Raw genomic sequence first — 47731 nt, forward strand, 5'->3', positions numbered from 1 at the left:
GATGACCGCGCAGACCCCGCAGGCCCCCGGTGAACCGCACCGTCACCCCCCCCCCCCCCCCCCCCCCCCCCCCCCTCCCCCCCCCCCCCCCCCCCCCCCCCCCCCCCCCCGGACGCCGTCGGCCCCGGTGCGCGGAACGCGCCCGGCGGAGGGGAACCGGGCCGCCCTTACCCGGGCGCTCCGGAGGAGAACCGCCGCAGCAGGGGCGACAGCACCAGCACCGACTTGGTGCGCTCCACGAACGGCTCCCCGGCGATCCGCTCCAGCACGCGCTCGAAGTGGCGCATGTCGGACGCGAAGACCTGGACGATCGCGTCCGCGTCCCCGGTGACGGTGGACGCGGCCACGACCTCCTGGTAGCGCTCCAGTCCCCGCTGGATGGTCTCCGGCGAGGTGTTGCGCCGGCAGTGGATCTCGATGAACCCCTCGGTCTCCCAGCCGAGCGCGGCCGGGTCCACCCGCACGGTGAATCCGGTGATCGCTCCCGTGGCCCGCAGCCGGTCCACGCGCCGCTTCACCGCGGGCGCGGACAGGCCGACCATCTGCCCGATGTCCGCGTAGGAGCGACGGGCGTCCTCGGCGAGGGCGTGCACGATGCGTTCGTCGAGATCGTTCAGCACAGGGGGTTGTTCACTTCTTCGGTCCGGTCACTTCTCCACCGTCACCGCGAGACCCTCACCGGTCGCGAGACGGGCACGGCGATAGCCGTAGAGGAAGTAGAACACGAGCCCGGCCGCCATCCAGAATCCGAAGACCACCCAGGTGACGGTGTCGAGGCTGAACATGTTGTACGCGCAGAACAGGAAGCCCAGCACCGGCAGGACCGGCCCGAACGGCACCCGGAAGGTGCGCTCGAGCTCCGGGCGCTTGTACCGCAGGACGATCACCGCGATGTTGACCAGGCCGAAGGCGAACAGGGTGCCGATGCTGGTGGCGTCGACCAGCTTGCCGAGCGGGATGAAGGCGGCGAGTACACCGCAGAACAGCGACACGATCACCGTGTTGAGACGCGGCGCGCCGGTCTTGGGGTGGATCTTGCCGAGCGCCTTCGGCACCAGGCCGTCGCGGGACATCGCGAAGAGGATGCGGGTCTGGCCGTAGAGCACGGTGAGCACCACGCTCGCGATGGAGATGACCGCGCCGAGCGCCAGCAGGGTGCCCCAGAAGGTCTGGCCGCTGACGTCGTTCATGATCGCGGCCAGGGCGGCCTCGGAGCCGTCGAACTTCTTCCAGTTCCAGGCGCCGACGGCGACGCCCGCGACGAGGACGTACAGCGCGGTCACGATGATCAGCGACAGCATGATCGCCCGCGGCAGGTCCCGCTTCGGGTCCTTCGCCTCCTCGCCGGCGGTGGAGGCGGCGTCGAAACCGATGTACGAGAAGAACAGCGAGGCACCGGCGGCGCTGACCCCGGACATGCCGAGCGGCATGAAGTCCGCGTAGTTGCCGGACTTGAAGCCCATGAAGCCGATCGCGCAGAACAGCACGAGGGCGGCGATCTTCACACAGACCATGATCGTGTTGGCCCGGGCGGACTCCCGCGCGCCGCCGAGCAGGAACGCCATCGCCAGGAGGACGACGATCAGGGCGGGCAGGTTGACGATGCCGCCCTCACCCGGCGCCGAGGACAGCGAGGCCGGGATGGTCACCCCGATCGTGCCGTCGAGCAGCTCGTTGAGGTACTCGCCCCAGCCGACGGCGACGGCGGCCACCGACACGCCGTACTCCAGCACCAGGCACCAGCCGCAGACCCAGGCGACCAGCTCGCCCATCGTTGCGTACGCATACGAGTAGGAGGAGCCGGCGACGGGGATGCTGCCCGCCAGTTCGGCGTACGACAGGGCCGAGAACAGCGCCGTGAGGCCGGCCAGGACGAAGGCCAGGGTGACCGCGGGGCCGGCCTTGGGCACGGCTTCGCCGAGGACGACGAAGATGCCGGTGCCGAGGGTGGCACCGATGCTGATCATGGTCAGCTGCCACAGCCCGAGGGAGCGCTTGAGCTGCCCTCCCTCACCCTGGCCGCCCTCCGCGACCAGGAGTTCCACGGGCTTGCGACGCATCAGGCGCGCGGCGACGCCCTGGGACGCGGGGGCGGCCGGTATCTGGTTCTGCGCTGGTGCGCCTTGGTCGAGCACGCGCTGGCTCCTTATCGCTGCCGGTGGTTCGGGGGTACGGACCGGCGTGACGGCCGGCCCTCGTGGTGGGGACCGGTGGCCTGCGAGGGCAGGAACCCACCGAGCGGGGTCCCCGCCACGCACGTACTAGCGCAGCACCCTACGAGGCGGGCCTTCACGGGCGTAATGCAGCAACCTTGCGCATCCCCGCATGATCATTGCGTTCATCGGGGTGGAATGACAAATCGTTGCGCGGGACCTGTGGACTGTTGCGCAGGGGGCCTGGGAGTCCGTTTTCTCCTCGTCGCCGACGCGCCGCCGGACACGCTGACGGAGACGCCGTCGGACACGCCACCGGACGCGTCTCCGGACATGCCGACGGCCCCCGTCGTTCCCGGGGGCGGGAGCGACGGGGGCCGTCGGTCGGGGCGTGCGGGTCAGCTCCAGCTGGCGTGCAGCGGCTTGCCCTCGGCGTAGCCGGCCGCGCTCTGGATGCCGACGATGGCCTTCTCGGCGAACTCCTCCAGGGAGCCGGCGCCGGCGTAGGTGCAGGAGGAGCGGACGCCCGCGATGATCGAGTCGATCAGGTCCTCGACACCCGGGCGGGCCGGGTCGAGGAACATGCGGGAGGTGGAGATGCCCTCCTCGAACAGCGCCTTGCGGGCACGGTCGTACGCCGACTCCTCGGACGTGCGGTTGCGCACCGCGCGCGCGGAGGCCATGCCGAAGGACTCCTTGTAGGCGCGGCCCTGGGCGTCGTGCTGGAGGTCGCCGGGCGACTCGTAGGTGCCCGCGAACCAGGAGCCGACCATCACGTTGGACGCGCCGGCGGCGAGCGCCATGGCGACGTCGCGCGGGTGCCGGACACCGCCGTCGGCCCACACGTGCTTGCCGTACTTCTTCGCCTCGGCGGCGCACTCCAGGACGGCGGAGAACTGCGGGCGGCCCACGCCGGTCATCATGCGGGTGGTGCACATGGCGCCCGGGCCGACACCGACCTTGACGATGTCCGCGCCCGCCTCGATCAGGTCCTTGACGCCCTCGGCGGAGACGATGTTGCCCGCGGCGATCGGCACGTGCGGGTCGAGCGCGCGCACCACCTTGATCGCGTTGATCATCGACTCCTGGTGGCCGTGCGCGGTGTCGATGACGAGCGTGTCCACGCCCGCGTCGAGCAGCTGCTTGGCCTTGCCCGCCACATCGCCGTTGATGCCGACGGCGGCGGCGATCCGCAGCCTGCCGTTCGCGTCGACGGCCGGCGTGTAGAGGGTGGCCCGCAGGGCGCCCTTGCGGGTCAGGATGCCGACGAGCCTGCCGTCCTTGTCGACGGCCGGGGCGTAGCGGCGGTTGTGGTGGTCGAGGGTGTTGAAGGCCTCGCGCGGGTCGATGTCGGCGTCCAGCAGGAGCAGGTCCTTGGACATGACCACTTCGAGCTGGGTGAAGCGGTCGACGCCGGACAGGTCCGCGTCGGTGACGACACCGACGGGCCGCTGGTTCTCGTCCACGACCACACCGGCGTTGTGCGCCCGCTTGGGCAGCAGCGCCAGGGCGTCGGCGACGGTCTGGTGCGGGGCCAGCACGATCGGGGTGTCCAGCACCAGGTGGCGGCTCTTCACCCAGGAGACGACGTCGGTGACGACGTCGATCGGGATGTCCTGCGGGATGACCACCAGGCCGCCCCGGCGGGCCACCGTCTCGGCCATCCGGCGGCCGGCGATGGCGGTCATGTTGGCGACGACGAGCGGGATGGTGGTGCCCGTGCCGTCCGGCGAGGCGAGGTCCACGCCCTGACGCGAGCCCACCGCGGAGCGGCTCGGCACCATGAACACGTCGTCGTACGTCAGGTCGTACGCGGGCTGGATGTCATTGAGGAAACGCACGTGCTGCACATCCCAGTCGATCAGAGGTGACCCCCTGACAGGTGTGCCAGGGGGAAAGAGCACGTACTTCATTCTCCCATGTCGGGGGACGTGGCATGCCCTGACAGAACATCCAGGGTCCCCGCCGATCACCTAGGAGGTTCCTCCAAGGGCGAGCACTACGGTGAGGGCCTCCGTCCGGTCCGCGGCCTCGGTGAACACCTCCTCGGCGGTCCGCCACTCCTCCGGCGCGGCCTCGGCGTAGGGCCGCCAGCCCCGTACGACGATCAGCAGCCCCTGCTCGACGGCGCCCTCGGGCCAGACCGTGTGGTCGGAGAGGGAGTCGGCCAGCGCGTCCCAGTTGCGGCCGAACCAGTCGGGCAGCGCCAGGGCCCCGGCGACCCGGTCCATCAGGGCCGCCTTGCCCGTGACACCGTCCAGGTCAAGGGTGACCGTGTACCGGCCGCCCAGGTCTTCCGTCATCTCAGCACCGCCCGGAACGTCTCGTAGTGATCGTCGGTGTAGTAGATCTCCCCGCCCCGGCCGGTGACGAGGCGCCGGGCGCCGCGGTCGCGGGAGCCGGGGGTGGGCACGGTGTACTCGTGGTAGTAGCCGCGCGGGTGTCTCGGCAGACGGCCCTCGAAGTTCCCGAAGACGGTCCCGTCCTTGGCGTAGGGGAAGGGACCGCCCCGGTCGACGAGGGCCAGTGTCCTGCGGGCCTCGGCGGGCAGCCGGGACTCCAAGACGGTGGCCGTGCCCCGCGCCCAGGCCGGGGTGGATGCGGCCGGTGGGGCGGAGGGGGCGTGGGAGGCGGGGCCGGAGGCGCTGGAGCACCCCGTCAGGAGGACGGCGAGACAGACCAGCAGCCCGGCGAGAGCACGGGGGACGAACCGCGGCGGCATGCGGACGATGCTGCCACGGCCGTCCCGTCACGGGCCCGCCGCGACCCGCCGTCGGGCCCCGTCGTCGGGACCGCCGGCATCCGCTGTCAGGCCCCGTCGGGGTCCTGGCGGCTGAGCGCGGGCTTCGGCGTCGGGCCCGCCGTCATCAGGTAGTCGGCGGCCGAGGTGTCGGTGACCAGGCTGGTGACCAGTCCCGAGCGCAGCACCGCGTCGATCGCGGCGGCCTTGCGCTGCCCGCCCGCGATCGCCACGACCTCCGGGATACGGCGCAGCTGGTCGGCCTTGACCGTGATGCACCGCTCCCCCAGGTCCCGTCCGATCCGGCGTCCCTCCGCGTCGAAGAGGTGCGCCGACATCTCGGCGGCGACCCCGAGCGAGGCGTAGTGCGCGCGCTCCTCGTCGCTGAGCATGTCGTGGACGGTGGAGATGCCCGGCTCCCAGGAGCCGATGGAGACACAGGCGACCGTGACCTTGTCGAAGTACTCGAAGGCCCGGGCGATCCCGGTCTGGTGGCGCAGCGCCACCGCGGTGGCCGCGTCCGGGAGCAGCATCGGCGCGTAGATGGGGTGGGCGTCGCCGCCCGACACCTGGGCGGCCCGCCGGACCGCCTCCACCGAACCGCGCTCGGCGGTCCCGGCGTCGTACACGCCCGTGAGCTGCACCACCGTGCACGGCGGCAGCCGGTCGAGCGCCGCCGCCATGTGGATGGTGGACCGGCCCCAGGCCAGCCCGAGCACGTCCCCCTCGTTGACGAGTTCGCCGAGCAGGTCGGCGGCGACCTCCCCGAGGTTCTCGGGGTCGGGGGTCTCCTCCGACTCGGGCGGGGACTCGACCACGACGGCGTGCCTCAGGCCGTAGCGGGCGCGGAGCGCGTCGGAGCGCTCGGCGTCCAGCTCGGCCGGCACGCGGATCTCGATGCGTACGAGATCCCGTTCGAGGGCCGTCTCCAGGACCCGGGCCACCTTGAAGCGGCTGACGCCGAACTCCTCCGCGATCTGGATCTTGGACTTGCCCTCGAGGTAGAAGCGGCGGGCCATGGCCGCCGCCTGCACCAGCTCAGCGGGTCCCATCCGCATGGCTGACCGGCCCGCCGACATACCCGACACGGCGATCTCCTCACTGCTGTTCACACTCTGGATTCGCCGTTCATCCTTGCAGATTCGGCGCGACTGCTCCGCCCTGATGGGCGGCGTTCATTCAAGCGTTCACTTCGCCGTGGCTCAGTGGTCGCATGCCCAGGTCGCCCGGGCGGTGGCCGCCTCCGCCTGTGTGCGCAGGGCCCGTACGGCCTCCGCCGGGTCCTCCGCCCCGTAGACGGCGGAGCCGGCGACGAACACGTCCGCTCCCGCGTCCGCGCACCGCTCGATCGTCGAGGCCGAGACACCTCCGTCGACCTGCAGCCACAGCTGCAGACCGTGCTTGTCGATCAGCTCACGGGTGCGGCGGATCTTCGGCAGCATGATGTCGAGGAACGCCTGGCCGCCGAAGCCCGGCTCCACCGTCATGACGAGCAGCATGTCGAGTTCCGGCAGCAGGTCCTCGAACGGCTCGATCGGCGTCGCGGGCCTGAGCGCCATCGAGGCACGGGCCCCCTTGGCGCGGATCTCCCGGGCGAGCCGCACGGGCGCGGCCGCCGCCTCCACGTGGAAGGTGACGGACGAGGCCCCCGCCTCGACGTACTGGGGGGCCCACCGGTCGGGGTCCTCGATCATCAGGTGGCAGTCCAGCGGGGTGTCCGTCGCACGGGCCAGGGATTCCACGACCGGCACGCCGAGCGTGAGGTTCGGGACGAAGTGGTTGTCCATGACGTCGACGTGGAGCCAGTCGGCGCCTCGGACCGCCTCGGCCTCCTCCGCGAGGCGGGCGAAGTCGGCGGACAGGATGCTGGGGTTGATCTGCACGGCCATGACCCAAGCCTGCCATGCCGCTGCGCCCGGCTGTAGCGGCGGTCCACGGGTTGTTCTCCGGCCGCCGGCCCGGTGGGGCCGGTCGCGCGGTTCCCGCGCCCCTTCGGGACGCGCTGCTCCGCCCGGCGTCAGGCGGTTCTGCGGATCAGCGCCAAGTACATCGCGTCCGTGCCGTGCACGTGCGGCCACAGCTGGAGGTCCGGGCCCGCGCCGAGGTCGGGTACCCCGGGGAGGAGGGGGCGGGCGTCGATCAGTTCCGTGTCCGGGAACTGCTTGAGGACGTCCGAGACGACCGCGCGGGTCTCCGCCAGGTGCGGGGAGCAGGTGGCGTAGCCGACGACGCCGCCGACGCGGACGGAGTCCAGGGCGGAGCGGAGCAGGCCGCGCTGGAGCGGGGCGAAGTTGTCGAGGTCGTCGGGGCGGCGGCGCCAGCGGGCCTCCGGGCGGCGGCGGAGGGCACCGAGGCCGGTGCAGGGCACGTCGACCAGGACCCGGTCGAAGCTGCCGGGGCGCCACGGCGGGCGGGTGCCGTCGGCGGCGATGACCTGGTACGGCCCCGGGTTGCCGGCCAGGGCCCTGGCCACCAGTCCGGCGCGGTGCGGCTGCTTCTCCGAGGCGAGCAGCGCGGCCCCGCGCTCGGCGGCGAGCGCGGCCAGCAGCGCGGCCTTGCCGCCGGGGCCCGCGCAGCCGTCGAGCCACTTCGCGTCGGGCCCGTCGAGCGGGGCGTTCGCCAGCGCGAGGGCGACCAGCTGGCTGCCCTCGTCCTGGACCCCGGCCCGTCCCTCGCGCACGGCCTCGACCGCGCCGGGCTCACCGCCCTCGGCGAGCCGCACGGCGTACGGCGACCAGCGGCCGGGGACGGCGGCGTCCTCGCGGAGCAGCTCCTCGGTGGTGGCCCGGCCGGGACGGGCGACGAGCGTCACCTCCGGCCGCTCGTTGTCCGCCGCCAGCAGCCGCTCGATGCCGGCCCGGCCGCCGCCGAGGGAGTCCCACAGCGCGGAGACGACCCAGCGGGGGTGCGAGTGGACGATCGACAGGTGGTCCTCCGGGTCCTCCTCGTAGGGCGGCGCGACCTTCTCGATCCAGCCGTCGAGATCGTCCTGGGCCACCTTGCGCAGCACCGCGTTGACGAACTTGGCCCGCCCGTCCCCGAGCACGACCCGGGCCAGCTCCACGGAGGCGGAGACGGCGGCGTGGGTCGGGATCCGGGTGCCGAGCAACTGGTGCACGCCCAGGCTCAGCACGTCGAGCACCGGCGGGTCGACCTCGCGCAGCGGCCGGTCGACACAGGCGGCGATGACGGCGTCGTACGTGCCCTGCCGGCGCAGCGTGCCGTAGACCAGCTCGGTGGCGAGGGCGGCGTCCCGGGCGTCGAAGTCGCCCTTCTCGCGGGCCTTCCTGAGCAGCGGGGGCAGCACGAGGTTGGCGTACGCGTCCCGCTCGTCCACCGCGCGCAGCGCCTCGAAGGCCAGGATGCGGACGGGGTCCTTCTGGGGACGGCGGTAGGGCTTGGCGGGCTTGCGCGGCCGCCGGGACTGCTCGCTCACGAAAAAGGTGCTCCGGGTGTGAAGAGAGGAATGCGCCTCCAGCGTACGTCGCCGAACCCCCGCCACCACCGCCCGGGCTCCTCGGCGCCGTTGGTGTCCGTTCGGAAGCGTGGTTGCGGTGCCTTGGGCAGCACGGTCGCGGTTCGCCGGGCAGCCCCGGTTGCGGCGCCCTGGACAGCACGGTTGCGGTCCGCTGGGCAGCACGGTTGTGGTCCGCTGGGCAGCACCGCGCCGGTCCCCTCGCAAGCACCGGCCGGTCCGCTCGGAAGCACGGTTGCGGTCGCCTGGGGAGCACGGTTGCACGGTTGCGGTCCCCTGGGGAGCTCGGTTGCGGCGCCCTGGGCAGCACGGTTGTGGTCCGCTGGGCAGCACGGTTGCGGCGCCCTGGACAGCACGGTTGTGGTCCGCTGGGCAACACGATTGCGGCGCCCTGGACAGCACGGTTGCGGTCCGCTGGGCAGCGCCGCGCCGGCCCGCTCGCGCCGTTGCGGTCGCCTGGGAATCAGCGTTGCGGTCCCTGGACAGCAAGGTCGCGGCCCCCTGGGCAGCACCGTGCCGGTCCGCTCGCACGCATCGACCGGTCCCTCGGAAGCACCGTCGCGGTTTCCTCTCGAGCACCCTGCCGGTCCGCTCACGAACACCGGCCGGTCCCCTCGCGAACAGCGTGCCGGTCCCCCGCGGCAGCGTCCGCTCCTCGCGGGCACCACGCCAGAGCTCGTCGAACGCACCGCGCAGGCCGCGGCGACTGCCCTGCCGGCGGGCTGTTCTCCAGGGACGACATCCCGAGAACCCGCTCTCCCGCCGACGCGACCTGATCGGGCCGCCGTCAGCGCCGCGCCGGTCCCCTTGCAGGACCGCACCCGCGCCGACGCTCTCGGAGAACGGTCACCGCCGCCGGGGCGCCGCGTTACCGATGCCCGGGTCCGCCGGGCCGGCGTCAGCCGGGTCCGCCGCGCCGGCGTTCTCTGAGAACGGCCCCCGCCGTCCAGGTCCACCGCGCCGGCGTCGTCCGGGCGTCAGCCGAGGGTCTCGCCCTCCGCGATGCGTACCCCCCGGGCCCAGTCGGCCGCGCGCATCGGCTTCTTGCCCTGGGCCTGGACCCACAGCAGCTCGACGGCGTAGGAGCCGGTGCCCACGTGGACGCTGTTCTTGCCCACCGCGAGCCGGCCCGGGGCGAGGTCGGTCCGGTCGGGTACGGGCGTGGCCTGGATCAGCTTGAGCCGCTCGCCGCGGAAGACGGTCCAGGCGCCGGGCGCCGGGGTGCAGCCGCGCACGACCCGGTCGACGCGCAGCGCGGGCGCCGCCCAGTCGACCTGGGCGTCCTCGACGGTGATCTTCGGCGCGACGGTGATGCCGTCGGCGGGCTGCGGTACGGCCTTCAGGGTGCCGTCCTCGATGCCGTCCATGGTGGCGGCGAGCAGCCCGGCGCCCGCGAAGGCGAGCCGGGTGAGCAGGTCACCGCTGGTGTCGGTGGGACGGATCTCCTCGGTCACGGTGCCGTAGACCGGTCCGGAGTCCAGCCCCTCCTCGATGAGGAAGGTGGACGCGCCCGTGATCTCGTCGCCGGCCATGATGGCGTGCTGCACCGGCGCCGCTCCGCGCCAGGCGGGCAGCAGCGAGAAGTGCAGGTTGACCCAGCCGTGCGCGGGGATGTCCAGGGCCGCCCTCGGCAGCAGGGCGCCGTAGGCCACGACCGGGCAGCAGTCCGGCGCGATCTCCCTGAGCCGCTCCAGGAACTCCGGGTCCCGCGGCTTCAGCGGCTTCAGCACCTCGATCCCGGACTCCTCCGCCCGCTCGGCCACGGGCGACGCGACCAGTCGGCGCCCGCGCCCGGCCGGCGCGTCGGGCCGCGTGACGACGGCGGCCACCTCGTGCCGCCCTGAGGCGAGCAGAGCGTCCAGAGCGGGAACGGCGACCTCGGGGGTACCGGCGAAGACGAGCTTCATGGGCGGGATCGGGCCTCTCGGGCGGGGGTCGGCGGGCAGCGCACCAGTCTATGACCATGAACCCGGGCCGCACGGCGCACGGGTGGGCAGGCGGCGTACGCATATGCCCGTACGCCCCCACCCCGTGACCAGCGGACCGCAAGAGCGTTGGTCAAGAAAGAGTTGACCACATCGGGCCGCTTTCGCGGCCCAATTCCTTTCAACGCCGGTTCGAGAGGCTTGTTCATGGCCGACCACGCAACCCACGACGCCCAGGCCCGGGCCAGCCTGCACTTGCTGGTGCGGGACATCGAGCGGGTCCGCCGGCAGGTGGACGCGCTGCGCACGCTCACCGCCCAGCTGGGCAACGTCTACCGTCCGCGCCGCACCGGCCCGTCCACGGGCTTCGTCGTCTACGGACGCGCTCCCGCCCCGACGGTCCGCCTCGCCCAGGAACTCCGCGACAGTGTCGAAACCCTGGTCACGGCCGCCGTGGACTTCGACCGCTCGCTCGGCTTCTCCTGGGACGCGGTGGGCTCGGCGCTCGGGGTCACCAAGCAGGCGGTGCACCGCCGTTACGGCGCCCGCCGCGCCGCGGCCCAGGCGGCGGCCGAGGCGGAGCGGTCGCCGGAGCCGTCCGGCAGCCGCACGCTCAACGTGACCACGGGCCTGCCCACCGTCCCCGCGGCCCGCTCCATGCCGACCCAGCCGACCGCGGGCAGTCCGACGCTGCGCGACGACGTCCGCCCGACGGCCTTCCCCGGCCCGCGCAACGGCTGACTCGCCCGTCGCGCCTTTCCCGTCCCTCCCCATTGCCCCTTCCTGCCCTCCCGGTCCGTCTCCGGGAGGGCAGCCGCGTGCGCGGGCCGTTCCGCTCCCGCCCTGCCGGCCCTGCCCTCGCCGGCCTCCCCCCTCGTCAGCCGATGTCCGGTGGGTCGATCCGCACCCGTACCACCTCCGCGCCGCCCCGGGCCATGCGCGCGGCCTGGGCGGTCTTCAGGGCGGCGGCCAGCGCGGCCCCGCTGCCCGGGGGGACGCGGACCAGGGCCCGGTCCCAGTGCTCGCCGAGTGGCGGTGCGCCCGGTCTGCGCGGCCGGCCGGGCGGTGCGGGCGGCAGCGGTACCGGCCCGAGCACCTCGGCGTCCGGCGGCAGCTCGACCGCCGCGAGGAACTCGGCGAGGGCGTCGGGCGGCCCGGACACGGCCGCCATCCGGGACACCGGCGGGAAGCCCAGCTCGGCCCGCTCGGCGAGCTCCCGCACGGCATGCCCGACCGGGTCCCAGCGCACCAGCGCCTGCACGGGCCGCAGCGTCGGCTCCGCCACCACGACGACCGTGCCGCCCTCGCCCTGGGGCCGCACCAGCGCCCCGGCCGCGATCCACCGGCGCAGGGCGTCCTCACCGGCCCGCAGGTCGGGCCGCCCGAGCATGGCCCAGCCGTCCAGCAGCAGGGCCGCCGCGTAGCCGCCCTCGGCGACGGGTTCGGCGCCCGGGGTGCTGACGACCAGTGCGGGGGTGCCGGGCACGGTGTCCAGCACGTGCTCGCGCCCGGAGGTGCGTACCGGTACGGCGGGGAAGGCCCGCCCCAGTTCCTCGGCGGTGCGGCGGGCACCCACGATCTGTGCGCGGAGCCGGAAGCCGCCGCATTCCGGGCAGTGCCAGGCGCCCTCCTCGCGTCCGCACCAGCCGCACCGCAGCACCCCGGCGTCCTGGCCCTGGAGCGGGCCGGCACAGTGCCGGCAGCGGGCGGGCGCCCGGCACTGTGCGCAGGCCATGCGGGGCGCGTAACCCCGCCGGGGCACCTGCACCAGCACGGGCCCGTGCCGCAGCCCCTCGCGGGCCGCCTGCCAGGCGAGGGTGGGCAGCCGGGCGGCGCGGGCGGCCTCGTCGCGCGCGAGGTCCTCGTCCCCCACCGTCCGGACGAGGGGCGCGTGGAGCCGTACCTGTTCCCGCCCGGCGACCAGCGGACGGGCCCAGCCGCTCTCGACCAGCTGGGCGGCCTCCACGGTGCAGCTCCGACTGCCCAGCAGGAAGGCGCACCTGTCCAGCGCGGCACGCAGCAGGAGGACATCGCGGGCGTGCGGCTGCGGGGCGTGCTGCTCGCTGTGGCTGTCGTCGCCGTCGTCCCAGATCGCGACGAGCCCTAGCTCCTGCACGGGCGCGAACATCGCCGCCCGGGTCCCCACCACGGCGCGGACGGAACCGCGCCGGACCGCCAGCCACTGCGCGTACCGCTTCTCGGGCCCGGCGTCGGCCGTGAGCAGCGCGTGCCGGCCCGTGCCCAGCAGCTCGGTCAGCGCGGCGTCCACGCGCGCGGCGGCACGCCCGTCCGGTACGACGACGAGAGCGCCGCGCCCGGAGGCGAGGGCGGCGGCGACGGCACGCGCCAGCTCCTCGCTCCACAGCGGCCCCGGCAGCGCGTTCCACACGGCCCTGGGGGCCCCTCCGGAGGCCAGCGCGTCCAGGAAGGCGGCCCCGTGCTCGTACCGCGTCCAGGAGCCGGTGTCCGGTGCCTGCGGCGGGGGCAGCGGCGCCGGGGACGGGCGTTGCTCGGCGCGGGCGTTGCGCGGGGGGACGGCCAGTTGCAGCACGTCGGCGAGGCTGCCGGCGTACCGGTCGGCGACGGCCCGGGCGAGGCCGAGCAGTTCCTCGCTCAGCACCCGCTCCGGCGACACGACCTGCGCGAGGGCGGCCAGCGGTCCGGAGTAGTCGGACTCGGCGCGCCGCTCGACCAGGAACCCGTCGATGAGCCCGCCGCCCTCCCGTCGCCCCTCGCGCACCCGGTGCCGCCCGGCCCCGAACCGCACCCGGACGCGCACGCCGGGCTGCGCCTCGGCGTCCAGCTCCTCCGGCACGGCGTAGTCGAAGTACCGGTCGAGGTGCAGCACGCCCTTGTCGACCAGCACCCGCGCGACGGGCAGTTCCTTGGCGAGCGCGGCCCCCCGCCACGTCCGCGGTTTGGCCCGCGGCGCCCTGGCCTGGCGCACGCTCTCCCGGATGAGCGCGAGCTGCTCCGGCGGCGCCCCCTCGGCCCCGCCGCCCCCGTCCGCTCCGGGAACCCCGTTCTCGCTGCTCACGCTTGCATTCTTACCAAACGCCACTGACAACGCCGCCGCCCGCCCGAACCCGCCCCGGCTGCGCGCCCCCGGGCTCTCGGCCATGACCGAATCGGCGTCACACCCGCTGGAGGACCCGAAGGCGCCGAAGGGGAGAAGCCCGGTGACCGGGCCGGACACCACATCGCCCGCGCGTCCCTCCAGCCGGCCCCAGGGATCCCCCCGGAGGACCTTGAGCGACAGCGCGACCTGTCCGTGCGGGTGTCCGCCACCAGCACCACCGCGGTGATCCGCTGCCCCACCGCGCACAGCTCCGAGGGACGGCCGGCCCGGTGCCAGGACGGCTCGTACGCCGGCACGCGGCCGAGGGCGCCGTCCGGGACGCCGTCGAAGCGCTCGATCACGTCGTCCCCGTCCAGCCCCGTCACGACGGCGGACCTCGCCTCTCCCCGTCGCGCGGCCAGGCGTGCGCGCAGACCGTCGAAGACGGGCAGGACGCGCGGGTCGGGATCGTGGAGACCGACCGTCCCCGGCGCCGCATCCGGCCGGCGCCCGCCGGCCGACCCGGACGCGCCGAGGCCCGGCCTCCCCGTGAAGGGAGGCCGGGCCTCGGCGAACGGCCGGTCGTGACTACAGGCCCGCGGCCTTGCGCAGGGCGTCCACGCGGTCGGTGCGCTCCCAGGTGAAGTCGGGCAGCTCGCGGCCGAAGTGGCCGTACGCCGCCGTCTGGGAGTAGATCGGGCGGAGCAGGTCGAGGTCGCGGATGATCGCGGCCGGGCGGAGGTCGAAGACCTCGTCGATCGCCTTCTCGATCTTCTCGTGGTCGATCTTGGCGGTGCCGAAGGTCTCCACGAAGAGACCGACGGGCTCGGCCTTGCCGATCGCGTAGGCGACCTGGACCTCGCAGCGCGAGGCGAGACCGGCGGCGACGACGTTCTTGGCGACCCAGCGCATCGCGTACGCGGCCGAGCGGTCGACCTTGGACGGGTCCTTGCCGGAGAAGGCACCGCCGCCGTGGCGGGCCATGCCGCCGTAGGTGTCGATGATGATCTTGCGGCCGGTCAGGCCGGCGTCGCCCATCGGGCCGCCGATCTCGAAACGGCCGGTCGGGTTCACCAGCAGCCGGTAGCCCTCGGTCTCCAGCTTGATGCCCTCGTCCAGCAGCGCCTTCAGCTCCGGCTCCACGACGAACTCGCGGATGTCGGGGGCGAGCAGCGACTCCAGGTCGATGTCGGAGGCGTGCTGGGAGGAGACGACCACCGTGTCGAGGCGGACGGCCTTGTCGCCGTCGTACTCGATGGTGACCTGCGTCTTGCCGTCCGGGCGCAGGTAGGGGATGGTGCCGTTCTTGCGGACCTCGGAGAGGCGCTTGGACAGCCGGTGCGCCAGGAAGATCGGCAGCGGCATCAGGGTCGGCGTCTCGTCGGAGGCGTAGCCGAACATCAGGCCCTGGTCGCCCGCGCCCTGCTTGTCGAGTTCGTCCTCGTCGCCCTCGACCCGGGCCTCGTACGCCGCGTCGACACCCTGCGCGATGTCCGGGGACTGCGCGCCGATGGACACCGAGACACCGCAGGAGGCGCCGTCGAAGCCCTTCTTGGAGGAGTCGTAGCCGATCTCCAGGATCTTGCTGCGGACGAGGGTCGCGATGTCCGCGTAGGCCTTGGTCGTGACCTCGCCGGCCACGTGCACCAGGCCGGTGGTGATCAGCGTCTCCACGGCGACCCGGGAGGTCGGGTCCTCGCGCAGGAGCGCGTCGAGAATGGTGTCGCTGATCTGGTCAGCGATCTTGTCGGGGTGACCCTCGGTCACGGACTCCGAGGTGAACAGGCGACGGGACACAACGCTCCCTGTGGTTGCAGCGGCTGCTGGCTGATCATTTGCGGTCGACACGGGGCTGCGCCCGGCGTCGACCGTGACAGTTTATCGGTCGCACTCGGTCGGCGGGCCACTGTCTCCCTTCTTGGGAACGCTGTGACCTGCGGCACGGGCATTCTGCACAATGGCGAGCGGCCTTGGCCAGGGCCGCCACGCCCGATTCGAGCATGGCTCGAGCGTGTCGCGGGCCCGGCGCGGAGTTCCCCCGATCGCCTGGTGCCCCTTAGTCCAGTCGCCGCACGACCAGGTCCCAGACCGTGTCGGCGAGGGCTTCCTTGGGGCCGTGCGGCACCGGGGTCTCGCTGCCGTCGGCGCCCAGGACGACGGCCTCGTTCTCCTCGGCGCCGAAGGTCTTGCGCTCTCCCACCTCGTTGACCACGAGCAGGTCACAGCCCTTGCGGGCGAGTTTGGTACGGCCGTTGGCGAGGACGTCGTCGGTCTCGGCGGCGAAGCCGACGATCACCTGCCCGGCGCGGCCACGGTCGGCGGAGATCTCCGCGAGGATGTCCGGATTCCGCACCAGGACGATCGGGTCGGGCTCCTGGCCGTCCTTCTTCTTGATCTTCCCGGGGGCGTACGCGGCCGGGCGGAAGTCGGCGACGGCGGCGGCCATGACCACGGCGTCCGCGTCCGCGGCGGCCTTCAGGACGGCCTCGCGCAGCTGCACGGCGGTGCCGACCCGGACGACGTCCACGCCCGCCGGGTCGGGCAGGTCCGCGTTGGCCGAAACCAGCGTCACCCGGGCGCCGCGGGCGGCGGCGGTGCGGGCGAGGGCGTACCCCTGCTTGCCGGAGGAGCGGTTGCCGAGGAAGCGGACGGGGTCGAGGGGCTCGCGGGTGCCGCCGGCGGAGACGACGACGTGCCGGCCCGCGAGGTCGGGCTCGGTGACGCCCCGGGCCAGCACCCGGCGGCACACCTCGAAGATCTCCCCGGGCTCGGGCAGCCGGCCCTTGCCGGTGTCGACGCCGGTGAGGCGGCCGACGGCGGGTTCGATGACGACGGCACCGCGGCGGCGCAGCGTGGCCACGTTCTCCTGGGTGGCCGGGTGCTCCCACATCTCGGTGTGCATGGCCGGGGCGAAGACGACGGGACAGCGGGCGGTGAGGAGGGTGTTGGTGAGCAGGTCGTCGGCGAGGCCGTGGGCGGCCTTGGCGAGCATGTCGGCGGTGGCCGGGGCGACCACCACCAGGTCGGCGTGCTGGCCGATGCGGACGTGCGGGACCTGGTGGACGTCGTCCCAGACCCGGGTGGAGACGGGGTTGCCGGACAGGGCCGACCAGGTGGCCGCGCCGACGAAGTTCAGCGCCGAGGCGGTGGGCACCACGCGGACGTCGTGGCCCGACTCCGTGAACCTCCTCAGCAGCTCACAGGCCTTGTAGGCGGCGATGCCACCGCTGACCCCCAGCACGACCCTCGGCTTGTCCACCGTGTCTCCCCGGACTCGACTACGTACGACGCAAACGTACGACTCCATGACACACCACAGGCCCGGCAGCGTGACTGCCGGGCCTGTGGATAAGTCGATCTCTATCTGACAGCAGTACTGCGCGTACTACTGCGCCGGGCCCTCGACGGCCTCGGAGGTCAGCAGACCGGCGTTGATCTCGCGCAGCGCGATCGAGAGCGGCTTCTCGTGGACATGGGTGTCGACGAGCGGACCGACGTACTCGAGGAGGCCCTCACCGAGCTGCGAGTAGTACGCGTTGATCTGGCGCGCACGCTTGGCAGCGTAGATCACGAGGCTGTACTTCGAGTCGGTCGCCTCGAGAAGCTCGTCGATCGGCGGGTTGATGATGCCCTCGGGCGCGGTGATGGAAGAGGACACGCTCTACCTTCCGATGGATGGGAAAGAATCAGACATCGTGACCACAGTCACGATCACACAACGTCCATCAAGGCTAGCAGCTCGCGGGCCACGTCCTCGACGGAGGTGTTGACCAGGGTCTCGTCGAACTCCGGCTCGGCCGCCAGCTCGGTCTTCGCCGCCGCCAGGCGGCGTTCGATGACCTCCGGCGGCTCGGTCCCCCGGCCGGTCAGCCTGCGCACCAGCTCCTCCCAGGAGGGCGGAGCCAGGAACACCAGCTGGGCGTCGGACATGGACTCGCGGACCTGTCGGGCGCCCTGGAGGTCGATCTCCAGAAGGACGGGCTCGCCGTTCTCCAGCCGCTCCAGTACGGCCGCGCGGGGCGTGCCGTAACGGTTGCCGGCGAACTCGGCCCATTCCAGCAGCTCGCCGTTGGCGATCAGCTTGTCCATCTCCTCGTCGGTGACGAAGAAGTAGTGCACTCCGTGCTGCTCGCCGGGGCGCGGCTTGCGGGTCGTCGCCGACACCGAGAGCCAGACCTCGGGGTGTTCCTTGCGCATATGGGCGACGACCGTGCTCTTGCCGACCCCCGAGGGGCCGGAGAGCACGGTCAGCCGCGGACGTTCACTCATGCAGCGATTATTCCAGCAATCCCGGAGTGCCCGGGACTCCCGGGTCCGCCCGGAAGCGGACTCAGGAGCCGGTGCTGCCGAACTCACGCTCCAGGGAGGCGATCTGGTTGGAACCGAGACCGCGCACGCGGCGGCTCTCGGAGATGCCCAGACGCTCCATGATCTGCTTGGCGCGGACCTTGCCCACGCCCGGCAGGGACTCCAGCAGCGCGGAGACCTTCATCTTGCCGATGACGTCGTTTTCCTGGCCCTGCTTGATGACCTCGTGCAGGGAGGCGCCGGAGTGCTTGAGTCGATTCTTGACCTCGGCCCGCTCCCGGCGAGCCGCGGCGGCCTTTTCGAGCGCGGCTGCGCGCTGTTCAGGGGTAAGGGGCGGAAGAGCCACGCCTACGTCACCTCGGATGTCGAACTGTCGGATACGGACCGGTGAGGAACCTAGTCGCCCCACACCTGGGGAGCTACGAGCAACACGCTGCCCGTTCTCCCCACACTGTCTGAGGGGCGCGGGAGGTGCCCCCACTGCTCGGAGACTAGCGGGCAAGTCCGCCAGAGTCAGCGAGAACAGCGGAAAAGTCCTGGTCAGCCTCCGCCAGGCCAGACATTTGAGACAAATTGCCCTCGATTTGAGGATGTATTCACTCTCAAGTCGGCGAGATCCCGCCCGCCCCGGCACGCGGCGGGGCGCGCGCCGGGCACGCGGCCGGGGCTCAGGCGCCTGCGACGGCCGCCTGGATCTCCGTCGCGAACCGCTCGGCGGCGTCGCGCAGGGCGCTGACGTCGGGACCGTGACGCAGAACACCCCGGCTGACGTTCGGCACGACGTTGCGCACGGCCGCCCCGAAGACCCCGGGGAGGTCGGCCGGCGTCGCGCCCTGGGCGCCGATGCCGGGCGCGAGGAGCGGGCCGCCCATGTCCAGGTCGTAGGTCGACAGGTCGCCGAGCGTGGCCCCGACCACGGCGCCGAAGGAGCCCAGCGGCTCCTCCCCCGCGTTCTCGGCCGCCAGGCGGGCCAGCATGGTCGCCCCGACGGTCCGGCCGTCGGCGCGGATCGCGTGCTGCACCTCGCCGCCTTCGGGGTTCGAGGTCAGCGCCAGCACGAACAGGCCGGTGCCGCTCTCCCGGGCCAGCGCGACGGCCGGGCTCAGCGAGCCGTAGCCGAGGTACGGCGAGACGGTCAGGGCGTCGGAGAACAGCGGGGCGTCCGGGCGCAGGAACGCCTCGGCGTAGGCGGCCATGGTCGAGCCGATGTCGCCGCGCTTGGCGTCCATCACGACCAGCGCGCCGGCCGCCCGCGCCTCCTGCACGGACTTCTCCAGGACGGCCAGGCCGCGCGAGCCGAACCGCTCGAAGAAGGCGCTCTGCGGCTTCAGGACGGCCACCCGGTCGGCCACGGCCTCGACGACCGTGCGGCTGAAGCGCTCCAGGCCGGCCACGTCGTCGTCCAGGCCCCACTCGGCGAGCAGCGAGGCGTGCGGGTCGATGCCGATGCACAGCGGGCCGCGCTCGTCCATGGCGCGGCGCAGCCGGGCGCCGAAGGGCTCCAACGGGCTCATGCGGGCTTCCTCACGTCGGCGCCGACCGCGTCGGCGAGGGTGGCGTAGGGGCTGGTGCGCAGGCGGGCGGCGAGGCCCTTGTGGATCGACCGGCACCAGAAGGGGCCCTGGTAGATGAAGGCGCTGTACCCCTGGACCAGCGTGGCACCGGCCAGGATGCGCTGCCAGGCGTCCTCGGCGGTCTCGATGCCACCGACCCCCACCAGGGTGATCCGGTCGCCCACGCGCGCGTACAGGCGGCGCAGGACCTCCAGGGAGCGCTCCTTGAGCGGGGCACCGGAGAGCCCGCCGGTCTCCTGCACCAGCGCGGGCGCCGACCGCAGGCCGAGGCCCTCGCGCGCGATGGTGGTGTTGGTGGCGATGATGCCGTCCAGGCCCAGCTCCACGGCGAGGTCGGCGACGGCGTCGATGTCCTCGTCGGCGAGGTCCGGGGCGATCTTCACCAGCAGCGGGACGCGCCGGTTCGCCACCGTGCGGTCGGCGGCCTCGCGTACGGCGGTGAGCAGCGGACGCAGGTGGTCCACCGCCTGGAGGTCGCGCAGCCCGGGCGTGTTCGGCGAGGAGACGTTGACGACCAGGTAGTCCGCGTAGGCGGCGAGGCGCTCGGCGGACTTCACGTAGTCGGCGACGGCCTCCTCCTCCGGGACGACCTTCGTCTTGCCGATGTTGACGCCGACCACGGTCCTGAAGACCGGCTCGCGGGTGGCGAGGCGGGCGGCCACGGCGAGCGAGCCGTCGTTGTTGAAGCCCATACGGTTGATCAGCGCCCGGTCCGCGACCAGGCGGAACAGCCGCTTCTTCGGGTTACCGGGCTGCGGCTCCCCCGTCACCGTGCCGATCTCGACGTGGTCGAAGCCCAGCATCGACATCCCGTCGATCGCGACGGCGTTCTTGTCGAAGCCGGCGGCGAGCCCGAAGGGGCCGTGCATGCGCAGCCCGAAGGCCTCCGTGCGCAGGTCCTTGTAACGGGGCGCGAGGGCAGCCGCGAGGAACGTGCGCAGCACGGGGATGCGGGCGGCGAGGCGGATCCAGCGGAAGGCCAGGTAGTGGGCCTTCTCGGGGTCCATCCGGGTGAAAACCAGACGGAAGAAGAGTTCGTACATGTCCCTGTGTCCTCATGAAGAGGGGGACACCGTTTCCGGTGTCCCCCTCAAGGGCTGCTAGTCGCGGGCTGCGGTGAGGTGTTCCGCGTGTTCCTGGAGGGAGCGGACCCCGACGTCGCCGTGGTGGAGGGCGTCGATGCCCTGGACGGCGGCGGCGAGTGCCTGGACGGTGGTCAGGCAGGGCACGGAGCGGGCGACGGCGGCGGTGCGGATGTCGTAGCCGTCGAGGCGGCCGCCGGTGCCGTAGGGGGTGTTGACGATGAGGTCGACCTCGCCGTCGTGGATGAGCTGGACGATGGTCTTCTCACCGTTCGGGCCGGTGCCCTCGGACTGCTTGCGCACGACGGTGGCGTTGATGCCGTTGCGCTTGAGGACCTCGGCGGTGCCGGAGGTGGCGAGGAGCTCGAAGCCGTGCGCGACCAGTTCACGGGCCGGGAAGATCATCGAGCGCTTGTCCCGGTTGGCGACCGAGATGAACGCCCGTCCCTTGGTGGGCAGCGGCCCGTAGGCACCGGCCTGCGACTTGGCGTAGGCGGTGCCGAAGACGGAGTCGATGCCCATGACCTCACCGGTGGAGCGCATCTCCGGGCCCAGGACGGTGTCCACACCGCGGCCGTGGATGTCACGGAAACGCGACCACGGCATCACGGCCTCCTTCACCGAGATCGGCGCGTCCAGCGGCAGCTCACCGCCGTCACCCTGCCGGGGCAGCAGCCCTTCGGCACGCAGCTCGGCGATGGTCGCGCCCAGCGAGATCCGGGCGGCGGCCTTCGCCAGCGGCACCGCGGTCGCCTTGGAGGTGAAGGGCACGGTCCGCGAGGCACGCGGGTTGGCCTCCAGGACGTAGAGGATGTCACCGGCCATCGCGAACTGGATGTTGATCAGCCCGCGCACGCCGACCCCGCGCGCGATGGCCTCGGTGGACACCCGCAGCCGCTTGATGTCGAACCCGCCCAGCGTGATCGGGGGCAGCGCGCACGCGGAGTCACCGGAGTGGATGCCGGCCTCCTCGATGTGCTCCATCACACCGCCGAGGTAGAGCTCCTCGCCGTCGTAGAGGGCGTCGACGTCGATCTCGATCGCGTCGTCCAGGAACCGGTCCACCAGCACCGGCCGGGAGGCGCTGATCTCGGTCGACTCCGCGATGTAGGAGGCCAGCCGGGTCTCGTCGTAGACGATCTCCATACCGCGTCCGCCCAGCACGTAGGAGGGGCGGACCAGGACGGGGTAGCCGATCTCGTCCGCGATGGCCTTGGCCTCGGCGAACGTGGTGGCCGTGCCGTGCTTGGGCGCCGGCAGGCCCGCCTCCGCGAGGACCCGGCCGAAGGCGCCCCGGTCCTCGGCCGCGTGGATGGCCTCCGGAGACGTGCCCACGATCGGCACACCGTTGTCCTTCAGGGCCTGGGAAAGGCCCAGCGGGGTCTGGCCGCCCAGCTGCACGATCACGCCCGCGACCGGGCCGGCCTGCTGCTCGGCGTGGACGATCTCCAGCACGTCCTCCAGCGTCAGCGGCTCGAAGTACAGGCGGTCGGAGGTGTCGTAGTCGGTGGAGACGGTCTCGGGGTTGCAGTTGACCATCACCGTCTCATAGCCCGCATCCGACAGCGCGAAGGAGGCGTGGACACAGGAGTAGTCGAACTCGATGCCCTGCCCGATCCGGTTCGGCCCCGACCCCAGGATGATCACCGCGGGCTTCTCGCGCGGCGCGACCTCGTTCTCCTCGTCGTAGGAGGAGTAGAAGTACGGCGTCCTCGCCGCGAACTCCGCCGCGCAGGTGTCGACCGTCTTGTAGACGGGGCGGACACCGAGCGCGTGCCGGACCTCGCGGACGACGTCCTCGCGCAGCCCACGGATCTCCGCGACCTGCTGGTCGGAGAAACCGTGCCGCTTGGCCTCCGCGAGCAGCCCGGCCGTCAGCTCAGGCGCCCCGGCCAGCTCGTCCGCGATCTCCTTGATCAGGAACAGCTGGTCCACGAACCACGGATCGATCTTCGTGAACTCGAAGACCTCCTGCGGGGTGGCGCCCGCCCGGATGGCCTGCATCACCGTGTTGATCCGGCCGTCCGTGGGACGCACCGCCTCTTCGAGGAGGGCGGTCTTGTCGCCGGGGTCGCCCACGAAGGTGAACTGGCTGCCCTTCTTCTCCAGCGACCGCAGCGCCTTCTGGAACGCCTCCGGGAAGTTCCGGCCGATCGCCATCGCCTCACCCACCGACTTCATCGTCGTGGTCAGCGTGGAATCGGCCTGCGGGAACTTCTCGAACGCGAACCGCGGCGCCTTCACCACCACGTAGTCCAGGGTCGGCTCGAAGGAGGCCGGGGTCTCCTGCGTGATGTCGTTCGGGATCTCGTCCAGCGTGTAGCCGACGGCCAGCTTCGCGGCGATCTTCGCGATCGGGAAGCCGGTCGCCTTCGAGGCGAGCGCCGAGGACCGGGAGACGCGCGGGTTCATTTCGATGACGATGACCCGGCCGTCCTCCGGGTTCACCGCGAACTGGATGTTGCAGCCACCGGTGTCGACGCCGACCTCGCGGATGATCGCGATACCGACATCGCGCAGCACCTGGTACTCACGGTCGGTCAGCGTCATCGCCGGCGCCACCGTGATCGAGTCACCGGTGTGCACACCCATCGGGTCGAAGTTCTCGATGGAGCAGACGACCACGACGTTGTCGTGCTTGTCCCGCATCAGCTCCAGCTCGTACTCCTTCCACCCCAGGATCGACTCCTCCAGGAGCACCTCGGTGGTCGGGGACAGCGTCAGGCCCTGGCCGGCGATCCGGCGCAGCTCCTCCTCGTCGTGCGCGAAGCCGGAGCCGGCACCGCCCATGGTGAAGGAGGGGCGGACGACGACCGGGTAGCCGCCGAGGGTCTCGACGCCCTGGAGGACGTCGTCCATGGAGTGGCAGATGACCGAGCGGGCCGATTCGCCGTGCCCGATCTTCCTGCGGACCTCCTCCACGACGTCCTTGAACAGGTCGCGGTCCTCGCCCTTGTGGATCGCCTCCGGCTTCGCGCCGATCAGCTCCACACCGTACTTCTCCAGTACGCCGTTCTCGTGCAGCGAGATGGCGGTGTTGAGGGCCGTCTGGCCGCCCAGGGTGGGCAGGAGGGCGTCGGGGCGCTCCTTGGCGATGATCTTCTCGACGAACTCGGGGGTGATGGGCTCGACATACGTGGCGTCGGCGATCTCCGGGTCGGTCATGATCGTCGCCGGGTTGGAGTTGACGAGGACGACTCGCAGGCCCTCGGCCTTCAGGACCCGGCAGGCCTGGGTGCCGGAGTAGTCGAACTCGGCGGCCTGGCCGATGACGATCGGGCCGGAGCCGATGACCAGGACGGACTGGATATCGGTGCGCTTAGGCACGCTGGCCCTCCATCAGGGAAACGAAGCGGTCGAAGAGGTAGGCGGCGTCGTGCGGGCCGGCTGCCGCTTCGGGGTGGTACTGGACGGAGAAGGCCGGCTGGTCGAGCAGCTGCAGCCCCTCCACGACGTTGTCGTTGAGGCAGACGTGCGAGACCTCGGCGCGGCCGAACTTGGTCTCGCTGACCTTGTCGAGCGGCGCGTCCACGGCGAAGCCGTGGTTGTGCGCGGTGACCTCCACCTTGCCGGTCGTACGGTCCTGGACCGGCTGGTTGATGCCCCGGTGGCCGTACTTCAGCTTGTACGTGCCGAAGCCGAGGGCGCGGCCGAGGATCTGGTTGCCGAAGCAGATGCCGAACAACGGCGTCTTGCGTTCCAGGACGGCGGTCATCAGCGCGACCGGGCCGTGGGCGGTGGCCGGGTCGCCCGGGCCGTTGGAGAAGAACACACCGTCCGGGTCGACGGCGTAGACGTCGTCGGCCGTGGCGGTGGCGGGCAGGACGTGCACCTCGATGCCGCGCTCGGCCATGCGGTGCGGGGTCATCCCCTTGATGCCGAGGTCGATCGCCGCGACGGTGAACCGCTTCTCGCCGATCGCCGGGACGACGTACGCCTCCTTCGTCGCCACCTCCTCGTAGAGGCTCGCGCCCTTCATGTGCGGCTGGGCCTGCACGCGCTCCAGCAGCTCCGCCTCCGGGGCGATCGCCTCGCCGGAGAAGACGCCGGCGCGCATCGAGCCACGCTCACGCAGATGGCGGGTCAGCGCCCGGGTGTCGATGCCCGAGATCCCGACCACGCCCTGCCGCTCCAGCTCCTCGTCCAGCGAGCGCCTGGCCCGCCAGTTCGACGGCACGCGCGCGGGGTCGCGCACCACGTAGCCGGAGACCCAGATACGGCCCGACTCGTCGTCCTCGTCGTTCCAGCCGGTGTTGCCGATCTGCGGGGCCGTCGCCACCACGATCTGACGGTCGTACGACGGGTCGGTGAGCGTCTCCTGGTAGCCGGTCATCCCGGTGGAGAACACGGCCTCGCCGAAGGTCTCCCCCACGGCCCCGTAGGCACGCCCGCGGAAGATGCGGCCGTCCTCCAGGACGAGTACGGCGGGAACCCTTGCGGCTCCCCTGGTGGAGGTCGTCATCGTGCGCCTTCCGTGTCGTTGGTCATCTGGTTCAGGGTGTCGACCCACTCGGTGTGCTCGGCCGCGTGGTCGGAGCGGAAGCCGGAGTCGATCAGCTTGTCGCCGTGTGCCCAGGTCACCACCAGCAGTCCGCCCTCGGTGAGGACCTTGCCGGCGATGCCCTTGTCCAGGCGGGCGCCGCGCAGTGCGGCGGTCGGGACGAAGAAGTCGGTCGCTCCGGGGCGCTCGACCTCCAGACCCGCGTCGGTCAGGGTGAGCTGGGCCCGGCTGCGGGTGCCGAGGCCGTGGGCCACGATGCGGTCCAGCCACTGTCCGGCGGTGGTGGAGCCGTGGTAGCGGCCGCTCATGCTCAGTCTGGCCGGGCCGGTCTCCTCCGGCGCGCCGGGCAGCGCCGGCAGGTCGCTCTGGAGGGTGCCGCGCCACTTCCAGCCCTCGCGCATCAGCCAGTAGACGAGCGCGATGAAGAGGACCAGTCCGACGAGCCAGCCGATGCGGGCCGGCCAGTCGGTGACGTCGGCCGACCTCTTGGCCTCGGCCAGCAGGATTACAGGTGTCACGTGAGCTTCCCGTCGACGAGCGTGGCCTTGCCCCGCAGCCAGGTGTGCGTCACACGGCCCGGCAGCTCCCGCCCCTCGTAGGGGGTGTTGCGGCTGCGCGAGGCGAAGCCCGCGGGGTCCACCTGGCCACGGTATGCCGTGTCGACCAGGGTGAGGTTGGCGGGCTCACCAGCCGAGACGGGGCGGCCGTGGCCGGTGGCCTGTCCGATCTGCGCGGGCTTGAAGGACATGCGGTCGGCGACGCCGGCCCAGTCCAGCAGGCCCGTGTCGACCATGGTCTCCTGGACCACCGACAACGCGGTCTCCAGGCCGACCATGCCCATGGCGGCGGCGGCCCACTCGCAGTCCTTGTCCTCGTGCGGGTGCGGGGCGTGGTCGGTGGCGACGATGTCGATCGTGCCGTCGGCGAGCGCCTCGCGCAGGGCCAGCACGTCGCGTTCGGTGCGCAGCGGCGGGTTGACCTTGTAGACCGGGTTGTAGGTGCGCACCAGCTCGTCGGTGAGGAGCAGGTGGTGCGGGGTGACCTCGGCGGTGACCTGGATGCCGCGGGACTTGGCCCAGCGGACGATCTCGACGCTGCCGGCGGTCGAGAGGTGGCAGATGTGGACGCGGGAGCCGACGTGGTCGGCGAGCAGGACATCGCGGGCGATGACCGACTCCTCGGCGACGGCCGGCCAGCCGCCCAGGCCCAGCTCGGCGGAGACGACGCCCTCGTTCATCTGGGCGCCCTCGGTGAGGCGCGGCTCCTGGGCGTGCTGGGCGACGACTCCGCCGAAGGCCTTCACGTACTCCAGGGCGCGGCGCATGATCACGGCGTCGTCCACGCACTTGCCGTCGTCGGAGAAGACGGTGACGCCGGCGGCGGACTCGTGCATGGCGCCCAGCTCGGCGAGCTTCCGGCCCTCCAGGCCGACGGTGACGGCGCCGATGGGCTGCACGTCGCAGTAGCCGTGCTCGCGGCCGAGCCGCCAGACCTGCTCGACCACACCGGCGGTGTCGGCGACGGGGAAGGTGTTGGCCATGGCGAAGACGGCCGTGTAGCCGCCGCTCGCGGCCGCACGGGTGCCGGTGAGGACGGTCTCGGAGTCCTCACGGCCGGGCTCGCGCAGGTGGGTGTGCAGGTCGACCAGGCCCGGCAGCAGCACCTTGCCGCCGGCCTCGACGACCTCGGCGCCCTCGGCACTCAGACCGGCGCCCACCTCGGCGATGGTCTCGCCGTCGATCAGGACGTCCTGCGGCTCGCCGCCGAGCACCTTCGCACCACGGATCAGGATCTTGCTCATGGGGGTTACTTCTCCTCAGTGCGGGTCTGGGCGGGCTCGTTGCCGCCGAGCAGCAGGTACAGGACGGCCATCCGGATGGAGACGCCGTTGGCCACCTGCTCGACGGCGGTGCAGCGGTCGGAGTCGGCGACCTCGGCGGTGATCTCCATGCCGCGGACCATCGGGCCGGGGTGCATCACGATGGCGTGCTCGGGCAGCCTGGCCATGCGCTCGCCGTCGAGGCCGTAGCGGCGGGAGTACTCGCGCTCGGTCGGGAAGAAGGCCGCGTTCATGCGTTCGCGCTGGACGCGGAGCATCATCACCGCGTCGCACTTGGGCAGCGCGCTGTCGAGGTCGTAGGAGACCGTGCAGGGCCAGGTGTCGACGCCGACCGGGACCAGGGTGGGCGGGGCGACCAGGGTGACCTCGGCGCCGAGGGTGTGCAGCAGGTCGACGTTGGAGCGGGCGACCCGGCTGTGCAGGACGTCGCCGACGATGGTGATCCGCTTGCCGGACAGGTCCTGGCCGAGCCCGGCGTCGCGGCCGAGCAGCCGGCGGCGCATGGTGAAGGCGTCCAGGAGGGCCTGGGTGGGGTGCTGGTGGGTGCCGTCGCCGGCGTTGATGACGGCGGCGTCGACCCAGCCGGAGTTGGCGAGGCGGTACGGGGCCCCGGAGGCGCCGTGCCGGATGACGACGGCGTCGACGCCCATGGCCTCCAGCGTCTGGGCGGTGTCCTTCAGGGACTCGCCCTTGGACACCGACGATCCCTTGGCGGTGAAGTTGATGACGTCGGCGGAGAGCCGCTTCTCGGCGGCCTCGAAGGAGATACGCGTGCGCGTGGAGTCCTCGAAGAAGAGGTTGACGATCGTCCGGCCGCGCAGGGTCGGCAGCTTCTTGATCGGCCGGTCGGCGACCCGGGCCATCTCCTCGGCGGTGTCGAGGATCAGGACGGCGTCGTCGCGGGTGAGGTCGGCGGCCGAGATGAGATGACGCTGCATCTGTCAGGCTCCGTAAGGCAGTTCAAACGGGAGAATTGGGGCAAAGCAGTGCGCGTGGGGGCATGCCGGAGCGGCCCTGCGCCTGGATTGCTACTGGCCGGCCTTCGCACCGAGCAGCACGGTGTCGCGACCGTCCTCCTCGGCGAGCTGGACCTTGACCGTCTCCCGCAGCGACGTGGGGAGGTTCTTTCCGACGTAGTCGGCACGGATGGGCAGTTCCCGGTGACCGCGGTCGACCAGGACCGCGAGCTGCACCGCACGCGGGCGCCCGATGTCGTTCAGGGCGTCCAGGGCGGCGCGGATGGTGCGCCCGGAGAAGAGCACGTCGTCCACGAGGACGACCAGCCGGCCGTCGATGCCGTCACCGGGGATGTCGGTGCGGGCCAGCGCACGCGGGGGGTGCATGCGCAGGTCGTCGCGGTACATCGTGATGTCGAGGGAGCCGACCGGGATCGTGCGGTCGGTGATCTGCTCCAGCTTGGCGGCGAGCCGCTGGGCGAGGAAGACGCCCCGGGTCGGAATGCCGAGGAGCACCACGTCGTCGGCGCCCTTGGCGCGCTCGACGATCTCGTGGGCGATACGGGTCAGCACCCGTGCGATGTCGGGGCCCTCCAGAACGGGCCGGGCATCGGACGCCTGCGGACGCGCGGGCGTGTCGTTCTTGTCGTGCTTGTCTTGCTTGTCCATACGAAACGGACCTCCTTCTCCGCCTCACGGGACGGACCTTAAAGGACGTCGGAATTGCGCCATCCACCGTAGCAGGTCACCGGGCGGCCCCTCGCCACCCCCCTGTCACCCGCTTGGGTCAATCGGCCACCACTACCACGGAAGAGTCGGTGTGGACCATTCGGCTTGACGCAGGAGAATCACGCTGCGTAACCTCACAGTGAGTTACCAGCCGCGCGGCGGGAAGACAGCCGGCCGCGTCGACACAGTGTCCGGGGAGCTATATGTCCAGCGAATACGCCAAACAGCTCGGGGCCAAGCTCCGGGCCATCCGCACCCAGCAGGGCCTTTCCCTCCACGGTGTCGAGGAGAAGTCCCAGGGTCGCTGGAAGGCCGTGGTGGTCGGTTCGTACGAGCGCGGCGACCGCGCCGTGACCGTGCAGCGACTGGCCGAGCTGGCCGATTTCTATGGCGTTCCGGTGCAGGAGCTCCTGCCGGGCACCACGCCGGGCGGCGCCGCCGAGCCGCCGCCGAAGCTGGTCCTGGACCTGGAGCGGCTGGCCACCGTGCCGGCCGAGAAGGCGGGCCCCCTGCAGCGCTACGCGGCGACGATCCAGTCCCAGCGCGGTGACTACAACGGCAAGGTGCTCTCCATCCGCCAGGACGACCTGCGCACACTCGCCGTCATCTACGACCAGTCCCCCTCGGTCCTCACCGAGCAGCTGATCAGCTGGGGCGTGCTGGACGCGGACGCACGCCGTGCGGTCGCCACGCACGAAGAAGCGTAATCACGCTCCCCAGCAGAAACGTGCCGCCGGGGTGGCCGGAACCATACGGTTCGGGCCACCCCGGCGGCCTTTTCGCGTGCGCTGAGACCGCGCTGGAGACCGGCGGGGCCGGGACGGCCGGGAGACGCCGGAGGGCCCGCCGCACGAGTGTGCTGCGGGCCCTCCGACGAGGCGTGCCGGGCGGTTACGCCTCGTCCCGGCGCAGGGACGGCTTGAGTTCCTTCAGCCGGCCCAGCAGACCGTTGACGAACGAGGGCGACTCGTCGGTCGAGAACTCCTTCGCCAGCTGCACCATCTCGTCCAGGACGACGGCGTCCGGGGTCTCGTCGACCCAGATCAGCTCGTACGCGCCCAGCCGCAGGATGTTGCGGTCCACGACCGGCATACGGTCGAGCGTCCAGCCCACCGCGTACTGGGCGATCAGCTCGTCGATCCGCTTCGCGTGCACGGCGTAGCCCTCGACCAGCTGCATCGTGTACTCGCTGACCGGAGGCTGCCGGGTGTCGGACCGGGAGAGCCGGATCCAGTCCGCGAGGACCGTCAGGACGTCGGCGCCGCGCTGGTCGCCCTCGAAGAGGATCTGGAAGGCGCGCTTGCGGGCCGTGTTGCGGGCAGCCACGGTTAGCTGTTCACCCGGCCGAGGTAGTCGCTGCTGCGGGTGTCGACCTTGATCTTCTCACCGGTGGTGATGAAGAGCGGGACCTGGATCTGGTGGCCGGTCTCCAGGATGGCGGGCTTGGTGCCACCGGTGGAGCGGTCGCCCTGGACGCCCGGCTCGGTCTCGGCGATGGTCAGCTCCACGGCGGCGGGCAGCTCGACGAAGAGGACCTCGCCCTCGTGCTGCGCGACGGTGGCGGTGAAGCCCTCGATCAGGAAGTTCGCGGCGTCGCCGACGGCCTTCCGGTCGATGTGGAGCTGGTCGTAGGTCTCCATGTCCATGAAGACGAAGTACTCGCCGTCCATGTACGAGAACTGCATGTCGCGCTTGTCGACAGTGGCCGTCTCGACCTTGACGCCGGCGTTGAAGGTCTTGTCGACCACCTTGCCGGAGAGCACGTTCTTGAGCTTGGTGCGCACGAAGGCCGGGCCCTTGCCGGGCTTGACGTGCTGGAACTCGACGACGGACCAGAGCTGGCCGCCTTCGAGCTTGAGCACCATGCCGTTCTTGAGGTCGTTCGTGGAAGCCACGGTTGCGGAATCTCCTGGACTGACGTACGACCCCGGGTCACGCGCTACAGCGCGAGCAGCTCCTTGGTCGTGATGGTGAGTAGCTCGGGTCCGCCGTCCGCCTCGGGGCGTACGACGAGCGTGTCATCGATCCGGACACCGCCCCGGCCCGGGAGGTGGACCCCCGGTTCGACGGTGACCGGCACGCAAGCGTCCAGTTTACCCATGGCCGAGGGAGCCAACTGCGGGTCCTCGTCGATTTCGAGTCCGACACCGTGACCGGTCAGCGGTGGCAGCGCTTCCGCATAGCCCGCGGAGTCCAGTACCTGGCGCGCCGCGCGGTCCACGTCGCGGTAGGCGGCGCCGGGTGCCAGGAACTCGCGGCCGGCCCGCTGGGCGGCGAAGACCAGGTCGTACAGCTCGATCTGCCAGTCGGCGGGCGAGGTGCCGATGACGAAGGTGCGGCCGATCTCGCAGCGGTAGCCGCGATAGGTGGCGCCCAGGCAGACGGAGAGGAAGTCGCCCTCCTCCACGCGCCGGTCGGTGGGGCGGTGGCCGCGGCGGCCGGCGTGCGGTCCGGTGGCCACGGAGGTGGGGAAGGCCGGCCCGTCGGCGCCGTGGTCGACCAGCCGCCGCTCCAGCTCCAGGGCCAGGTGGCGTTCGGTGCGGCCGACCAGGATGGACTCCAGCAGCTCACCGAGGGCCTGGTCGGCGATCTCCGCGCCGATACGCAGGCAGGAGATCTCCTCCTCGTCCTTGACCACCCGGAGCTGTTCCACCGCGCCGGCGAGGTCGGTGAGGCGGAGTTTCGGGGCGACGGAGGCGAGGGCCCGGTGACGGGCCACGGTGAGGTGATGCTCCTCGACCGCCAGCGAGTCGGCGCCCTGGGCGGCGGCGGAGCCGGCGGCCACGACGGCGGTGTCGCCGCCGTTCGGCGGCAGCACGTGCAGGCGCACGCTCTCGTCCGGCCGGCCCTCGTAGGGACGGTCCTCCGGTGGGCTCGCGCACACCAGGAGGTCCTCGCTCCGGCCGAGCAGCAGGGCGGAGCCCTGCGGGGCTGCGGCGGCGAGGTAGCGGACGTTGGCCGGACGGGTGACGAGCGCTGCCGCGGTGCCGGCCGCGTTGAAGTGGTCCCTCAGCCGGGATCGGCGGTTCGCGTACACCTCTGACATGAGATGAGCGTAGGAGCTTTGCCCGGATTGTGCCGATCGGGAGGGGCCGACCGGGGTTGCGGGGGCCGTGGGGACCGCCGCGCCCCCCTTCTCACCAGCTCGGAGGGCTCGCGATCGCTCTCGACAGGACCTCGTCCAGGACCCGGGCGGTGCCGGGGACGTCCAGCTGGGAGTTGTCGATGATGGGCAGGCCCGAGCCGTACCAGCCGGCCATGCGGCCGTGGATGCGGGCCACCTCCTCGTCGGTGAGGCGGCGGTTGCCGGTGCGTTCGGCGTTGCGCTCCAGGACGATGTCGAGGCCCGGGAGGAGGACCACCGGAAGCAGGCCGGGGCCCACGTGCCGCTTCCAGCCGCCGAGGCCGACGACCGGGCGGTCCGGGAAGACGGCGTCGTCCAGGATGCAGGAGATGCCGTTGGCGAGGAAGTTGCGGGCGGCGAAGCCGCAGGTGCGGCGGGCCAGGCGGTACTGGGCCTCCGAGTTGTCGTTCCAGCCGGCCTGAGGGTCGGCGAAGCCCGCGCGGACCCACTCGCGGACGTCGTCCAGGCTGATGTGGGCCGTGGGGACGCGGCGGTGGTCGGCCCAGTACTTCGCGACGCTGGTCTTGCCCGCACCGGCCGGGCCGATGAGCAGGACGGCGAGCGTGGTGGCCGTCGGGTCGGGTCCCGCGGCCGCGGTGGGCGGCGCCGCGGGCGTGCCGACCGCACCTCCGGGTGGCAGCGGGACGTGCCCGGTGCTATCGGAGGCCGTGAGGCCGGAGGCGTGCTGCGGTGGCGGGGGCGGCGGCACCGGACCGGCGGGGGCGGTGGGCTGATGGGGAGCCGGGGGCTGGTGCGGCTGATGGGGAGCCCGGGGATGCTGCGGCTGGGGCGAAGCGGGGGGCTGGTGCGGGGCCGGCGGCACGGGGCCCGACGGGGCGGCCGGGAACCCGGGTGCCGGAGGCGGCGGGGGAACGGGGGCGGGCCCCGGCGCGGCTCCCGGGTGGTGTGCGGCCGACGCCCAGCCGGCGTGCGGCCCCTGCCCCGGCTGGTGGGGCGACGGCAGCGGAGACCCCACTGCGTGCTGCATCCGTTGCCACTCCGTCTCGTCCAGGCAATTCGTGCCGGCAGCGGGGGCGCCCCGCCGCCTACCGAACGGTACCGTCCCCGGCCGTCGTTTGGTGAAACGGCCGGGGACGGTCCGAAGTGCCCGGTGGGCGGGGGAAATCGGACGCGGGGAAGCAGTCCGGGACTTACTGGCCGACCTCGCCGTAGGCGGCGAGGAGGACGGCCGGGTCCGGGCTCTCCAGGACGGTCGGCCTGGCCAGGCCGTCCAGGACGATGAAGCGCAGGCGGTCACCGCGGGACTTCTTGTCGACCTTCATCGTCTCCAGCAGCTTGGGCCACTGGTCGTAGCGGTAGTGCAGCGGCAGGCCGACGGATTCGAGGATGGTGCGGTGCCGGTCCGCCGTGGCGTCGTCCAGACGGCCCGCCAGCCGGCCCAGTTCGGCGGCGAAGTGCATGCCGACCGCGACCGCCGCGCCGTGCCGCCACTTGTACCGCTCGTTCTTCTCGATCGCGTGGCCCAGCGTGTGGCCGTAGTTGAGGATCTCCCGCAGGCCGGACTCCTTCAGGTCCGAGGAGACGACGTCCGCCTTGACCCGGATCGACCGCTCGATCAGCTCGGCCGTGTGCGGGCCCGCCGGGGTGCGGGCACCCTCGGGGTCGGCCTCGATCAGGCCCAGGATCGCCGGGTCGGCGATGAACCCCGCCTTGATGACCTCGGCCAGGCCGGAGACGTAGTCGTGCACCTGGAGGGAGTCCAGCGCGGCCAGGTCGCACAGCACACCGGCCGGCGGGTGGAAGGAGCCGACCAGGTTCTTGCCCTCGGCGGTGTTGATGCCGGTCTTGCCGCCGACCGCCGCGTCCACCATGGCGAGCACGGTGGTCGGTACGGCGATCCAGCGCACCCCGCGCAGCCAGGTCGCGGCGACGAACCCGGCGAGGTCGGTGGTCGACCCGCCGCCGACGCCGACGATGACGTCGGTGCGGGTGAAACCGCACTGGCCCAGCGCCTTCCAGCAGTAGGCGGCGACCTCGGCGGTCTTGGCCTCCTCGGCGTTGGGCACCTGGATGGCGACGGCCTCGTACCCCTGCTCGGCCAGATCGGCGCGCAGCGCCTCTCCGGTGTCGGCCAGCGCCTCCGGGTGGATCACGGCGACGCGCTTGGCCTGGTTCCCGATCAGTCCGGCCAGCTCGCCCAGCAGCTGCCGGCCCACCAGCACCTCGTACGGGTCGGTGCCCGCGGTACCGGCGACCGGGATCCGGGTGACTGCCTCGCTCATACCTGCTTCAACTCCACTGCGTCCAGCGCTGCTTGGGTTACCTCTTCGGGGGTACGCCCGTCGGTGGCCACCACCGCGGTGGCGACCTCCTCGTACAGGTGCCGGCGCGCCTCCATCAACTCCCGCCACTGCTTGCGCGGGTTGACCGCCAGCAGCGGGCGGGCCACGTTCAGGCCGGTCCGCTTCACGGCCTCCTCGACGTCCATCGACAGGTAGACCACCCGGTGCCCGGCGAGCAGGGCGCGCGTGTCCGGGTCGAGGACCGCCCCGCCGCCGAGCGCGACGACACCGTCGTGCTCGGTGAGCGCGGCGCGTACGGCGGCCTTCTCGACGGCGCGGAAGGCCTCCTCGCCCTCGTCGACGAAGATCTCGGCGATGGTGCGGCCCTGGGCGGCGACGATGTCCTCGTCGGTGTCCCGGTAGCCCACGCCCAGACGCCCGGCGAGCAGCCGCCCGACGGTGGACTTGCCCACCCCCATCGGGCCGACGAGGACGACCGCGGGTCCGCCGCTCACCTGATCCCCAGGCTGTCGAGGTACGACTGCACGTTGCGGCGGGTCTCGGGGACGGAGTCGCCGCCGAACTTCTCCGCGACGGCGTCCGCGAGGACGAGCGCCACCATGGCCTCGGCGACGATGCCGGCGGCCGGGACGGCGGAGACGTCCGAGCGCTGGTGGTGGGCCTGGGCGGGCTCGCCGGTGCTGACGTCGACCGTCTTCAGGGCGCGCGGCACGGTCGCGATCGGCTTCATCGCCGCGCGCACCCGCAGCAGCTCACCGGTGCTGAGGCCGCCCTCGGTGCCGCCCGAGCGGCCGGAGACGCGCCGGATGCCCTCGGGGGTGTTGACGATCTCGTCGTGGGCCTGGGACCCGGGCACACGGGCCAGCTCGAAACCGTCGCCGATCTCGACGCCCTTGATGGCCTGGATGCCCATCAGGGCGGCGGCCAGGCGCGCGTCCAGCCTGCGGTCCCAGTGCACGTGCGAGCCGAGCCCGACCGGGACGCCGTAGGCCAGGACCTCGACCACACCGCCGAGGGTGTCGCCGTCCTTGTGGGCCTGGTCGATCTCCGCGACCATCGCCTTCGAGGCGTCCGCGTCGAGGCAGCGCAGCGGGTCGGCGTCCAGCTTCTCGACGTCGGCCGGGGTGGGGTAGACGCCCTGCGGGGCCTTCACGGAGCACAGTTCGACCACGTGGGAGACGATCTCGATACCGGCCGTCTCCTTCAGGTAGGAGCGGGCCACGGCACCCAGCGCGACGCGCGCGGCGGTCTCCCGGGCCGAGGCGCGTTCCAGGATGGGGCGGGCCTCGTCGAAGCCGTACTTCTGCATCCCCGCCAGGTCCGCGTGGCCGGGGCGCGGGCGGGTCAGCGGCGCGTTGCGGGCGAGGCCGGCCAGTACCTCGGGATCGACCGGGTCGGCGGCCATGACCTGCTCCCACTTCGGCCACTCGGTGTTGCCGACCATGACCGCAACCGGGGAGCCGAGGGTCAGGCCGTGCCGCACCCCGCCCAGGAACGTGACCTCGTCGCGCTCGAACTTCATCCGCGCACCGCGGCCGTAACCGAGCCGCCGCCGCGCCAGGTGATCCGCCACCATCTCCGTGGTGATCGGCACGCCGGCGGGAAGACCCTCCAGCGTCGCGACAAGTGCGGGACCGTGGGACTCCCCCGCGGTCAGCCAACGCAGCCTGCTCAACGGTGCTCCTCAGTGTTCGCGTCCGGTACTGCCCTGCGTACGCGCGTCCTCGCGCACGGCGACGGCGCCACCGGGTGCGCGACCCCGGTGCGCCACCTCCGATCCTCCCACGTCCGGGGACGGAAGCAGGCCGCCGGTCCAGGAAGCGGACGCGGCGGGGGCGTCAGCGGGCCGCGAGCGCCTTCTCCCCGGCGTGCCGCATGGCCTCCACCGGGCCGGGGACGTGCCCGGTCATCTGCTCGAACTGGAGCACGGCCTGGTGGACCAGCAGGTCGAGGCCGCTGACCACGGCACCGCCGAACATGGACCAGCGGGCCGCCAGCTCGGTGGGCCAGGGGTCGTAGAGCACGTCGAAGAGGGTGGCGGGGCGTTCGGGTACGGCGCCGGCGAGGGCGTCGGTCGTCCCCGCGGGCGTGGTGGCGATCACCAGGGGGGCGCGCAGCGCCTCGGCCGCGTCCGCCCAGTCCGCCGTACGGACCTCCACGTCGAGCCGTTCGCCCCACTGCCGCATCTCGGCGGCGCGGGCCTCGCTGCGGACGTAGGCCACGACCTCCCCGGTGCAGATCCGGGCCAGCGCGGCGAGCGCGGAGGAGGCGGTGGCGCCGGCCCCGAGGATCGCGGCGGACGCGACCTCTTCGATGCCGTGCTCGCGCAGGGCGGCGACCATGCCCGGGATGTCGGTGTTGTCGCCGAGCCGGCGGCCGTCCTCGGTGAGGACGAGGGTGTTGACCGCGTCGACCGAGGCGGCCGTGTCGCTGACCTCGTCCAGCAGCGGGATCACCGCCCGCTTCAGCGGCATGGTCAGCGACAGCCCGGCCCACTCCGGCCCGAGCCCGTCCAGGAAGCCGGGCAGGGCGGCCTCGTCGACGTCGAAGCTGTCGTACGACCAGCCGGTGAGGCCGGCCGCCTCGTACGCGGCGCGGTGCAGCACCGGGGAGAGGGAGTGGGCGATCGGCGATCCGAGCACGGCGGCACGGCGGCCGTCAGTTGCCCGCGTTGGCATTGAACTTGTCCTTGAGCTCTAGGAATTCTGCGTAGGTCTTGGCGAACTCGGTGTTGTTCGTGCCGTCGGTCGCCACGAAGTAGATCCAGCCGTCGTGCGTCGGGTTCAGGGACGCCTTCAGCGCGTCCTCGCCGGGGTTGCCGATCGGGCCGGGCGGAAGCCCCGGGTGCCGGTACGTGTTGTACGGGCTCGTGTTGCCGTTGATCTCCTTCTCGGAGATGTGGATGTTGCTCGTGCCCTTGAGGTAGTTGTAGGTCGAGTCGAACTGCAGCAGCCGGTTGGTCTCGGTGTTGGTGGGCTTCAGGCGGTTGTAGACCACCTCCGCCATCTTGCGGAAGTCGTCGTGGGTCTTGCCCTCGGCCTGGACCAGGCTGGCGACGGTGACGAGCTGGAAGGCGTTGTCCAGGCCGAGCGCCTTGGCCTTCTCGGTCAGGCCGTAGGCGGCGTACTTCTGCTTGGCCTGGGTGACCATCTGCTTCAGGACGGCCTCGGGCTTCATGCCCTTGGCGGCCGGATAGGTGCCCGGGAAGAGGAAGCCCTCCAGCCGGTCCTTGACCTCGCCGCTGTTCTGCGCCCAGGCCGGCAGGCCGAGGCTCTTGTACTGCTGGTCGGCGGCCTTCTTGGTCGCGCCCGCGGACAGCTCCAGCTTCTTGTCGATGGCCGCGTAGACGCCCGAGTTGCGCTCGCCCGGGGTGACCACCACGTTGTTCTGGCTGCGCGGGTCCAGCATCAGCCGGACGGCGCTGGCCGCGGACATCTCCTTCTCCAGGGTGTAGACACCGTCCTGCAGCGATTTGCCGTCAGGGTTGGCCTGCAGTGCGGAGACGAACGCGGCGGCGCTCTCGACGACACCCGCGTCCTTCAGCTTCTGGCCGATCTCCCAGCCCCCGGCGCCCTTGGGGATCTCGACGGTGACGTGCTCCCCGTTGCCGTCGCCCGCGTAGTCCGGGGCCGTGCCGAAACGATTTTGGTAGAACTGGTACCCGAAGTACCCGACGCCGCCGAGGCCGCCGCCGAAGACCAGGACGACCACCATGCAGGCGCAGCCGGTGCGCCTCTTCTTGCTCTTGACGGGCTTCTTGCCGCCCTTGCCGCGCCGCTCCCGCCGGCTCTGGAGCTGGTGCTCCTCGTCGTCCTCGCCGCCGCCCGCGAAGAAGGCGTGCTCCTCCTCGGCCGCCGGCTCGAGCTCGGGCTCGGGCTCCGGCTCGGGGCGCCTGCGGCCGGGCGGCTCCGGCGGCGGGTAGGCGTCCTCGGTGCCGTAGAAGTCGGGCTGCTCGCCGCCGTAGGCCACGGGCTGCTGGCCGTACGGGTCGCCGGGGTCGGCGGCGTACGGCACATGGCCGTGGGTGCCGGTCGCGTCCCAGCCGCCCTGGTGGGGCTGGTGCGGGGTGTGACCGTCGAACCGCTGGTCGAAGTGCCGGCCGGAACCGTCGTGGTACTGGTGCTGCTGCCCGTCGTACCCGGGCTGCTGTTGCTGGTTCCAGTCGCCGTACTGCGGAGCCTGGGGATGGTTCTGCTGCGGCCGGCCGTCGTGGGCGGACTGCCGGCCCGCCTGGGTCTGCTGTCCTCCCCATCCGCCGTCCCCGTACAACGGGTCCTCCGGATGCCACGGTTCGGAGCCTGGGCCCCGGCCATACTCAGTCATCGATCCCCTAGAGCCGCGAGGCCGGCGGTCACGCGGCCGGTGGGCCGGCTTCCGCTCCGCCTCTTGCTGTGCGCCGGCTGTTCGAACACCGGCGCATCGCGCGGAACGTTACCGTATCGCGATCAGATGACCACTTCGACGCCTTCGCCGGGTGGATCGCCTGACACCCGTTCGGATTCCAGGGCCTGCTGCAAAATGATGACGGCGGCGGCCTGGTCGATGACCGCGCGGCCCTTCTTCGACTTCACGCCCGAGGCGCGCAGCCCCTGACTGGCCGTCACCGTCGTCATCCGCTCGTCCACCAGCCGCACCGGCACCGGCCTGATGCCCTTGGCCAGCTCCTGGGCGAAGGCGCGGACCTTGACCGCGGCCGGGCCCTCGCCCCCCTTGAGGGAGCGAGGGAGGCCGACGACGACCTCGATCGGTTCGTACTCCTCCACCAGGCGGAGCAGCCGGCGGTGGGCGGCGGGGACGTCCCGTCCGGGGACGGTCTCCACCGGGGTGGCGAGGATCCCGTCGGGGTCGCACGAGGCGACCCCGATCCGGGCGTCCCCGACGTCGATCGCGAGTCGACGCCCTCGGCGCATCGTCACTTCGCCGTTTCCGTCACGAGCCGCTCGACGGCGTCGACGGCCTCGCCGATCGCGGCCGGGTTCTGGCCGCCGCCCTGGGCGACGTCCGGCTTGCCGCCACCGCCGCCGCCGAGCGTCTTGGCGGCCGTGCGGACCAGGTCACCGGCCTTGAGGCCGCGCTCGCGGGCGGCGTCGTTGGTGGCGATGACCGTGAGCGGCTTGCCGTTGTTCACCGTGAAGAGGGCGACCACCGCGGCGCGTCCGCCCTGGATCCGGCCGCGCACGTCCAGGACCAGCTTGCGCAGGTCGTCCGGGGTGGTGCCGTCCGGGACCCGGCCGGTCACCAGGGCGACGCCGCGCACGTCCTTGGCGGACTCGGCGAGGCCGGCGGCGGCCTGGAGCACCTTCTCGGCGCGGAACTTCTCGATCTCCTTCTCGGCGTCCTTGAGCTTGCCGAGCATGGCGGAGACCTTCTCCGGCAGTTCCTCCGGGCGGCCCTTGAGCAGCTCGGTCAGCTGGTTGACGACCGTGTGCTCACGGGCGAGGAAGTTGTAGGCGTCCACGCCGACGAGGGCCTCGATACGGCGCACACCCGAGCCGATGGAGGACTCGCCGAGCAGCTTCACCAGGCCCAGCTGGGCGGTGTTGTGCACGTGGGTGCCGCCGCACAGCTCCTTGGAGAAGTCGCCGATGGTGACGACGCGGACCCGCTCGCCGTACTTCTCGCCGAACTCGGCGATGGCGCCCTGCTTCTTGGCCTCGTCGATGCCCATGACCTCGGCGTGCACGTCGAGGTCGCGGGCCAGCACCTCGTTGATCTTCTGCTCGACGTCGGTCATCACGGCCGTGGGGACGGCGGACGGCGAGCCGAAGTCGAAGCGGAAGCGGCCCGGCTGGTTCTCGGAGCCGGCCTGGGCGGCCGTGGGGCCGAGGGCGTCGCGCAGGGCCTGGTGGGTCAGGTGGGTGGCCGAGTGGGCGCGGGCGATGGCCGTACGACGGCGGGCGTCGATGGAGGCGTGGGCCTTGGCGCCGACGGTCACCTCGCCGACCTGGACGACGCCCTTGTGGACGTACACGCCCGGGACCGGCTTCTGGCAGTCGCGGACCTCGATGACGGCACCGGAGTCGATCCTGATGCGGCCGGTGTCGCCGATCTGGCCACCGCCCTCGGCGTAGAAGGGGGTGCGGTCGAGGACGATCTCGACCTCGTCGCCCTCGGTGGCGGCCGGGGAGGAGACCCCGTCGACGAGGATGCCGACGATCGTGGACTCGCCCTCGGTGTCCGTGTAGCCGATGAAGTCGGTCTCGCCGGCGGCGTCGGCGATCTCGCGGTAGGCGCCCATGTCGGCGTGACCGGTCTTCTTGGCCTGGGCGTCGGCCTTGGCGCGCTCCCGCTGCTCCTTCATCAGGCGCCGGAAGCCGTCCTCGTCCACGGACAGGCCCTGCTCGGCGGCCATCTCCAGGGTGAGGTCGATCGGGAAGCCCCAGGTGTCGTGGAGCAGGAAGGCCTTGTCGCCGGAGAGGACCGTGCCGCCGGACTGCTTGGTCTCGGTGACGGCGGTGTCGAGGATGTTGGTGCCGGCCTTGAGCGTCTTGAGGAAGGCGTTCTCCTCGGCGAGGGCGACCTTCTCGATGCGCTCGCGGTCGGTGATCAGCTCGGGGTACTGCCGGCCCATCATGCCGATCACGGTGTCGACCAGGTCCTTGACGACCGGACCGGTGGCGCCGAGCAGGCGCATGTTGCGGATGGCGCGGCGCATGATACGGCGCAGGACGTAGCCGCGGCCCTCGTTGCCCGGGGTGACACCGTCGCCGATGAGCATGGTGGCCGTGCGCATGTGGTCCGTGACCACACGGAGCGACACGTCCGAGTCGTGGGCCTCGCCGTAGCGGACGCCGGTCAGCTCGGTGGCCTTGTCGATGACGGCCATGGAGGTGTCGATCTCGTACATGTTCTGCACGCCCTGCAGAATCATGGCGAGCCGCTCCAGGCCGAGGCCCGTGTCGATGTTCTTGCTCGGCAGGTCCCCGAGGATCTCGAAGTTGTCCTTGCCGATGCCCTCGCCCCGCTCGTACTGCATGAAGACGAGGTTCCAGATCTCCACGTACCGCTCGTCGTTGACGGCGGGGCCGCCCTCGACGCCGAACTCGGGGCCGCGGTCGTAGTTGATCTCGGAGCAGGGGCCGCAGGGGCCGGGGACGCCCATGGACCAGTAGTTGTCCTTCATGCCGAGGCGCTGGATGCGCTCCTTCGGCACGCCCACGACCTCGTGCCAGATGCGCTCGGCCTCGTCGTCGTCCTTGTAGACGGTGATCCACAGGCGCTCGGGGTCGAGGCCGTAGCCGCCCTCGTCCTGGGCGCTGGTGAGCAGCTCCCAGGCGAGCTTGATGGCGCCTTCCTTGAAGTAGTCGCCGAAGGAGAAGTTGCCGCACATCTGGAAGAACGTGCCGTGGCGCGTGGTCTTGCCGACCTCTTCGATGTCGGGCGTGCGCACGCACTTCTGCACGCTGGTGGCGCGCGGGAACGGCGGCTTGACCTCACCCAGGAAGTAGGGCTTGAAGGGCACCATGCCGGCGGGGACGAGGAGCAGAGTCGGGTCGTCCGCGATGAGCGACGCCGAAGGGACGACGGTGTGCCCGCGCTCCTCGAAGAAGCTCAGCCAGCGGCGGCGAATCTCGGCCGACTCCATCAGTGGTCCTCATTCCGGTTGTGCGAGTACGTCGGGTTCTCGACGTACTTCGGGTTGCTGCGGTTGTTCTCGATGGCGGCGAACCGCCGGGGTGCCGGGAGTTCGGGGCTGTCCTGGATGCCGAGGGCCTCCTCCAGCTCGGCCTCCCGCTGGGCCATGTTGTCGCGGACGTCGAGCGCGAAGCCGACCGCGCGGTCCTTCAGCCGCTGACCGGTCTCCAGGGCCTTGTGGGCGGCGGTGGCGGCCAGGCTCTCCGGGGTCAGCTGCCTGAGCTTGCGGTTGACCTTGGTGGTGGCCCACACTCCGGCGGCGACACCGGTGCTGAACCAGAACGTACGGCGGAACATCGCTCGGTCTCAGTCCTTACTTCCGCTTGCGTCGTGCGGCGGGGACCGTCCGGCCCACGATCACCGTACGCCGGGGCGACTTGGCGGGCACGTCCTCCTTGCGGCCGCCGAGGGCCCGGCGCACGCCGTAGCCGAAGGCCGCGACCTTGACCAGCGGACCGCCGAAGGTGGAGGCGACGGTGGTGGACAGCGCGGAGGCGTTGGACGTGACCTCCTGGACGTCGGAGGCGATCGCGTCGACGCGGTCGATCTGGGTCTGCGCCGAGCGCACCGCCTGGGAGGCGTCGGCGAGCAGCGGCACCGCCTGGTCGGTCACGTCCGCGACGAGCTTGGTGGTCGCCTTGAGCGTCTGGGCCAGCCTCGCCAGTGCGACCGCGAGGAAGGAGACCAGGATCGCCCAGAACACGGCCACCAGAATCCCGGCCACCTCTCCACCGGACACTGTGCGCACCCGCTCCCTGAAACGTGCTCTGAACATCTGAACCATGAAAAAGCAGTGCCCCGAGCCTATCGCGCCGGGGCCGCGGCTCCGTACCCGATTACCCCCGCGCAGCGGGCGGAGTTGCGGTAGGGGATTGTACGGAGTGAACACGGTTCAGTACGCTCCGTGTCCCATGCGAGGTCCTCAGAGCCCCGGCTCCCGGGCGGACGGCGATCCGTCCCTCGAACTCACCGCTTTCGTCGGGCGCTCGGCCGAGCTGGCCGAGCTGACGGCGGCGCTCGGCCAGGCACGGCTGGTGACCGTCACCGGGGTGGGCGGGGTCGGCAAGTCCCGGCTGGCCGCGCGGGCGGCGGCGCGGTGGGCGTCCGGTGCCCCGGGGGACGGTCCGCGGCGGGGGCGGGTTGAGCTGGCGACGGTGCGCGATCCGCAGTTCGTGGAGTACGCGGTGGTGGAGGCGCTGGGGCTGACCGACCACACCACCCGGATGCCCCGGGAGACGCTGCTGGAGCATCTGGCCGGCCGTCCGGCGCTGCTGGTGCTGGACGGGTTCGAGCACCTGGTGCCGGCCTGCGCGGATCTGACGGCGGAGCTGCTGCGCCGGCTGCCGGAGCTGCGGGTGCTGGCGGTGGGCCGGCGTCCGCTGGGCCTCGCCGGCGAGCGGCTGTTCCCGCTGGCGCCGCTCGGCGAGGACGAGGCGGTGGAGCTGTTCGCGGACCGGGCCCGGGCGCATGGTGTGCCGGTGTCCGACGGTGCCGAGGTGCGGGAGCTGTGCCGGCGGCTGGAGGGGGTTCCGCTGGCGCTCGAACTGGCGGCCGGGCGGCTGCGGGCCCTGTCCCCGGGGCAGGTCCTGCAGCGCCTGGACGACCGGTTCCGGCTGCTGACCGGCGGCGGCCGGGACGCCCTGCCCCGGCACCAGACGCTGCGCACGGCGATCGGCTGGAGCCACGAGCTGTGCACGCCGGCCGAGCGGCTGCTGTGGGCGCGGTTGTCGGTGTTCGCGCAGACCTTCGACCTGGAGGCGGCCGAGTACGTGTGCAGCGGCGACGGACTGGCCGCCGGGGACGTGCTGGACGTGCTCTCGGAGCTGCTCGCCCAGTCGGTGCTGGCCCGCGAGGACACCCCGGCGGGCCCCCGCTACCGGATGCTGGACACCGTCCGGGCCTACGGCGCCGAGTGGCTGGAGGCGACCGGGGACGCGGGCCGGCTGCGCAGACGGCACCGGGACTGGTACCTGGGCCTGGCGACCTGGTGCGAGCTGGAGTGGTTCTCGCCGCGGCAGCGGGAGGTCGCCGCGCGGGTCGAGGCCGAGCTGCCGAATCTGCGGACCGCGCTGGAGTTCTGTCTGACCGAGCCGGAGGAGGCCCATCTCGGTCAGCACCTGGCGGGTTCGCTGTGGTTCTGCTGGGTGGGCTGCGGCCGGCTCTCGGAGGGCCGGCGCTGGCTGGAGCGCAGCGTGGAGCTGGACTCGGAGTACGAACAGTCCCGGCTGAGGGCGCTGTGGGTGCTCGGCTACGTGGCGATCCTGCAGGGCGACACCGTGACGGCGTTGCAGGCGCTCCAGGTCTGCCGGGAGCAGGCGGAGCGGTCGGCCGATCCGACGGCGGTGGCGTACGCCGAGCACCGCACCGGGTGCCTGGCCCTGGTCTCGGACGACATGGCCCGCGCGGAGACGCTGCTGCGGTCGGCGCTGGAGCGCTACCAGGAGATCGGCGAGCTGAACAGCAACGTGCTGATGGGCCAGGTGGAGCTGGCGATGACGCGGGCGTTCCAGGGGGATCTGCCGGAGGCGGTACGGCTGTGCGAGGACGTGCGCCGGGTGTGCGAGGACCACGGGGAGCGGTGGGCGCGGTCGTACGCGCTGTACGTGCTGGCGTACGCGGCCTGGCAGGGCGGCGACGCGGTCCGGGCGCGGGAGCTGCTGACCGACTGCCTGGACAACGCGCACACGTTCCGCGATCTGCTGGGAACGGTGCTGTCGATCGAGCTGCTGGCCCTGGTGACGGTGACGCAGGGCGACGCGGTGGAGGCGGCGGTGCTGCAGGGGGCCGCCGGGCGGATGTGGCCCTCGGTCGGGCTGCCGCTGTTCGGCTCGGCGTACTACAACGCCCCGCACGAGCTGTGCGAGGCGACGGCCCGGAGGGCGCTGGGCGACGAGGGGTACGAGGAGTGGGCGCGCCGGGGGGCGCGGCTGGACCGGGAGACGGCGGTGGAACGGGCGCTGAGGCACGACGTACGGCCGCTGCCGGCGCTGCCGGCACCCCGGGGACCCCTCCCGCGCACCCGCGCCGGACAGCGCGAACCCGCCGCCTCGCCCACCCGGAAGGGCGGGGAGACGGCGGGCTGAGGTGCTGCGCCTGGGCTGGGGTCAGCGGGCGTAGTACTCGACGACGAGCTGCTCGTCGCAGATCACCGGGATCTCCTTGCGGTTCGGCTCGCGGTCCAGGCGGAACGCCAGGGCCTTGAGGTTCACCTGGAGGTAGCGCGGGGTCTCACCGTCGGGGGCGAAGCCACCCTCACGGGCGATCGTGAAGAGCGTCTTCTCCTTGGAGCGGTCGCGGACCTGCACGACGTCGTCCGGACGGACGCGGAAGGACGGCTTGTCGACCTTCTGACCGTTGACCTGGATGTGGCCGTGGACGACCATCTGGCGGGCCTGGTAGATCGTGCGGGCGATGCCCGAACGCAGGACCAGCGCGTCGAGGCGGCGCTCCAGCTCCACGATCAGGGCCTCGCCGGTCTTGCCCTGGACCTTGGACGCACGCTCGTAGGCGCGGACCAGCTGGCGCTCGGAGATGTCGTACTGAGCGCGCAGGCGCTGCTTCTCCAGCAGACGGACCTTGTAGTCCGAGTTCTGCTTGCGGCCGCGGCCGTGCTCACCCGGCGGGTAGGGGCGGGCCTCGAAGTACTTGACGGCCTTCGGGGTCAGCGCGATGCCGAGGGCACGCGACTTCTTGACCTTGGGGCGGGACTGGTTCGCCACTGTCTTTCGTCTCTTTCGTAGTGTCGGCTCGTCAGAGTTAGGGAGGTCGCATCCGCAGCCGGGAAAACCCGCCGGATCCCGTCAAGGGACCTGCCGGGCAGCCGCTTCCCTGGTCTGGGCACATACGTGCAGCACGCGAGTGGCCCACCGACCGTCCCGGTACTCCGGGTGGTGGTGGGCTGCCCGCGACACCGTTCGACGGTGCGCGACGCTCCTGGAACCCGCTGGGGGTTCCGGCTGTCCGTCCCGTTCTGACAGCACGGGACTCAGCACTTCGGAGCAGTCTACAGGGTGCTCAGGACCGCCTGCGACCGAGGTGGCCGCGGGTCCACTCGACGGCGTCCGCGTATCTGGCCTCGGCGCCGTGCCGGCTCGGCGTGTAGTACTCGCGGTCCTTCAGGGCGTCGGGGGCGTACTGCTGCTGGGCGATGCCCTCGGGCAGGTCGTGCGGGTAGACGTACCCCTGGGCGTGGCCGAGCTTCGCGGCGCCCTTGTAGTGCCCGTCGCGCAGGTGCGGCGGGACCGGTCCGGCCAGGCCCTTGCGTACGTCCTCCAGCGCGGCGCCGATCGCGGTGGTCGCCGAGTTGGACTTGGGGGCGAGGGCCAGGGCGATGGTGGCGTGGCTCAGGGTGAGGGCGGCCTCCGGGAAACCGATCATGGCGACGGCCTGGGCGGCGGCGACGGCGATCGGCAGGGCGTTCGGGTCGGCCAGGCCGATGTCCTCGCTGGCCGAGATCATCAGGCGGCGGGCGATGAACCGGGGGTCCTCGCCGGCCTCGATCATGCGGGCCAGGTAGTGCAGGGCCGCGTCGACGTCGGAGCCCCGGATGGACTTGATGAGGGCGCTGGCGACGTCGTAGTGCTGGTCGCCGTCGCGGTCGTACTTCACGGCGGCGCGGTCGACGGTCTGCTCCAGCGTCTGGAGGCTGATCGCGGTCTCGCCCTGGTCGAGGGCGGCCCCGGCGGCCGCCTCCAGGGCGGTGAGGGCGCGGCGGGCGTCGCCGCCGGCGATCCGCAGCAGGTGCTCCTCGGTGTCCTCCGGGAGGGCGACGGCGCCCTTCAGGCCGCGTTCGTCGCCGAGGGCGCGCCGGAGCAGGCCGCGGACGTCGTCGTCGGTGAGCGGTTCGAGGGTGAGCAGCAGGGAGCGGGAGAGCAGCGGGGAGATCACCGAGAAGTACGGGTTCTCCGTGGTGGCCGCGATGAGGGTCACCCAGCGGTTCTCCACGGCCGGGAGCAGGGAGTCCTGCTGGGCCTTGCTGAAGCGGTGGATCTCGTCCAGGAAGAGGACGGTCTCCTTGCCGAAGCCGCCGGTGGCGCGGCGGGCGCCGTCGATGACCGCGCGGACCTCCTTGACGCCCGCGGTGATCGCGGACAACTCCACGAACCGCTTGTTGGTGGCCTTCGAGACCACGTACGCCAGGGTGGTCTTGCCGGTGCCCGGCGGGCCCCACAGGATCACCGAGGAGGGTCCGGCGGGGCCGCCGTTGCCCTCGCCGACCAGCCGGCGCAGCGGGGAGCCGGGCCCCAGCAGGTGCTGCTGGCCCACGACCTCGTCGAGGGTGCGCGGTCGCATGCGCACCGCCAGGGGGCTGGCCGCCGGGTCCTTCTCCTGGCGTTCTTCTGCTGCTGCGGTGAAGAGGTCGGGTTCCACGCTGAAACCCTAGAACACCGCACTGACAATCGGGTCGGGGCCGTCGGCCGGCCCCGTCCGTCCGGTCAGCTGGTCCAGAAGTCCCACCAGCGGGTGAGGACCAGCATGCCGATGACGCCGACGTGCGCGACGGGCAGCACCCAGGTGAACTCGCCGAGGAAGGACTTCAGCCAGCGCGGGGCCGGCAGGAAGTCGTTGCGGACGTTGAACGAGGTGACGTACCAGAACATGGTGATCGTGGCGACCCAGGCCAGCGAGCACCACAGGCACAGCGCGTTGATCCGGTACAGGGACTGGAACTGCAGCCAGGTGCAGAAGGCCACACCGAAGAGCGTGCCGACGTTGAACGTCAGCCAGTACCAGCGCGGGAACCGGGCGCGGGTCAGCAGGCTCATGCCGACGCAGACGACGATCCCGTACGCGACCAGGCCGAGCATGGGGTTCGGGAAGCCGAAGACGGCGGCCTGCTTGCTCTGCATGACGCTGCCGCAGGACACCACCGGGTTGAGGCTGCACGAGGGGGTGAACGACTTTCCGGCGGCCTTGGCTTCCAGCAGCTTGAACTTGTCGATCGTGATGACCCAGGCGGCCAGCAGTCCGGCCGCGCCGGTGATCACCAGCAGGACGGCGAAGGCACGGCTGCCGCCGACCGCGCGGGGGACGCCGGCGCCGCGCTCCGGACCGGGCTCCGCGGAGATGTCTGTGACTGTCGTCTTGCTCATCACGCCGATTCCGTCACTTGAGAGTTGGACCACCTTCGGGCACGGGTCATTGTGCCGCACAGGCCTGTGTGCGCACCGTTCGCTGCGCATAAGGACGTACGGACACCGGCCACGGACCGTTCGGAAAACCCTCGGCGGGGGGAACCGGCGCGCACGGGGTTGACGCGGCACCGCGACACGAGCGGGGGGGGGGGGGGGGGGGGGGGGGGGGGGGGGGGGGGGGGGGGGGGGGGGGGGGGGAGGGGGAGGGGGGGGGGGGGGGGGGCTGCCTCTTC

General features: G+C 72.0%; 42 protein-coding genes. 3 read left to right on the forward strand and 39 right to left on the reverse strand.

Features of this window, described 5'->3' with window-relative positions; all coding sequences use genetic code 11:
- Nucleotides 1-167: 167 nt before the first annotated feature.
- The 9 genes from ACZ4VF_RS25315 to fmt form a co-directional block, all read right to left on the reverse strand.
- On the reverse strand, nucleotides 168-620 hold the full coding sequence (locus ACZ4VF_RS25315) for an Lrp/AsnC family transcriptional regulator (RefSeq protein ID WP_467928742.1): 453 nt from the start codon (nucleotides 618-620) through the stop codon (nucleotides 168-170).
- A 27-nt stretch (nucleotides 621-647) separates the two neighbouring features.
- Nucleotides 648-2135, reverse strand: a complete 1488-nt coding sequence (locus ACZ4VF_RS25320; RefSeq protein ID WP_467928744.1) for an amino acid permease — start codon at nucleotides 2133-2135, stop codon at nucleotides 648-650.
- Nucleotides 2136-2551: 416 nt separating this feature from the next.
- On the reverse strand, nucleotides 2552-3994 hold the full coding sequence (locus ACZ4VF_RS25325; RefSeq protein WP_467928745.1) for a GuaB1 family IMP dehydrogenase-related protein: 1443 nt from the start codon (nucleotides 3992-3994) through the stop codon (nucleotides 2552-2554).
- A gap of 132 nt (nucleotides 3995-4126) precedes the next feature.
- Complete coding sequence (locus ACZ4VF_RS25330) at nucleotides 4127-4456, reverse strand: barstar family protein (protein ID WP_467928746.1); 330 nt, start codon at nucleotides 4454-4456, stop codon at nucleotides 4127-4129.
- On the reverse strand, nucleotides 4453-4875 hold the full coding sequence (locus ACZ4VF_RS25335; protein WP_467928748.1) for a guanyl-specific ribonuclease: 423 nt from the start codon (nucleotides 4873-4875) through the stop codon (nucleotides 4453-4455). The genes ACZ4VF_RS25330 and ACZ4VF_RS25335 overlap by 4 nt, the downstream gene beginning before the upstream one ends.
- A gap of 86 nt (nucleotides 4876-4961) precedes the next feature.
- Nucleotides 4962-6005: a sugar-binding transcriptional regulator gene (locus ACZ4VF_RS25340; protein WP_388328569.1), complete on the reverse strand. Its 1044-nt coding sequence runs from the start codon at nucleotides 6003-6005 to the stop codon at nucleotides 4962-4964.
- A 90-nt stretch (nucleotides 6006-6095) separates the two neighbouring features.
- Nucleotides 6096-6782 (reverse strand): ribulose-phosphate 3-epimerase, encoded by a 687-nt coding sequence (gene rpe / locus ACZ4VF_RS25345; protein ID WP_467928749.1) that lies wholly within the window; start codon nucleotides 6780-6782, stop codon nucleotides 6096-6098.
- A gap of 128 nt (nucleotides 6783-6910) precedes the next feature.
- Nucleotides 6911-8329, reverse strand: a complete 1419-nt coding sequence (locus ACZ4VF_RS25350; RefSeq protein ID WP_467928750.1) for an RsmB/NOP family class I SAM-dependent RNA methyltransferase — start codon at nucleotides 8327-8329, stop codon at nucleotides 6911-6913.
- A gap of 1016 nt (nucleotides 8330-9345) precedes the next feature.
- Complete coding sequence (fmt, locus tag ACZ4VF_RS25355; protein ID WP_467928752.1) at nucleotides 9346-10275, reverse strand: methionyl-tRNA formyltransferase; 930 nt, start codon at nucleotides 10273-10275, stop codon at nucleotides 9346-9348.
- 225 nt (nucleotides 10276-10500) lie between these two features.
- Here fmt and ACZ4VF_RS25360 point away from each other — a divergent pair, with 225 nt between their 5' ends.
- Entirely contained in the window at nucleotides 10501-11034 is a 534-nt protein-coding gene (locus ACZ4VF_RS25360; RefSeq protein WP_467928753.1) for a hypothetical protein, read from the forward strand.
- A 136-nt stretch (nucleotides 11035-11170) separates the two neighbouring features.
- Here the strand turns inward: ACZ4VF_RS25360 and ACZ4VF_RS25365 are convergent, their stop codons facing one another.
- From ACZ4VF_RS25365 to pyrR, 14 genes are all read right to left on the reverse strand, one after another.
- A complete protein-coding gene (locus tag ACZ4VF_RS25365; RefSeq protein WP_467928754.1) occupies nucleotides 11171-13330 on the reverse strand; it encodes a primosomal protein N' in 2160 nt (719 codons plus the stop codon).
- 609 nt (nucleotides 13331-13939) lie between these two features.
- The gene (gene metK / locus ACZ4VF_RS25370) at nucleotides 13940-15148 is read right to left on the reverse strand and encodes a methionine adenosyltransferase (RefSeq protein ID WP_467928756.1); all 1209 of its coding nucleotides are present in this window, start codon (nucleotides 15146-15148) and stop codon (nucleotides 13940-13942) included.
- Between the two features lie 259 nt (nucleotides 15149-15407).
- A complete protein-coding gene (gene coaBC, locus ACZ4VF_RS25375) occupies nucleotides 15408-16610 on the reverse strand; it encodes a bifunctional phosphopantothenoylcysteine decarboxylase/phosphopantothenate--cysteine ligase CoaBC (protein ID WP_467928757.1) in 1203 nt (400 codons plus the stop codon).
- A 126-nt stretch (nucleotides 16611-16736) separates the two neighbouring features.
- Entirely contained in the window at nucleotides 16737-17009 is a 273-nt protein-coding gene (gene rpoZ, locus ACZ4VF_RS25380; RefSeq protein ID WP_003982715.1) for a DNA-directed RNA polymerase subunit omega, read from the reverse strand.
- A gap of 53 nt (nucleotides 17010-17062) precedes the next feature.
- Entirely contained in the window at nucleotides 17063-17707 is a 645-nt protein-coding gene (gmk, locus tag ACZ4VF_RS25385) for a guanylate kinase (RefSeq protein WP_467928758.1), read from the reverse strand.
- Nucleotides 17682-18005 (reverse strand): integration host factor, encoded by a 324-nt coding sequence (locus ACZ4VF_RS25390; protein WP_003977346.1) that lies wholly within the window; start codon nucleotides 18003-18005, stop codon nucleotides 17682-17684. The genes gmk and ACZ4VF_RS25390 overlap by 26 nt, the downstream gene beginning before the upstream one ends.
- Before the next feature lie 322 nt (nucleotides 18006-18327).
- On the reverse strand, nucleotides 18328-19173 hold the full coding sequence (gene pyrF, locus ACZ4VF_RS25395; protein WP_467928760.1) for an orotidine-5'-phosphate decarboxylase: 846 nt from the start codon (nucleotides 19171-19173) through the stop codon (nucleotides 18328-18330).
- A complete protein-coding gene (locus ACZ4VF_RS25400; protein WP_467928761.1) occupies nucleotides 19170-20276 on the reverse strand; it encodes a quinone-dependent dihydroorotate dehydrogenase in 1107 nt (368 codons plus the stop codon). The genes pyrF and ACZ4VF_RS25400 overlap by 4 nt, the downstream gene beginning before the upstream one ends.
- A 57-nt stretch (nucleotides 20277-20333) precedes the next feature.
- Nucleotides 20334-23642: a carbamoyl-phosphate synthase large subunit gene (carB, locus tag ACZ4VF_RS25405; RefSeq protein WP_467928762.1), complete on the reverse strand. Its 3309-nt coding sequence runs from the start codon at nucleotides 23640-23642 to the stop codon at nucleotides 20334-20336.
- Complete coding sequence (gene carA / locus ACZ4VF_RS25410) at nucleotides 23635-24777, reverse strand: glutamine-hydrolyzing carbamoyl-phosphate synthase small subunit (RefSeq protein WP_467928764.1); 1143 nt, start codon at nucleotides 24775-24777, stop codon at nucleotides 23635-23637. Before carA ends, carB begins: the two co-directional genes overlap by 8 nt.
- Nucleotides 24774-25334 carry a PH-like domain-containing protein gene (locus tag ACZ4VF_RS25415; RefSeq protein WP_467928765.1) on the reverse strand — a complete coding sequence of 187 codons (561 nt, stop codon included), beginning with the start codon at nucleotides 25332-25334 and terminating at the stop codon, nucleotides 24774-24776. Before ACZ4VF_RS25415 ends, carA begins: the two co-directional genes overlap by 4 nt.
- Nucleotides 25331-26617 carry a dihydroorotase gene (locus tag ACZ4VF_RS25420; RefSeq protein WP_467928766.1) on the reverse strand — a complete coding sequence of 429 codons (1287 nt, stop codon included), beginning with the start codon at nucleotides 26615-26617 and terminating at the stop codon, nucleotides 25331-25333. The genes ACZ4VF_RS25415 and ACZ4VF_RS25420 overlap by 4 nt, the downstream gene beginning before the upstream one ends.
- A gap of 5 nt (nucleotides 26618-26622) precedes the next feature.
- Nucleotides 26623-27594, reverse strand: coding sequence for an aspartate carbamoyltransferase catalytic subunit (locus tag ACZ4VF_RS25425; protein ID WP_467928768.1), 972 nt, complete (start codon nucleotides 27592-27594; stop codon nucleotides 26623-26625).
- Between the two features lie 90 nt (nucleotides 27595-27684).
- On the reverse strand, nucleotides 27685-28281 hold the full coding sequence (pyrR, locus tag ACZ4VF_RS25430) for a bifunctional pyr operon transcriptional regulator/uracil phosphoribosyltransferase PyrR (protein ID WP_467928769.1): 597 nt from the start codon (nucleotides 28279-28281) through the stop codon (nucleotides 27685-27687).
- A 263-nt stretch (nucleotides 28282-28544) separates the two neighbouring features.
- On the opposite strand from pyrR, the gene bldD reads away from it, so the two are divergent.
- Entirely contained in the window at nucleotides 28545-29048 is a 504-nt protein-coding gene (gene bldD, locus ACZ4VF_RS25435; RefSeq protein ID WP_014671524.1) for a transcriptional regulator BldD, read from the forward strand.
- Between the two features lie 184 nt (nucleotides 29049-29232).
- Here bldD and nusB read toward each other — a convergent pair whose 3' ends face one another.
- The 13 genes from nusB to ACZ4VF_RS25500 form a co-directional block, all read right to left on the reverse strand.
- Nucleotides 29233-29667: a transcription antitermination factor NusB gene (gene nusB, locus ACZ4VF_RS25440; protein WP_189300531.1), complete on the reverse strand. Its 435-nt coding sequence runs from the start codon at nucleotides 29665-29667 to the stop codon at nucleotides 29233-29235.
- Between the two features lie 2 nt (nucleotides 29668-29669).
- Nucleotides 29670-30236 (reverse strand): elongation factor P, encoded by a 567-nt coding sequence (efp, locus tag ACZ4VF_RS25445; RefSeq protein WP_467928771.1) that lies wholly within the window; start codon nucleotides 30234-30236, stop codon nucleotides 29670-29672.
- 44 nt (nucleotides 30237-30280) lie between these two features.
- A complete protein-coding gene (locus ACZ4VF_RS25450) occupies nucleotides 30281-31387 on the reverse strand; it encodes an aminopeptidase P family protein (RefSeq protein ID WP_467928772.1) in 1107 nt (368 codons plus the stop codon).
- Nucleotides 31388-31478: 91 nt separating this feature from the next.
- Nucleotides 31479-32453, reverse strand: coding sequence for a Pro-rich N-terminal domain-containing protein (locus ACZ4VF_RS25455; protein WP_467928774.1), 975 nt, complete (start codon nucleotides 32451-32453; stop codon nucleotides 31479-31481).
- A 163-nt stretch (nucleotides 32454-32616) separates the two neighbouring features.
- Nucleotides 32617-33708, reverse strand: a complete 1092-nt coding sequence (gene aroB, locus ACZ4VF_RS25460; RefSeq protein WP_467928776.1) for a 3-dehydroquinate synthase — start codon at nucleotides 33706-33708, stop codon at nucleotides 32617-32619.
- Nucleotides 33705-34187, reverse strand: a complete 483-nt coding sequence (locus tag ACZ4VF_RS25465; RefSeq protein ID WP_467929165.1) for a shikimate kinase — start codon at nucleotides 34185-34187, stop codon at nucleotides 33705-33707. Before ACZ4VF_RS25465 ends, aroB begins: the two co-directional genes overlap by 4 nt.
- Before the next feature lie 32 nt (nucleotides 34188-34219).
- On the reverse strand, nucleotides 34220-35404 hold the full coding sequence (gene aroC / locus ACZ4VF_RS25470; protein ID WP_467928777.1) for a chorismate synthase: 1185 nt from the start codon (nucleotides 35402-35404) through the stop codon (nucleotides 34220-34222).
- 163 nt (nucleotides 35405-35567) lie between these two features.
- Nucleotides 35568-36407, reverse strand: coding sequence for a shikimate dehydrogenase (locus ACZ4VF_RS25475; RefSeq protein WP_467928779.1), 840 nt, complete (start codon nucleotides 36405-36407; stop codon nucleotides 35568-35570).
- Nucleotides 36388-38052, reverse strand: coding sequence for an endolytic transglycosylase MltG (gene mltG, locus ACZ4VF_RS25480; protein ID WP_467928780.1), 1665 nt, complete (start codon nucleotides 38050-38052; stop codon nucleotides 36388-36390). Before mltG ends, ACZ4VF_RS25475 begins: the two co-directional genes overlap by 20 nt.
- Before the next feature lie 122 nt (nucleotides 38053-38174).
- Nucleotides 38175-38639 carry a Holliday junction resolvase RuvX gene (gene ruvX / locus ACZ4VF_RS25485; protein WP_467929167.1) on the reverse strand — a complete coding sequence of 155 codons (465 nt, stop codon included), beginning with the start codon at nucleotides 38637-38639 and terminating at the stop codon, nucleotides 38175-38177.
- A 2-nt stretch (nucleotides 38640-38641) separates the two neighbouring features.
- Nucleotides 38642-41314 (reverse strand): alanine--tRNA ligase, encoded by a 2673-nt coding sequence (gene alaS / locus ACZ4VF_RS25490; RefSeq protein WP_467928781.1) that lies wholly within the window; start codon nucleotides 41312-41314, stop codon nucleotides 38642-38644.
- Nucleotides 41314-41661, reverse strand: a complete 348-nt coding sequence (locus tag ACZ4VF_RS25495; protein ID WP_467928783.1) for a hypothetical protein — start codon at nucleotides 41659-41661, stop codon at nucleotides 41314-41316. Before ACZ4VF_RS25495 ends, alaS begins: the two co-directional genes overlap by 1 nt.
- Nucleotides 41662-41677: 16 nt before the next feature.
- Entirely contained in the window at nucleotides 41678-42103 is a 426-nt protein-coding gene (locus tag ACZ4VF_RS25500) for a DUF948 domain-containing protein (RefSeq protein WP_467929168.1), read from the reverse strand.
- 172 nt (nucleotides 42104-42275) lie between these two features.
- Here ACZ4VF_RS25500 and ACZ4VF_RS25505 point away from each other — a divergent pair, with 172 nt between their 5' ends.
- The gene (locus tag ACZ4VF_RS25505; protein WP_467928784.1) at nucleotides 42276-44447 is read left to right on the forward strand and encodes an ATP-binding protein; all 2172 of its coding nucleotides are present in this window, start codon (nucleotides 42276-42278) and stop codon (nucleotides 44445-44447) included.
- A gap of 21 nt (nucleotides 44448-44468) precedes the next feature.
- On the opposite strand, the gene rpsD is transcribed toward ACZ4VF_RS25505, so the two are convergent.
- The 3 genes from rpsD to ACZ4VF_RS25520 all read right to left on the reverse strand — a co-directional run bounded on the left by rpsD (nucleotide 44469) and on the right by ACZ4VF_RS25520 (nucleotide 47456).
- Nucleotides 44469-45083, reverse strand: coding sequence for a 30S ribosomal protein S4 (gene rpsD / locus ACZ4VF_RS25510; protein WP_030343860.1), 615 nt, complete (start codon nucleotides 45081-45083; stop codon nucleotides 44469-44471).
- 295 nt (nucleotides 45084-45378) lie between these two features.
- Complete coding sequence (locus ACZ4VF_RS25515; protein WP_467928785.1) at nucleotides 45379-46734, reverse strand: replication-associated recombination protein A; 1356 nt, start codon at nucleotides 46732-46734, stop codon at nucleotides 45379-45381.
- Between the two features lie 65 nt (nucleotides 46735-46799).
- Nucleotides 46800-47456 carry a vitamin K epoxide reductase family protein gene (locus ACZ4VF_RS25520; RefSeq protein ID WP_467928787.1) on the reverse strand — a complete coding sequence of 219 codons (657 nt, stop codon included), beginning with the start codon at nucleotides 47454-47456 and terminating at the stop codon, nucleotides 46800-46802.
- Nucleotides 47457-47731: the final 275 nt, after the last annotated feature.

This window comes from Streptomyces sp. NPDC029151 (assembly GCF_055564315.1).

Coding starts and splice junctions, on each gene's coding strand:
- alaS (WP_467928781.1), bottom strand. CDS start 41,314: ATGGAGTCGGCCGAGATTCGCCGCCGCTGGCTGAGCTTCTTCGAGGAG.
- carA (WP_467928764.1), bottom strand. CDS start 24,777: ATGACGACCTCCACCAGGGGAGCCGCAAGGGTTCCCGCCGTACTCGTC.
- mltG (WP_467928780.1), bottom strand. CDS start 38,052: ATGACTGAGTATGGCCGGGGCCCAGGCTCCGAACCGTGGCATCCGGAG.
- ACZ4VF_RS25420 (WP_467928766.1), bottom strand. CDS start 26,617: ATGAGCAAGATCCTGATCCGTGGTGCGAAGGTGCTCGGCGGCGAGCCG.
- ACZ4VF_RS25425 (WP_467928768.1), bottom strand. CDS start 27,594: ATGCAGCGTCATCTCATCTCGGCCGCCGACCTCACCCGCGACGACGCC.
- ACZ4VF_RS25475 (WP_467928779.1), bottom strand. CDS start 36,407: ATGCCAACGCGGGCAACTGACGGCCGCCGTGCCGCCGTGCTCGGATCG.
- aroB (WP_467928776.1), bottom strand. CDS start 33,708: ATGAGCGAGGCAGTCACCCGGATCCCGGTCGCCGGTACCGCGGGCACC.
- ACZ4VF_RS25360 (WP_467928753.1), top strand. CDS start 10,501: ATGGCCGACCACGCAACCCACGACGCCCAGGCCCGGGCCAGCCTGCAC.
- ACZ4VF_RS25335 (WP_467928748.1), bottom strand. CDS start 4,875: ATGCCGCCGCGGTTCGTCCCCCGTGCTCTCGCCGGGCTGCTGGTCTGT.
- ACZ4VF_RS25330 (WP_467928746.1), bottom strand. CDS start 4,456: ATGACGGAAGACCTGGGCGGCCGGTACACGGTCACCCTTGACCTGGAC.
- ACZ4VF_RS25495 (WP_467928783.1), bottom strand. CDS start 41,661: ATGTTCCGCCGTACGTTCTGGTTCAGCACCGGTGTCGCCGCCGGAGTG.
- ACZ4VF_RS25505 (WP_467928784.1), top strand. CDS start 42,276: ATGCGAGGTCCTCAGAGCCCCGGCTCCCGGGCGGACGGCGATCCGTCC.
- ACZ4VF_RS25450 (WP_467928772.1), bottom strand. CDS start 31,387: ATGTCAGAGGTGTACGCGAACCGCCGATCCCGGCTGAGGGACCACTTC.
- ACZ4VF_RS25455 (WP_467928774.1), bottom strand. CDS start 32,453: ATGCAGCACGCAGTGGGGTCTCCGCTGCCGTCGCCCCACCAGCCGGGG.
- fmt (WP_467928752.1), bottom strand. CDS start 10,275: ATGAAGCTCGTCTTCGCCGGTACCCCCGAGGTCGCCGTTCCCGCTCTG.
- ACZ4VF_RS25465 (WP_467929165.1), bottom strand. CDS start 34,187: ATGGGGGTGGGCAAGTCCACCGTCGGGCGGCTGCTCGCCGGGCGTCTG.
- pyrR (WP_467928769.1), bottom strand. CDS start 28,281: ATGGACAAGCAAGACAAGCACGACAAGAACGACACGCCCGCGCGTCCG.
- rpe (WP_467928749.1), bottom strand. CDS start 6,782: ATGGCCGTGCAGATCAACCCCAGCATCCTGTCCGCCGACTTCGCCCGC.
- bldD (WP_014671524.1), top strand. CDS start 28,545: ATGTCCAGCGAATACGCCAAACAGCTCGGGGCCAAGCTCCGGGCCATC.
- ACZ4VF_RS25400 (WP_467928761.1), bottom strand. CDS start 20,276: ATGTACGAACTCTTCTTCCGTCTGGTTTTCACCCGGATGGACCCCGAG.
- ruvX (WP_467929167.1), bottom strand. CDS start 38,639: ATGCGCCGAGGGCGTCGACTCGCGATCGACGTCGGGGACGCCCGGATC.
- pyrF (WP_467928760.1), bottom strand. CDS start 19,173: ATGAGCCCGTTGGAGCCCTTCGGCGCCCGGCTGCGCCGCGCCATGGAC.
- ACZ4VF_RS25520 (WP_467928787.1), bottom strand. CDS start 47,456: ATGAGCAAGACGACAGTCACAGACATCTCCGCGGAGCCCGGTCCGGAG.